The organism is Verrucomicrobiota bacterium (assembly GCA_027622555.1).
Classification (GTDB): Bacteria; Verrucomicrobiota; Verrucomicrobiia; order Opitutales; family UBA2995; genus UBA2995.
The window spans coordinates 1-57,671 of sequence record JAQBYJ010000020.1; the positions used below are offsets into that span (position 1 = coordinate 1).

At 47.7% G+C, this 57,671-nt stretch carries 54 protein-coding genes (1 of these 54 running past the window's edge); 31 read left to right on the top strand and 23 right to left on the bottom strand.

The window, feature by feature from the left end:
• The 3 genes from O3C43_07285 to O3C43_07295 all read right to left on the bottom strand — a co-directional run.
• On the bottom strand, positions 1 to 1,589 hold a 1,589-nt coding region (locus tag O3C43_07285; GenBank protein ID MDA1066289.1), incomplete at its 3' end, for a glycoside hydrolase family 2.
• Between the two features lie 121 nt (positions 1,590 to 1,710).
• Positions 1,711 to 3,231: a sulfatase gene (locus O3C43_07290; protein MDA1066290.1), complete on the bottom strand. Its 1,521-nt coding sequence runs from the start codon at positions 3,229 to 3,231 to the stop codon at positions 1,711 to 1,713.
• Positions 3,232 to 3,240: 9 nt separating this feature from the next.
• On the bottom strand, positions 3,241 to 4,671 hold the full coding sequence (locus tag O3C43_07295; GenBank protein ID MDA1066291.1) for a sulfatase: 1,431 nt from the start codon (positions 4,669 to 4,671) through the stop codon (positions 3,241 to 3,243).
• Positions 4,672 to 5,619: 948 nt separating this feature from the next.
• Here O3C43_07295 and O3C43_07300 point away from each other — a divergent pair.
• Together O3C43_07300 and O3C43_07305 are read left to right on the top strand one after the other, a co-directional pair.
• Entirely contained in the window at positions 5,620 to 6,042 is a 423-nt protein-coding gene (locus tag O3C43_07300; GenBank protein MDA1066292.1) for a PIN domain-containing protein, read from the top strand.
• A 193-nt stretch (positions 6,043 to 6,235) separates the two neighbouring features.
• Entirely contained in the window at positions 6,236 to 6,430 is a 195-nt protein-coding gene (locus O3C43_07305) for a hypothetical protein (GenBank protein ID MDA1066293.1), read from the top strand.
• 102 nt (positions 6,431 to 6,532) lie between these two features.
• On the opposite strand, the gene O3C43_07310 is transcribed toward O3C43_07305, so the two are convergent.
• Both O3C43_07310 and O3C43_07315 read right to left on the bottom strand, forming a co-directional pair.
• Complete coding sequence (locus O3C43_07310) at positions 6,533 to 6,898, bottom strand: PIN domain-containing protein (protein ID MDA1066294.1); 366 nt, start codon at positions 6,896 to 6,898, stop codon at positions 6,533 to 6,535.
• Positions 6,898 to 7,080, bottom strand: a complete 183-nt coding sequence (locus tag O3C43_07315; protein MDA1066295.1) for a type II toxin-antitoxin system VapB family antitoxin — start codon at positions 7,078 to 7,080, stop codon at positions 6,898 to 6,900. The genes O3C43_07310 and O3C43_07315 overlap by 1 nt, the downstream gene beginning before the upstream one ends.
• A 615-nt stretch (positions 7,081 to 7,695) precedes the next feature.
• Between O3C43_07315 and O3C43_07320 the strand changes: the two genes are divergently transcribed.
• The 8 genes from O3C43_07320 to O3C43_07355 all read left to right on the top strand — a co-directional run bounded on the left by O3C43_07320 (position 7,696) and on the right by O3C43_07355 (position 11,892).
• Entirely contained in the window at positions 7,696 to 7,926 is a 231-nt protein-coding gene (locus tag O3C43_07320) for an AbrB/MazE/SpoVT family DNA-binding domain-containing protein (protein ID MDA1066296.1), read from the top strand.
• Positions 7,923 to 8,333, top strand: a complete 411-nt coding sequence (locus tag O3C43_07325; GenBank protein ID MDA1066297.1) for a PIN domain-containing protein — start codon at positions 7,923 to 7,925, stop codon at positions 8,331 to 8,333. The genes O3C43_07320 and O3C43_07325 overlap by 4 nt, the downstream gene beginning before the upstream one ends.
• 376 nt (positions 8,334 to 8,709) lie before the next feature.
• On the top strand, positions 8,710 to 8,919 hold the full coding sequence (locus tag O3C43_07330; protein ID MDA1066298.1) for a hypothetical protein: 210 nt from the start codon (positions 8,710 to 8,712) through the stop codon (positions 8,917 to 8,919).
• 13 nt (positions 8,920 to 8,932) lie between these two features.
• Complete coding sequence (locus O3C43_07335; protein ID MDA1066299.1) at positions 8,933 to 9,613, top strand: hypothetical protein; 681 nt, start codon at positions 8,933 to 8,935, stop codon at positions 9,611 to 9,613.
• Positions 9,614 to 10,559: 946 nt separating this feature from the next.
• Positions 10,560 to 10,778 (top strand): DUF433 domain-containing protein, encoded by a 219-nt coding sequence (locus O3C43_07340; protein ID MDA1066300.1) that lies wholly within the window; start codon positions 10,560 to 10,562, stop codon positions 10,776 to 10,778.
• Complete coding sequence (locus O3C43_07345; protein MDA1066301.1) at positions 10,778 to 11,101, top strand: DUF5615 family PIN-like protein; 324 nt, start codon at positions 10,778 to 10,780, stop codon at positions 11,099 to 11,101. Before O3C43_07340 ends, O3C43_07345 begins: the two co-directional genes overlap by 1 nt.
• A gap of 158 nt (positions 11,102 to 11,259) precedes the next feature.
• Entirely contained in the window at positions 11,260 to 11,484 is a 225-nt protein-coding gene (locus tag O3C43_07350) for a hypothetical protein (protein ID MDA1066302.1), read from the top strand.
• Between the two features lie 198 nt (positions 11,485 to 11,682).
• Entirely contained in the window at positions 11,683 to 11,892 is a 210-nt protein-coding gene (locus O3C43_07355; protein MDA1066303.1) for a hypothetical protein, read from the top strand.
• 123 nt (positions 11,893 to 12,015) lie between these two features.
• On the opposite strand, the gene O3C43_07360 is transcribed toward O3C43_07355, so the two are convergent.
• The 3 genes from O3C43_07360 to O3C43_07370 form a co-directional block, all read right to left on the bottom strand.
• On the bottom strand, positions 12,016 to 12,456 hold the full coding sequence (locus O3C43_07360) for a VapC toxin family PIN domain ribonuclease (protein ID MDA1066304.1): 441 nt from the start codon (positions 12,454 to 12,456) through the stop codon (positions 12,016 to 12,018).
• Positions 12,457 to 12,708, bottom strand: a complete 252-nt coding sequence (locus O3C43_07365) for an antitoxin (GenBank protein ID MDA1066305.1) — start codon at positions 12,706 to 12,708, stop codon at positions 12,457 to 12,459.
• A 146-nt stretch (positions 12,709 to 12,854) separates the two neighbouring features.
• Positions 12,855 to 13,151: a hypothetical protein gene (locus tag O3C43_07370; GenBank protein ID MDA1066306.1), complete on the bottom strand. Its 297-nt coding sequence runs from the start codon at positions 13,149 to 13,151 to the stop codon at positions 12,855 to 12,857.
• A gap of 32 nt (positions 13,152 to 13,183) precedes the next feature.
• Between O3C43_07370 and O3C43_07375 the strand changes: the two genes are divergently transcribed.
• The 3 genes from O3C43_07375 to O3C43_07385 all read left to right on the top strand — a co-directional run bounded on the left by O3C43_07375 (position 13,184) and on the right by O3C43_07385 (position 16,782).
• Positions 13,184 to 13,465, top strand: a complete 282-nt coding sequence (locus O3C43_07375) for a hypothetical protein (protein ID MDA1066307.1) — start codon at positions 13,184 to 13,186, stop codon at positions 13,463 to 13,465.
• A 600-nt stretch (positions 13,466 to 14,065) separates the two neighbouring features.
• Positions 14,066 to 15,361: a VCBS repeat-containing protein gene (locus tag O3C43_07380; protein MDA1066308.1), complete on the top strand. Its 1,296-nt coding sequence runs from the start codon at positions 14,066 to 14,068 to the stop codon at positions 15,359 to 15,361.
• Positions 15,337 to 16,782 (top strand): hypothetical protein, encoded by a 1,446-nt coding sequence (locus tag O3C43_07385; GenBank protein ID MDA1066309.1) that lies wholly within the window; start codon positions 15,337 to 15,339, stop codon positions 16,780 to 16,782. The genes O3C43_07380 and O3C43_07385 overlap by 25 nt, the downstream gene beginning before the upstream one ends.
• 36 nt (positions 16,783 to 16,818) lie before the next feature.
• On the opposite strand, the gene O3C43_07390 is transcribed toward O3C43_07385, so the two are convergent.
• Positions 16,819 to 17,985 (bottom strand): DNA-binding transcriptional regulator, encoded by a 1,167-nt coding sequence (locus O3C43_07390; protein MDA1066310.1) that lies wholly within the window; start codon positions 17,983 to 17,985, stop codon positions 16,819 to 16,821.
• Positions 17,986 to 18,390: 405 nt separating this feature from the next.
• On the opposite strand from O3C43_07390, the gene O3C43_07395 reads away from it, so the two are divergent.
• Positions 18,391 to 20,655: a CRTAC1 family protein gene (locus tag O3C43_07395; GenBank protein ID MDA1066311.1), complete on the top strand. Its 2,265-nt coding sequence runs from the start codon at positions 18,391 to 18,393 to the stop codon at positions 20,653 to 20,655.
• 82 nt (positions 20,656 to 20,737) lie between these two features.
• Positions 20,738 to 22,672: a CRTAC1 family protein gene (locus O3C43_07400; protein ID MDA1066312.1), complete on the top strand. Its 1,935-nt coding sequence runs from the start codon at positions 20,738 to 20,740 to the stop codon at positions 22,670 to 22,672.
• Positions 22,673 to 22,833: 161 nt separating this feature from the next.
• Here O3C43_07400 and O3C43_07405 read toward each other — a convergent pair whose 3' ends face one another.
• Positions 22,834 to 26,373, bottom strand: a complete 3,540-nt coding sequence (locus O3C43_07405) for a TonB-dependent receptor plug domain-containing protein (GenBank protein MDA1066313.1) — start codon at positions 26,371 to 26,373, stop codon at positions 22,834 to 22,836.
• A gap of 414 nt (positions 26,374 to 26,787) precedes the next feature.
• On the opposite strand from O3C43_07405, the gene O3C43_07410 reads away from it, so the two are divergent.
• Positions 26,788 to 27,252 (top strand): hypothetical protein, encoded by a 465-nt coding sequence (locus O3C43_07410; GenBank protein ID MDA1066314.1) that lies wholly within the window; start codon positions 26,788 to 26,790, stop codon positions 27,250 to 27,252.
• A gap of 32 nt (positions 27,253 to 27,284) precedes the next feature.
• On the opposite strand, the gene O3C43_07415 is transcribed toward O3C43_07410, so the two are convergent.
• Positions 27,285 to 28,736, bottom strand: coding sequence for a GH1 family beta-glucosidase (locus O3C43_07415; GenBank protein ID MDA1066315.1), 1,452 nt, complete (start codon positions 28,734 to 28,736; stop codon positions 27,285 to 27,287).
• Positions 28,737 to 29,117: 381 nt separating this feature from the next.
• Between O3C43_07415 and O3C43_07420 the strand changes: the two genes are divergently transcribed.
• From O3C43_07420 to O3C43_07430, 3 genes are all read left to right on the top strand, one after another.
• Complete coding sequence (locus O3C43_07420) at positions 29,118 to 30,518, top strand: MFS transporter (protein MDA1066316.1); 1,401 nt, start codon at positions 29,118 to 29,120, stop codon at positions 30,516 to 30,518.
• A gap of 253 nt (positions 30,519 to 30,771) precedes the next feature.
• Entirely contained in the window at positions 30,772 to 33,420 is a 2,649-nt protein-coding gene (locus O3C43_07425; protein ID MDA1066317.1) for a hypothetical protein, read from the top strand.
• A gap of 57 nt (positions 33,421 to 33,477) precedes the next feature.
• Positions 33,478 to 34,257, top strand: a complete 780-nt coding sequence (locus O3C43_07430) for a glucose 1-dehydrogenase (protein ID MDA1066318.1) — start codon at positions 33,478 to 33,480, stop codon at positions 34,255 to 34,257.
• 26 nt (positions 34,258 to 34,283) lie between these two features.
• On the opposite strand, the gene O3C43_07435 is transcribed toward O3C43_07430, so the two are convergent.
• Entirely contained in the window at positions 34,284 to 35,129 is an 846-nt protein-coding gene (locus O3C43_07435; GenBank protein ID MDA1066319.1) for an ion transporter, read from the bottom strand.
• Between the two features lie 226 nt (positions 35,130 to 35,355).
• On the opposite strand from O3C43_07435, the gene O3C43_07440 reads away from it, so the two are divergent.
• The gene (locus O3C43_07440) at positions 35,356 to 36,015 is read left to right on the top strand and encodes a hypothetical protein (protein MDA1066320.1); all 660 of its coding nucleotides are present in this window, start codon (positions 35,356 to 35,358) and stop codon (positions 36,013 to 36,015) included.
• Between the two features lie 36 nt (positions 36,016 to 36,051).
• Here the strand turns inward: O3C43_07440 and O3C43_07445 are convergent, their stop codons facing one another.
• The gene (locus O3C43_07445; GenBank protein ID MDA1066321.1) at positions 36,052 to 36,735 is read right to left on the bottom strand and encodes a hypothetical protein; all 684 of its coding nucleotides are present in this window, start codon (positions 36,733 to 36,735) and stop codon (positions 36,052 to 36,054) included.
• A gap of 187 nt (positions 36,736 to 36,922) precedes the next feature.
• On the opposite strand from O3C43_07445, the gene O3C43_07450 reads away from it, so the two are divergent.
• Genes O3C43_07450 through uxaC form a run of 5 tightly spaced genes read left to right on the top strand, consistent with a single transcriptional unit; the run spans position 36,923 to position 42,348 of the window.
• On the top strand, positions 36,923 to 37,897 hold the full coding sequence (locus O3C43_07450) for a phosphoglycerate dehydrogenase (GenBank protein MDA1066322.1): 975 nt from the start codon (positions 36,923 to 36,925) through the stop codon (positions 37,895 to 37,897).
• A gap of 21 nt (positions 37,898 to 37,918) precedes the next feature.
• On the top strand, positions 37,919 to 39,016 hold the full coding sequence (locus tag O3C43_07455; GenBank protein MDA1066323.1) for an Ldh family oxidoreductase: 1,098 nt from the start codon (positions 37,919 to 37,921) through the stop codon (positions 39,014 to 39,016).
• A gap of 23 nt (positions 39,017 to 39,039) precedes the next feature.
• On the top strand, positions 39,040 to 40,137 hold the full coding sequence (locus O3C43_07460; protein ID MDA1066324.1) for a sugar kinase: 1,098 nt from the start codon (positions 39,040 to 39,042) through the stop codon (positions 40,135 to 40,137).
• A gap of 12 nt (positions 40,138 to 40,149) precedes the next feature.
• A complete protein-coding gene (locus O3C43_07465; GenBank protein MDA1066325.1) occupies positions 40,150 to 40,932 on the top strand; it encodes an SDR family oxidoreductase in 783 nt (260 codons plus the stop codon).
• Between the two features lie 12 nt (positions 40,933 to 40,944).
• The gene (gene uxaC, locus O3C43_07470; GenBank protein ID MDA1066326.1) at positions 40,945 to 42,348 is read left to right on the top strand and encodes a glucuronate isomerase; all 1,404 of its coding nucleotides are present in this window, start codon (positions 40,945 to 40,947) and stop codon (positions 42,346 to 42,348) included.
• A gap of 116 nt (positions 42,349 to 42,464) precedes the next feature.
• Here uxaC and O3C43_07475 read toward each other — a convergent pair whose 3' ends face one another.
• The 6 genes from O3C43_07475 to O3C43_07500 all read right to left on the bottom strand — a co-directional run bounded on the left by O3C43_07475 (position 42,465) and on the right by O3C43_07500 (position 47,909).
• Positions 42,465 to 43,298 carry a fumarylacetoacetate hydrolase family protein gene (locus O3C43_07475; protein MDA1066327.1) on the bottom strand — a complete coding sequence of 278 codons (834 nt, stop codon included), beginning with the start codon at positions 43,296 to 43,298 and terminating at the stop codon, positions 42,465 to 42,467.
• 84 nt (positions 43,299 to 43,382) lie between these two features.
• Entirely contained in the window at positions 43,383 to 44,945 is a 1,563-nt protein-coding gene (locus O3C43_07480) for a sulfatase-like hydrolase/transferase (GenBank protein MDA1066328.1), read from the bottom strand.
• 174 nt (positions 44,946 to 45,119) lie between these two features.
• The gene (locus O3C43_07485) at positions 45,120 to 46,718 is read right to left on the bottom strand and encodes a sodium/solute symporter (protein MDA1066329.1); all 1,599 of its coding nucleotides are present in this window, start codon (positions 46,716 to 46,718) and stop codon (positions 45,120 to 45,122) included.
• A 142-nt stretch (positions 46,719 to 46,860) separates the two neighbouring features.
• On the bottom strand, positions 46,861 to 47,439 hold the full coding sequence (locus O3C43_07490; GenBank protein ID MDA1066330.1) for a hypothetical protein: 579 nt from the start codon (positions 47,437 to 47,439) through the stop codon (positions 46,861 to 46,863).
• Between the two features lie 11 nt (positions 47,440 to 47,450).
• Positions 47,451 to 47,690: a hypothetical protein gene (locus tag O3C43_07495; GenBank protein ID MDA1066331.1), complete on the bottom strand. Its 240-nt coding sequence runs from the start codon at positions 47,688 to 47,690 to the stop codon at positions 47,451 to 47,453.
• A gap of 24 nt (positions 47,691 to 47,714) precedes the next feature.
• Positions 47,715 to 47,909 carry a sulfatase-like hydrolase/transferase gene (locus O3C43_07500; GenBank protein MDA1066332.1) on the bottom strand — a complete coding sequence of 65 codons (195 nt, stop codon included), beginning with the start codon at positions 47,907 to 47,909 and terminating at the stop codon, positions 47,715 to 47,717.
• A gap of 933 nt (positions 47,910 to 48,842) precedes the next feature.
• Here O3C43_07500 and O3C43_07505 point away from each other — a divergent pair.
• Positions 48,843 to 49,010: a hypothetical protein gene (locus tag O3C43_07505; protein ID MDA1066333.1), complete on the top strand. Its 168-nt coding sequence runs from the start codon at positions 48,843 to 48,845 to the stop codon at positions 49,008 to 49,010.
• Between the two features lie 6 nt (positions 49,011 to 49,016).
• On the opposite strand, the gene O3C43_07510 is transcribed toward O3C43_07505, so the two are convergent.
• Positions 49,017 to 49,280, bottom strand: a complete 264-nt coding sequence (locus O3C43_07510) for a hypothetical protein (protein ID MDA1066334.1) — start codon at positions 49,278 to 49,280, stop codon at positions 49,017 to 49,019.
• 336 nt (positions 49,281 to 49,616) lie between these two features.
• On the opposite strand from O3C43_07510, the gene O3C43_07515 reads away from it, so the two are divergent.
• Complete coding sequence (locus O3C43_07515; protein MDA1066335.1) at positions 49,617 to 50,774, top strand: ATP-binding protein; 1,158 nt, start codon at positions 49,617 to 49,619, stop codon at positions 50,772 to 50,774.
• A 588-nt stretch (positions 50,775 to 51,362) separates the two neighbouring features.
• Here the strand turns inward: O3C43_07515 and O3C43_07520 are convergent.
• From O3C43_07520 to O3C43_07530, 3 genes are all read right to left on the bottom strand, one after another.
• Positions 51,363 to 51,803 carry a low molecular weight phosphatase family protein gene (locus O3C43_07520; protein MDA1066336.1) on the bottom strand — a complete coding sequence of 147 codons (441 nt, stop codon included), beginning with the start codon at positions 51,801 to 51,803 and terminating at the stop codon, positions 51,363 to 51,365.
• Positions 51,804 to 51,823: 20 nt separating this feature from the next.
• Positions 51,824 to 52,507 carry an NAD-dependent deacylase gene (locus tag O3C43_07525; GenBank protein MDA1066337.1) on the bottom strand — a complete coding sequence of 228 codons (684 nt, stop codon included), beginning with the start codon at positions 52,505 to 52,507 and terminating at the stop codon, positions 51,824 to 51,826.
• 150 nt (positions 52,508 to 52,657) lie between these two features.
• A complete protein-coding gene (locus tag O3C43_07530; protein ID MDA1066338.1) occupies positions 52,658 to 53,875 on the bottom strand; it encodes a PQQ-binding-like beta-propeller repeat protein in 1,218 nt (405 codons plus the stop codon).
• A gap of 141 nt (positions 53,876 to 54,016) precedes the next feature.
• Here O3C43_07530 and O3C43_07535 point away from each other — a divergent pair, with 141 nt between their 5' ends.
• The 4 genes in view from O3C43_07535 to O3C43_07550 are tightly spaced (at most 18 nt apart) and all read left to right on the top strand, a layout consistent with a single transcriptional unit that may run on beyond the window.
• A complete protein-coding gene (locus tag O3C43_07535; protein ID MDA1066339.1) occupies positions 54,017 to 55,462 on the top strand; it encodes an arylsulfatase in 1,446 nt (481 codons plus the stop codon).
• A 4-nt stretch (positions 55,463 to 55,466) separates the two neighbouring features.
• Positions 55,467 to 56,141: a ThuA domain-containing protein gene (locus tag O3C43_07540; protein MDA1066340.1), complete on the top strand. Its 675-nt coding sequence runs from the start codon at positions 55,467 to 55,469 to the stop codon at positions 56,139 to 56,141.
• A complete protein-coding gene (locus O3C43_07545) occupies positions 56,128 to 57,531 on the top strand; it encodes a sulfatase-like hydrolase/transferase (GenBank protein ID MDA1066341.1) in 1,404 nt (467 codons plus the stop codon). The genes O3C43_07540 and O3C43_07545 overlap by 14 nt, the downstream gene beginning before the upstream one ends.
• An 18-nt stretch (positions 57,532 to 57,549) precedes the next feature.
• Positions 57,550 to 57,671: the 5' end (the start) of a DUF1080 domain-containing protein gene (locus tag O3C43_07550; GenBank protein MDA1066342.1), read on the top strand. It continues 628 nt past the right edge of the window; only the first 122 of its 750 coding nucleotides appear in the window; its start codon is at positions 57,550 to 57,552; its stop codon lies beyond the right edge, outside the window.

Sequence of the window (57,671 nt, forward strand, 5' to 3'; positions counted from 1 at the left end):
ATTTCGCTGACAAAATGCGCGGGCGAGTTCTGGTAGAACGGTCCCTTGAAATCGTCTCTCGGTCCCCAGAGGTGATCTTCAGGTATTTCCGATGTTTTCTTTCCGCGTTCGAAGACCTTTTGGCTCACGTAGGGCGAGCTGGGCAGATAGGAGCGAAGCGGGTCCAGACGTCTCAACACTTCCGGCAGAATTTCACGGCTTATGCGATCGTCGTTCGGATTGAGTTTGGAGTGAAGCGGGAACCAGTCGTGAGCCACGTCGTTTTCGTTGTTTCCGCTCCAGAGCGCCATGCAGGCGTGATGGCGCAAGCGCTTGACTACCACCTCTGCTTCCTCGCGCGCCTGTTCCAAGAAATCATCTGTCTGTGGGTAAAGGGCGCAGCCGAACATGAAGTCGTGCCACACCATGATACCCAGTTCGTCGCATCGATCGTAAAATGTATCCGTTTCGTAAACACCGCCACCCCAGATTCTGAGCATATTGCAGTTCAGGTCTGCGGTCATTGAAAGCAGCGTGTCGAGATGGCGGTTATCTCTTCCGTGCAGCGCGTCTAGAGGGACATGGTTGGTTCCTTTTATGAATACCTTTTGGCCATTGACTACGAATACGAATTCACCGGGTTCTTCTTCCGTTGTAATTTCGGTTTGGACTAATTCGAGGGTACGGATGCCAATTGTTTGCACATGCTCAGCGGCAACATTCCCCTGGGGGTTAAGCAGTTCGATCCTTAGCGAGTACAGAGTGGGGTCGCCCAGCCCTCTTGGCCACCAAAAGTCGATGTCCTCCAGGCTCAGCATGAGGTGACCGCTGCATGCAAATATGGATACCGTTTTGAGATCCTTGCGGTTTCTCTGGTCGTCATCGATTGAGAGGCGAAGTTTCCATCCGTTCAAGTTGATCTGCGGTACGACGAACTCCCAGAAAACCGCGACCTCGGCGCTGCGATTTTCGAGGTCGATCGACAGCGTTTGGGCGAACACCTGCCGCCAGTGAACGGCCGGCACGGTTTGCAGATAAACGGGTCGCCACAATCCGGCGGAAACAATGCGTGGCAGTATATCCCAACCGTACATATGGGCGGCCTTTCGAATTGCAGCCCGCTCGGTGAATCCGTTGACAAATTCGCAGGGTTCCGCTTCACGCTCGCGGCCCGCTACGACGACCGGATCGATTCGCACGATCAACTCGTTTTCCTCGCCGTGTCGAACGCAGTTTCCGATTTCGAAGGAGTGAGGGATCAGCATGTTTCGGGTCTTGCCCAGCGACTCGCCATTAAGGAATACTTCGGCGATTGTGTCGATGCCTTCGAAGACGAGGCATAGCTGTTCTGATGGATCAATCGCAGGCGCTTTGAATGATTTGCGAAAGAACCAACGATGTCCTTCGTAGTCCAATGTCTGATACGCGCCTTCGCCCATCTCGAGCGGCGTGAGCAAACCTGCTTCGACTAGATCGTCTTCCACATTGCCGGGTACGTTCGCGGGGATTCTGATCGCAGTTCCCTTCTCGAGCTCGGCGGGGTGCTCCGGCATCGCCAGGTGTGGGCCGCCAATGAGCTCCCATTCTCCATCGAGCGAATGTCGACTCATGCGAATCCTCCTGTAGTAATGATTTTACCTTCGAACGGGGAGAGACCTAAGAGTTCAGTGTTCATATTTCATGTTATATTTGTTAAGCCGCTTTTTGCTTCCTCTATTTTATACTTGGGCGCTACTCGTAGGTTTTCTTAACGCCTTTATCACCCGGTAAGGGGGCTGTGAAAACAAGGTCATTGGGTACGCTTGTCGCCTCCATGATGCGTTTTTGGAGTTCAAGGTTCAGGGTTTCAATCACCCAGGCATAATCCGGGTCGTGGGCCAGGTTGACCATTTCCTCCGGGTCTTTCAGGCGATTGTAGAGCTCAAGGTTTTCCGGAGCTCCATCCATCCAGCGGGTGTAACGGAATTGTCGGGTGCGCAGAGTGTAGCCATTGGTGAGTTGGGTCAGTGCATTGACCCGCTGCTGATTCGATACGCCCTCCAGCACCGGGCGCTGGCTGACTCCTTTGACATAGGGGGGAGGGGGCGGCAGACCGGCCAGGTCGGTCAAGGTGCGGTAGAAGTCGATCATTTCGGCGAAAGCGTCGGTTTGTTTTCCCTTCCCCTTCATCCCAGGTGCGGAAATGATGAGGGGGACCCGGTCGGCGTTTTCAAAGAGTGTGACTTTCCGGTAATGGCCGTGTTCACCCATGTGGTAGCCATGGTCGGAACTGAAGAGGATTATGGTATTGTCTCGGATTCCGAGCTCATCGACGGCTTCCAACACGCGGCCGATCTGGGCATCGACAAAGGAGATCGCCGCGTAGTAGGCGCGGATGGCTTTGCGGGCGGTTTCCTCGGGAAGGTTTAAATCCTTCTTATGCGCCGTCACCGTTTTGCGGGCCGATTCAGGCAGGGTGTCCAGGTAACCTTCCGGAACTTTCGGAACCAGGACCTGTGACTCGTCATAGAGCTCAAAATATTTCTTCGGAGAGACATAGGGGGTGTGTGGCTTGTAAAATCCCACCGCCAGGAAAAACGGCGTCTTGTTGGTCGAGTACTGCTTCAGGAGTTCGATCGATTCGGTGGCCACCATGCCGTCTGTTTGTTCCTCGTCTTTTCCATCGGCGGCCAGCCAACTGAGGGACGAGCCAAAGGAACCGGGTTTGAGGGAAAAGATTTTATCCTCCTCATCCTTGTCGCGGCCTCTGGGATTGATCCGTGTATTCCAGGAAGCCGGGTCATCATGGCCGTCCGTGCCGATGCCCTTGGGGTTGTCATAATGATAAATTTTGCCCACCCTCGCTGCGGTATAGCCGTGGTTCATGAAATGCTGGGGCAGGGTAATCACGTCGGGCACGTAGTCACGAAACAGGCGACGGGGGACCGTTACGCCATTTTGTTCCGGATACAGTCCCGTCATGAAACTGGCCCGGGAGGGTCCGCATTGGGGAAAGTTGCAGAAGGCGTTTTTAAACAGGACCCCCTGTCTGGCCAGACGGTCGATGTGGGGTGTCTTGACCTGCGGATGGCCGTAAACGCCGAGGTCGCAGTTCAGGTCATCAGTCATGATGAAGAGGACGTTGGGCTTCTCCTGGGCCCAGCCCAGCGAGGTCAGGGCCAGCAGAGAGCCGATAAGTATTACAAACAATGAGGTAGGACGGTATTTCATTTCCAAATACGTTGGATCTCCACCAGCTTTGAAATCACTCACAAGCAGGTTTTATGCGTCGTCCGGTTTTTTGCGCTGGGGCATACTGGCAGCGGGGTTTGACGGCAGGGACTTTGACAGCCGTTTGATAATAGCGGCGCTGCCGGGTTGGTTGGCGATATTGTTGAATTCGCGCGGATCGTTGAAATGGTCAAACAAGGCTTCTGCATTGTCCGACTTGAGATAGCGATAACGTCCATCGCGCACGGCATGGTAATGCTCATTATCGGAGGTCAGGATAGCCCGATTGAGGTCCGTTTCTGACTCAATAATCGGGAGAAGGCTCTGACCGTCGTTCTCTTTGTTTGCGGGGAGTCCGGCCAGCTCAATCAGCGTGGGGTAAACATCCAACAAGCTCACTGCCGTATCGACCTCTTGCTTGTTTGCCCCGGGCTTCAAGATAAGTAAGGGCACGCGGGTGGATTCCTCCCAGAGGGTGAATTTTGAAAAATGGTCCTTTTCACCCAAGTGCCAGCCGTGGTCTGACCAGATTACGACAATCGTGTTATCCGCGAGCGGTGAAGCTTCCAAGCCTCGCAGGAGCCGACCCAGCTCAAAATCAGCGTAGGTGACGCAGGCCGCATAGCCACGACTGGGCCCCGGTTTGCCGACGTAGTCCTTATGTCGATCCCATCGATTGGCGAGAGACTCAGGGATGTTTTTCTTCCATCCGACTGGATTCGTTGCAGGCGTGATATTGACGTCCTCATAATGATCGTAAAATTCATCCGGAACAAACCAAGGCATATGCGGACGATAGATCCCGACGGCGAGAAAGAGCGGTTTATCCTGCGGAGTCTCGAGCTGATCGATGGCCCAGTTTACGACTTTGTGGTCCCCCATATCCTTGAGCGGTTTACCGGTTCCGCCCCAATTGAAATTTCCTTCACCGCGGTTGGGCTTGATATCTGGCATGCTCGGCACCGGCAGTTGCTCCTCGAAGGACGGAAAAAAATCTTTCCAGCCCCGGGGCGATATAAGTCCTTTGCGATTGAAATCACTACCCTGATTGGCGTGATAGATTTTTCCTCCTCCCAGCGTCGTGTAGCCATGTTGTTGAAAATACTCTGGGAGCAGAAGGATGTCATCGAATCGTTCATTAGCCAGCCAGTCATGTCCGTTGGCGTAAACACCGGTCGACGCGGGATGGAGTCCCGACATGATTGAAGTGCGAGACGGGTTGCATGACGGGGCATTGCAATGAGCATTGGTGAACAGAATACCCCGATCTGCCAGCGCGTCGAAGTTCGGGGTATCCACCTCGAACGGCGCACCGTCCAACTGGGTGGGCCCCCAATCATTAAAATCATCAATGGCGACGAAGAGGATGTTTGGATTCGACAGGCTCACCACAGGTGGCTGGCCTGCGGCCGAAAGGCTGAAGGCTAAAGGATGAAGGAGTAGTAAGAAGCTTAATGCGGAAAGGAAGAATGTGGCCTTCATGAATTTTTGAATGGGTTATCTTGAGAAATCGAAATCTGCCAGGTGGGAAACCATCGGTTTTATGAAGTGATTTTGATCATAGCATAGATTTGCAGAGACGTGCGACAGTTTCTTTGCCAAATGCGACAATGACAAGGTCTGTCCATCTGAATGGATGTGCTGGTCCATCCTGCTCCTTCACTCAGAATGAGAATGATCCCTAATGTTTCAAACGCCATTGATAGAGTGGTAAATATTGCCCGGCAAATAAGTGCAAGTAAATGCAAACAAGTGAAACGTCCGAGGTAAATCCTGTTTAGAATTTGGGTCCGAGCGCGGAAGTGCATTGCCTATGGCGAACGGTTCGTAAGATCAATAAAGTATGAATGCCTGAACCGAATCATTCCCCTGGGCGAAAGACATCTCGAGTTGACCATCAACCATTACTTCCAACACTACAACGGGGAAAGAAATCACCAAGGAATAGAAAATAAGCTGATAAAACCAGAGATTTTGAGTCGGGAAGGGGACCTTACCTCTAGAAGCGCCTAGGTGGCATGTTAACGTACTGTTATCGCCAAGCCGCTTGAATCCAATTATTCGTGAGTGTAGGCTGATTTTTTTGGCAGTACAGGCTAAAAGGTTCATTGCCCGAGTTTTTGACTCTTCGATTCAAAGTGGTCCTGGTGGTGCTTAAATAGCAGGTTGACACGACTTCTGTCATACATAATGTCATACAAATGGTTTCTTTGCGATTAGATACAAAACTGGAACAGGAACTCGAAAGGACTGCAGCCTCTCTGGGTGTATCTAAATCTGAGTTCATACGGAAAGTTTTGGTCGAAAAACTAAAGGAAGAAAGAAATCTCCGGACACCTTGGGAGATGGGGAAAAGTGTTTTTGGGAAGTTTGGTAGTGGCTCTAGTAACCGGTCTACCGATAGAAAAAAAATCCTGAAAAATAAGCTAAGTGCGAAAAAGAGCCGTCATTGATTCCGGGCCATTAATTGCTCTGTTCGACAGAGATGATGCTCATCATGAGAAAACTCTGGAGTTTCTGGGTAAATTCAACGGGACACTCTATTCTACAATAGCGGTGATCACGGAAGTATCCCACTTGTTAGATTTCAACGCCCAGGTGCAGTGGGACTTTTTAGATTGGGTAGCCGATGGTGGCATACATCTAATCGATCTGGATAAAGATGATATTAGGCAAATTGGTTTGCTCGCTAAAAAATACTCCGATGTTCCCATGGATTTTGCGGATGCTTCCCTTGTCGTTGTTGCTGAAAAGTTAAAACTCAACTACGTTGTTAGTATAGACAGCGATTTCCTTATCTACCGGACTTCCAAAAACAAATACCTGGAGAACTTGATCGATCTTCATCACTGAGGTCATAAGCCTGCATTTTTCAAAAAAGTTTTCATCGATTGGACCACACGTTCAGGACGTTGGAGGTGGAGCCAGTGGTAGGTGTCGTCATAATACTCCATTACGTGTAGGGCCAAAAAAATCAGCCCAATTACTTACGTTGAACGTGTAAGAGTTAGAACCATGGTAGGCCTACCGTGAATCCCAATTTCATTTGAAGGTAAACCTCGTTGCGGTCTGGGTAAACCGACATCCACAGACAGTCATTGAGTACCTTACAGAGGAAAGACAGATCTTAATCGAGCAGTTGGGTGGTAAGCCGAAGGCATATCAGTGGACGGCCGCGAGAGATTTATTGGGCATGTTCAACGTCAATACGCCGGTGAAAAGCGAACTCAAATCAAGTTAAACGTTACCGGCCAAACAACCGTTCATGACAAAAAGAGCGAAAAATCATGTTCCTCGATTTGCCAATTTACTTTCATTTAGATGCAGGGAAACCCGAGAAACCTCACGCCTTCTCATTCCTACCGGTTAGGGCTTTTGATATAGTACCCAGTCTCTTATCATGAGTCCAAAGTGGAGTATCGCTTACAATGGAGGAACAAAGAATATGCGCATCTGCATAACCAATGCCTTTTCCATGCAATTTATGCTTCTCTATGAAAAACAGTACTTCTTCATGCGAACATTCTATTATTTTTGGCAAATTATCCAACAGGGATAAAAATTGCTTTCTCTTCGCAATGTTTCCAACGTGCAATTCCCCGACAACCAAAGGATGCGTGGCGACTTCAGCGTCACTTAGTATATCTTCTAGTAATTGGTTCCCCTGACGTAGGAAATCGATCCAAACTGATGTATCTACCAATACCATTATCGCCTAGGAATAGATTTTATCTTTGGCGAACTTCCCCCAAGCTTAGCTAAGCGCATCGAACTCTCTTTTTCGATTAATGTCCGCAGCCCCTCGTGTAACAACCGAGTCTTTTCTTTTATTCCTGTTAATTTCGATGCTTTTTCGAATATGGCATCATCTATGTTTAATGTTGTTCTCATGCATAACAATATGCATATAATGTATGTATTCTCAAGAAAATAATTCTGTAGGGCCAAAAAAATCAACTCAACTAATTAGCAGGTTGAACGTGTAAGGGTTAGAACCATGGTAGGCCTCACGTAAATCTTCCGTTTCATTTTATGGTAAACATCGTTGTGGGCTGGGTAAATCTACATCAACAGGCAGTCATTGATTACCTTATAGAGGAAAGATAGATCTTAATCGAGCAGCTGGGTGGTAGGCCGAAGGCTCATCAGGACACCAGGCTGAAACATTCTCGATTTGCCAATTTACCTTCATTTAAGTGCAATCAGATGAACGGATCTTCACCAAAGTTTAAGGACAGTGATAGAATGGATCTCAAGGGTCTTTAACAAACACCCGCGGATTTGAGTCTGGAGGGGGAGGTAAAATGCAAAAAACGACTCGTTGGACTGTTGCATTACTATTTTAAGGAAGCTGCCTAAAACCAAACACTTATCGATTTTGGCTGATTTTTTTGGCAGTACACGATTATTTTAGGAGTTCAGGAGTATTCAAGCTTTTGGAAATGCTTGTGACCTATTCCGTGAATTAGTGTTGACTTGCTAGATGTAAGATGTGGTCTTACTTTGATGAAAACGATTGTATCCAGTAAGGGTCAAGTTGTGTTGCCGATTGAGATTCGAGAGCGTGACCACATTGTCGCGGGACAGAAATTTGATATTGAACGGCTGGACGCTGGCGAATACTTGCTGAAACGCCGGGAGTACGGAAACAATGAGGGTCTGGTGGACTGGTTACTGGATTGTCCTGAGAACAACTGGTTTGAACCCATTGAATCTGAATCCACTGACACATTTTGAAATACCTGGTTGATGCTAATGTTCTCAGCGAACCGACTAAGCCCAGTCCGTCTTCTCACGTCATCGATTGGCTTCGCAAAAACGAACGGGACTTGGCCGTAAATCCAATCATTCTGGGCGAACTGGAATCCGGCATCCTACTGCTCCCTGTCGGACGACGTCGCAAGCGTTTGGAAGAATGGTTCTCTGCAGGTGTTCAGAGGCTCCGCATCCTGGATTTTGATGCCTCAACTGCCTCCCATTGGGCGCGGCTTCTGGCGCGCCTCAAAAAGGAAGGCTTTGTCATGCCGGTAAAGGACAGCATAATTGCTGCTACGGCCGCTGCTCATGGCCTATCGGTGGTAACCCGCAACACGGATGATTTCAGCAATGCCGGAATAAAACTAGTAAACCCTTTTATATCCTAGCGGCTCGTTGGAAAAAAGGAAATGGGAACAAAAAGCTAGATGGAAAAGTAGCCGGTAAGGATTGGGAATTCGTCATTGCTTTTGCGGGAGGATGTAACTGGTTTTTATAAACAGGGTACAGGTTGTTAATTTACAGAATCATTTGCGTGGACTCAAAAGGAAATTGGAGTAACTAAGCCATAGGATCATTCAAATTTGAAATAGTTTTTCACTCCTGAACTCCAAGCAACAACGACACAAAATATTGCCCTCCTCGATTTGCCAATTATTTGCCAATTTTCCTGCATTTAGGTGCATCAGTCTGCATTTATCTGCATCCCGCTAAACTCTCAGCCAGATTCTTGACCTGTAACCCAAAAACAGTACTGTATGAACAATGGCAACATGCTCTCCAGTCAAAGACATCGATCAAGATTTCGCACGTAAACGGGCTCTTTCCCGCCGTGATGATGCTAGAACTCTGTCCACGGGTAAGGCGACTCCTGCCGAACTCCAACGCCGTAACTCCATTCTTCCCGAGGATTTTTGGGAAAAGTCTGAAATTGATTGGGACGCCCTCGCCGTTGGAAAAAAACCGCACAGTTAAGGATTACTTCGATTTGCTAATTGGAGACACTGGGCTGATTTTGGTCGGCGGTCAGGCCGTAAATCTCTGGGCAGAGAAATACCAGACGCAGGATGCCAACATTTTGGCATTTCAACCTTTCACCAGCAGAGATGCTGATTTCTACCGTAGATTGCCCAAACTTCATCTCCCTGGAAACTGGGAGAGTTTACCAAATCCAAGTAAAGGACGAATGCGCCTCGTGTCCCATGTTCTCACGGGACCGGAAGGCCAAACCGCCGAAATCATTCGCAGTGTAAACGGACTGAAACCAAAGGACATTGAGAACGGAGCTATTTCAATTCACTATGCGGGCAAGCCCATGTGGTTTCTTTGCCCGGTTGCCTTGTTCCAGGCCAAGTTGGCAAATGTCAACTCGCTTACCCAGGAAGAACGACAGGATATTCGGCATCTCAAATTACTCGTACCAGTCACGCGTTGCTTCTTTAAAGAGGTTCTTGAGAGCTACCAAAAAACCGAACGGCCGATCGCTCTCCTGAGGTGGCTTCGTCAGCACGTTGAGAATCTGCGGCTTGCCGTGAGCCAAGGGCATATCCCTCAGCTTGAATGGAGCGATTGCTTGCCAATTGAGCATATGGCAACCCACTCAAATCAATCAGTTGTCAATTTTCAAAAGCGCTTGAAGGTAACTCCACCTTTATCAGATTTGGGTTAGGGCCTTCCGGTATTCATTTTCCTTTTGAGCCGAGAAGTAGGGGTAGGGAACAATCTTTCTTTTCTGTTAGGGATAAGAAGCTTAATCAGAGAAATTCTTGTTGCAAAAGTGCAAAGATGAGAATCAACCGAGAGCCAAAAGCGCGAGCATTCATAATTTTTTGACCCAAATTCATTCAAAAAAAGTGAAATATAACGTAGCTAGATTTGCCAATAATTTGCCAATTATCCCGCATTTTGGTGCATCAGTCTGCATTTATCTGCATCCCGCTAAATTCTTAACGTGCTGATAAATAACGATAAGTGAAAATGAATGCAGATAGATGCAAATAGGTGAACTATCTTTACCGGTTCGACTCCCGCCACCTCCACCATGCTTCGCTCTGCGAGCTACGCATGGCGCAGCCATGGGGAGCGACACAGATGGAAGCATGCCTCGCCGTAGTTTTTAAATGAAGGCGGGCTCCACACCCTCCTTCAAATCTCCAAATTTCAAGCAATGTAGGGAGGAAGCGTAATCTCCTGAAAGCAGTACCGATGGCAGGAAATTGGCAGAAATCATTAACTTCTCCTCTGATAGCCCCCCACATTTGGGAGCCTAGCTGGCGGGATCATAGACCGTTCAGGGGCCGTTTCAACAATGACACAAGTCCCTGCATTGAGGGTAGGGGATTCGCCCTTGTACAGGACTTTTTATGATTGGATGGCTGGAAGGATCGTCTGGTCTTGGTGTATCAGGGCGCTATTACACCGAACGTCTCGACAGAGATCTCACGTAATCATTTATATCGAAATACCAAAATTTCGCCTATCGTTTAACACCCTCAGGCTTCGCTAAAGCTACTCCCGACTAGCGCAGCACCTAGCCCTCCTCACTTCTCATCTAAAGCTGTGGATACAGTTTTTAATAATCTTGGTAAAACGAGAAATTATGCTACTTTAATATCATGAATAAAGGATTGTCAGGAGTTATTAATAGAAATCCCGATATTGTTGGTGGGTTGTTGGTATTTTCTGATACCCGTGTCCTTGTTAAGAGCTTGTTTGATGCGCTGGAAGCAGGTGATACCATCGATGACTTTCTTGAGGGATTCCCTACCGTTAAGCGAGAGCAGGTTATTGCGGTGCTCGAGCAGTCCAAAAAAGATATATTGGCAATAGCATAATGCGGATATTGCTTGATGAAAACCTTGATTGGAGGTTATGCAGGGAACTGAGCGGGAATGAGGTTACCTCAGTCTCTAAAACAGATTTGGCTGGATTGAATAATGGAGCATTATTAGCCAAAGCTGAAGAAGGATTTGATGTGTTTGTGACCATAGACGCTGGCTTGCCGTATCAACAAAACATTCAAAGTAAAAAGATAGCAGTCGTTGTTCTCAAAGCAAAAACCAATCGCCTGGAAGACACCATCCCACTCATGCCTAAATTACTCGAATTGCTGCCTACACTTGCTCCTGGTAAGCTCGAAATGATAACTCTGTCATAAACTTACTCACAACCTACAGGCCAACCATAGCTCACGCAACGCCAGTTTTAAAATAAACGCAGTAAACCTGTAGGGCCAATCAGCCCATTTAATTAACACGTTGAGCGTGTAAGAGTTAGAATCATGGTTTGGGTTACATGAATCTACGGTTTCATTTGATGGAAAACATCGTTGCGGGCTGGGTAAACCGACATCAACAAGCAGTCATTGAGTACCTTAAAGAGGAAAGACAGATCTTGATCGAGCAGCTGGGTGGTAAGCCGAAGGCCCATCAGGAGACCAGGCCGAAATATTCTCGATTTGCCAATTATTTGCCAATTTACCTGCATTTAGGTGCATCCATGTGCATTTACCTGCTTCGCGCTAAATTCTTAAAGTACTGATAGATAATGATAAGTGCAAATGGATGCAGATAATTGCAACTAAACAAAACTTCTGGTTCCACACCAAACTTCTTAGGCAGTTTCCTGGATCTACGCCAAAGTTTTGAGGACTGGGTACGCATTTTCTCTGAGTTTGAACTTTTAGATTCTGCTGAGCCAGATTCTTGACCGTTAACCTAAAAACGTAGTGTACGAACAATGGCAACATACTCTCCAGTCAAGGACATCGATCAAAATTTCGCACGTAAACGGGTTCTTTCCCGCCGTGATGATTCAAGAGCTCTGTCCACGGGTAAGGCGACTCCTGCCAAACTCCAGTGCCGTAACTCCATTCTTCCCGAGGATTTTTGGGACAAGTCTGAAATTGATTGGGATACCATCGCCGTTGGAAGAAAATCGCACAGTTAAGGATTACATCGATCTGCTGGATGCAGACACCGGGCTGTTTTGTTTGCCGCATTGCTTTTGCGAGTTTCGCAGTTGAGGTATATCGGCGGTCAGGGTGGATATCTCTGGACAGGTGGCTCAAGCCTATTCTAGTGGATTCCAAATCTTGTCAAAACCCAGATCTTCGAAGTCTTTTATATTGGCGGTGGCGAAGTCCTTGACGCCAAAGGCCAGAAGAGTGAGTGCGGTGCGGGCGTCGAAAATGCGGCGGCGCGCGAAATTCGGTTTTGAGGCCATTGTCCAAAGCTCGTTGTGAATAGGGCGGCTTTTTGCGGGAAATCCGACTATTTTCCAGGCTGGGTGACTACGGTAGATCTGAATCACTTCCGAGGCATCCCCGGGAGATAATGGTTTCTTCAAAATCGCGGGATTACAAAGCAAAACGTAGAACTCGCAGAGGACAAACTCGCTGAGGGCGATGTCTTCCCGCTTGGTCAAGCCTTTCAAATAATCTTCCGCCGCCCGTTGCTGCGGGCAGTCCGCGTTGAACGCGTAAAAAAGAATATTGGCGTCGAGCGAGAGCATTTAGGGAAGACGGGGCTCCATGTCGTCGAAGGCCAAACGATGCATTTGCTCTGCACTTAAATTTTTCCAGCCGACATGCCGCGGAGACGGTGGAGTCCAGTCTTGTGGCTTCATTGTCAGGTCCGGATAAATGTCGAGCATGTGTTCGCCGCCACGACGCAGGGTCTCTGCCAAGGACCATTCTTTGCGCTTCGCCAGATGCTTGAGTTCGCGATAAAGGTCATCAGGGATCTGAATTTGTGTTTTAATCATCCATGAAATTTACTTATCCACTAAATTGATGTCAATTGAAGAATTATTCGAGGACTTGCGATTACAGATTTTTTAGAGAGTGATATTTCTCCGCAAAATCCCAGATAGGAAAGTAATCATGAACGCAAGGCGTTATCTTTTAAAAATCAAAGTGCTTGAAATTGAGCCTGAAATTTGGAGACTACGGCGGTGGTGCATATGATTGCGAGGATCATGTTAGTGAGCTTCTGGACGAGGTGCTGACACAGTTGAATTCCAAAAAGATTGGCCCAGAATTTCGACGTGAAATTCTTGAACGTGTCCTGCCCTTTATCGAAAGCGGCAATGCAGGCATGGATGATTTGCTCTATGAAGTCGCTTATGCCACCTGCTATGATGATACCGACTGGCGCAGGCTGGCGGTGGCTTTTGAAGCCATGCAGGGTGATTGGAAATTGGACCATGCCCGGCGAATATACCGTCGGCTCATGGACGAATGGACGAACTGCGAGGGTTTGTCGCTGAGCGGGCTGAAGCGGCAGGCGACCGTGAAAAGTATCTCCAGATTCAATTCGATCAGGCCACAGACCGCCTGACACTCGAAAAATATAAGGCATTCAAGAAAAAATGCAAAACTGCTGAATGGGCACGATTCGAGTCTCAAGTGGTTGCGCGCATTGAAGCAGTTTGGGAGACAGAACAGCTTAAAGTGCGCATGTATCGCAAAGAGTACGACGAGGCGGTGAATGTTTGGTCGAGTTGGTGTACCCGTCGATAGATTGGAGTGGTGGGGATGAAATTCAGACCGCAAAAAAGCTCGAAAAACGCTACCCTGAAAAGATTCTCAAATACTACGTTTCCGGGCTCGGCAATTTAACGATAAACGCTACGCGAAAGGAGTATGCTCGCAAGGCCAAGGTAATGTCGAAGGTGCACCGTTTGCTTGTCGAGGTCCTTGGTGACGAAGCGCGCTGGAAAAAGTTTGCGACCAAGGTGAAGCAAGCGAATATTCAGTGTCCGGCATCATTGGGAATAATGGAATGTTTCTATTCCTGCCAAATACCTGTCAAAAACAGTGAAATATCATGTTTTAGGATTTGGCAATTATTTGCCAATTCTCCTTCATTTTGGTGTATCAGTCTGCATGTACCTGCATCCCTCTGAAATTATAACGTGCTGATAGATAACGATAAATGTAAATAGATGCAGATAAGTGAAAATAAGTGAACGATTCAAATCGGTTCGACTCCCGCCACCTCCACCATTATAATCGATGACTTAGGTAATAAATAGATCATTCCTGCCAAATTCCTGCCAAAATTGTTCTGCCAATTGCCAGTTGATTTGCGAGTAAACCATATCAACATGGGCACCGATAATGGATAGATCGGACAGATGTTTATTTGGTGAGTTGATTTCGGCTGCCTTACTTGCTCTGCTTGTAGCTGGGTGTAAGCCGACTCCGGAGGTTGTGGTACCTATTCTCAAGCAGAAGGTAGCGGTGGAGGAGCAGCTCAACCTATTTAATCACGAGGCAATTGGCAGAGCCGTTAAGGGAAATCCCTGGGTGGCCCATATCGATGCGGTTGATCTGGATCAGGATGGTCTGCTCGATGTCGTTGGCTGTGAGGCTCGCGAAGGTGAGGTATTTTGGCTGCACCAGACATTTGCGGGAAAGTTCGAGGAAATTACCTTGGCTACTGAAATGAAGGGTCCGGTACATGTGGAAGCGGTGGATATGGATCGCGATGGTGATCTCGATCTGCTGATTGCCAGTATGAGCGTGATTTTCCCTAACAACGATCACATCGGATTTGTTTATATTCTGGAGAACAATGGAAGCCAGGGATTTTTCCGACGAACGATTCTTGAGAATGTAATGAGAGTTTCAGACGTTCGGGCAGGAGATTTTAATGGCGACGGCCAAATGGATTTGATCGTTGGACATTTTGGATACGACCAAGGTGAAATTCAATGGCTTGAACGCACCGGCAAGTGGAGTTTTGAAGGCCACAATCTTCTAAGTTTGTCTGGAACGATACATGTCTGTGTTGCGGATTACGATGGCGATGGTGATGAAGACGTAGCAGCGCAGGTATCCCAGCAATGGGAAGAGATTCACCTATTTCTCAATGACGGCCTGGGCAACTTTTCGAGCAAGGTAATTTTCGGTTCTACAAACGAGGATTTTGCCTCCAGCGGGATGACTTTGGGAGACCTTAATCAGGATGGCAGACCGGATTTGTTGTTCGCGAATGGGGATGGCTTCGGCCCAACTCCGGTACCGGGTGCGCGTCCTTGGCACGGAGTACATTGGTTGGAAAATAAAGGGGAAGGGAAATTTGATTATCGGCGCATTGGTGATCTTCCGGGAGCCTACAGTCCTATCCAGTGCGATCTGGATCAGGATGGAAATATGGATGTGGTAGCAGCGAGTTGTTTCAACGATTGGTTCAGCCCCAAACATGAATCGCTGGTTTGGTTTCGCAACGAGGGAGACTTCACGTTTTCAAAACGAATCCTGGCTTACCAACCCACCCATCTTTTAACGCTCGGTGTAGCCGATTTCTCTGGGTCTGGTGAACCTTGGATTGTGTCCGGGGCTTTTCACGCCTGGCCACCCTATGAAAAAATGACGCGTGTTCTCATATGGAAACCGAAGGAGGCGTTATGAAGGTGAGGGTTGCTGGTCTCCTTAATTTGTTGGTCGGATATCTCATAGTTTTGGTGTTGGCCGGTTGCGGTTTCTCGGAGCGAGAATTTGTGTTGAACACCATTCCCCAGCGACCGGATTTGTCTGGCTGGCCGGATCGGCTTCATCAGCGAATTGAAAACGCTGAACTCCAAGCTCTGAGCGGAAAAAGCCCGGTCGACTCTCTAGTGGATCTGAGTCGGCTTTATCACGCAAATGGATTCTACGAAGAGGCAGGATTGTGTTACCAGGGACTCATGGCGCTGGAGCCGAACAATCCAAAGTGGCCTCACTTGTTGGCGGAACTATTAAGTAGTTATGGTCAGTTGGATGAATCTCTACCATTCAGGCAAAAGGCGATGGAGTTGGCCCCTGATTATTTGCCGGCCCTGGTTCGTTTGGGCGACGGGTTGTTCAAAAAAAACCACTTTGAAGACGCTGAGCTTGCTTACGCTTCAGCCCTTAACATAGATGCCAATAATGCCTATGCACTCGTAGGCTTGGCCAGGGTGGATATGGTAAGGGGCGATTTGGCGATGGCTCAGCAAAAGTTGGAACTGGCTGCAGCCAAAAGTGACTTCAGGATTGGGGCCGATTTATTGGCAACGGTTTTTCAAAATCGAGGAAATGAACAAAAAGCCTCGGCTCTTCGCGGGATAAGAAAGAGCTCCGGATCGTTTAGTGATATTCCCGATCCCTGGCTATTGGATCTGATTTCGGAAAGTTTTGATACTTACCAATTAGCGTTAGCCGCGGGAATGACGGACCGCGGTGGAGATACGATCGCTGGAATTCGATTGCTAAAACGTGCGATTCAAATGGCACCACGAGACGGGGCTCTACATTTTCAGTTGGGTCTCATGTACTTAAGTACGGGAGAACAGCTTCTTGCTCGCAACAGCTTTTCAGATTGTACTGCGGTGGAACCTGCCTTCTCGGATGGATGGTTTCAGTTGGCAAAATTATTAGAAAGCACAGGCGATCCCGAGGGGCAGACTCGCACTTTGGCTGAAGGACTCTTTCACAATCCGGATTCTCCCGGATTGCATTTGGCCAACGGAGATCGCCTTAAGAAATTGAGAGATTACGGCGGTGCAATCAAGGAAATCGAATTGGCCATTTCTCTGCGGCCTGAGGAGGCTGATCCTTATGTTGAGTTGGCGTCATTGTATATGCTTCAGTCGGAGGTCGAAAGGGGAGTTGCTTTGCTGCAACGAGCGCTTGAACTGGAATCTCTTCACCCGCTGGCATTATCAACCTTAACATTTTATTCCATTTCTGAGGGACTCGAGGGCGATGCTCGGAGCTATTTCCAAAAAGCTCGCCAACAACCTCGCCTTTCTGAAAAAGAAATCCTGAATCTGGAAATAGAGTTCGAAAAGAAGTTCGGATCGAAACCGTAAGGTTGGAATACGATTATTTCCTGGGACGGTGTGGATCTATTTATCGATTCTGAATTTTTGCCGGTATTGATTTAAAGTCATGCCGATATTCTTTTTGAAAACCACCGACATATATTCCGGGTGATCAAACCCTGTAAGGCTCGCGATGTGGGCCAATGTATAAGTTGTCTCGAGCAGGAGTTGCTTTATTTTCTGAATCTGCACATTGCGAATTTCTACCTGGGGTGTTTTCCCAAGGTATTTTCTGAATCTCCGCTCCAATCCGCTTCGGGATATGTGGGTTTTCTTAACGATCCAATCCACCGTGATTCCCTCGCAAGCTTTGTTTTTAATCAGGTGCAACGCAGAGGTAACAAAAGGATCATCGATACAAAATGCGTCGGTTGAACGACGGTTAATGATTTCCCCCGGTTCAATGAAGGTTTCCTTCTCACCGGGTATGTAGCCTTCCATCATTTTATCGATGAGCTTGGCTGCCGTTTGTCCGTAATACTCCGAATTGAGAGAAATGCTGCTAAGTTGCGGATTGCAGAGCTCGCATCTAATCGTGTCGTTGTTTACTCCCAGAATGGACACTTCTTCTGGCACCTGGATTTCAAGAAGACTACAGGCCTCAATGATCTGAATTCCTCGCATGTCATTCGCTGCTAACACGGCCAACGGTTTTGGAATCTTGTCCAACCACTCCATGATATGCTGAACACTGGATTTATCCCACTGAGCCTCTGCACGCTCTGGGAGTTCAACATCAAAGATGGTTGATTTTTGGCCTACCAGGCCAAGTGCTTCGATGAAGCCTTCCTTTCGTTCTTCAGACCATGCCAACCCCTCAAACCCGCAAAACGCGAAATTCCGATAGCCTTTTTCAACAAAAAATTCACCTGCCATATGACCGATCGCTTTGTTGTCAGGCCGAATTTTGGGAATACCTGCGGTGACTGTTGGGTGATCGCTTAAATCGATACAGGGAATTTTTCTTTCAATGCATTGCTGAAAAAGTTCAGGCGCATGTTCCTTACATATGACTCCGTCCCATTGTCCGGAGAGTACATAATTCGGAGTATTCTTAGAAAACGCCTGATCGTCTACGAAGCCAGTCCAGCGATTATTCAACCCATTGTAAGTGGAAATAGCATGAAGAACCTGTGCGTCCTGATCCAGGTAACAGGCGAAAACCAGGGCAACTTTGGGGTGGCGGATCATTTGTAGAAATTAGATCTGAAGAGGTAAAAGAGCTCTTACAAGCCTATTGGAAATATGCGCATAGAGCCTGGTCTACATCAAATGGGCCTCAAGAAAGCAGATTTTGTGCGAAATTATTAGTTTTACGACGGGCGATCTCATTGATGACTCGCTTTTGCGTAGGCATACTAGGGAAGACTGAAACAATATTTGTAGTAGTGTATTTCCCCCGCTACGTTCAGGTAGCGGGGGAGATAGATGTATCCGGTGTTTGCAATAGCTTAATTCAAAGTTCCATCCCTTTCGTGCTTATCTTAGTTCGCATAATAACCGTTTATTTCCGTCTGTCGGGTTTGAGGATAAGTTTCCCCCACCGAACATACTGTATAGACTCTTTGGAAGAGAATGGTTCAAACTGTGTATAAAATGAGAACTGCAGTTTCATTCCTGTTTCTTTTGAACGTTTGCGGGAGCCTGTTTGGCGCCTCCAACTTAAATCTCCTGTACCAGGAACGGGAACAGCTTAACCAGTCGGTTTGGAACAACGAAGTTAAAGCTCAGGAGCATGAGCGTTATTTCATTGGTTTGTGGGATGATTTGCGAAATTCAGCGGATGCTTATGCAGTCCTGAAAACGTTTCCCTTTGGTAAACTATCCGTGGCCGAGGTTCAATCTACGGAGACTCACGAGTACGGCATACAAATAAGTACGACCGGAATCAATGTTCGATCTTTGTCCCCTGGTGAATGGGCGAGCTGGTTGGATACGATGAAAGCCTCCGGGTTCAAACTTTCTATGAGCGAATGGCATCATGACGCTTTTTCCCAGGAGTTTGGTAAGCTGGCCGAATCGGTGGTTTCCACAAAACTCTATATAGAAAATGCTTCGACCGACTTGCGCGCGATAGTTTCGGGTAAACTAAAGGTGCAATGGGTGCTGAAGCCAGCTGAGAACGGGATGTATATCCCCTCGAATATCGATGCGACTGAACTGACCATAACGACCCGAAACGGTGAACCCTTTTTTAAGGAACTCTACTCTCTCGATATTCCGCCCAAAAAAGGCGGCGCGTTGTTAACCTATGATTTGGATCGCGACGGATTGCCGGAAATCTTGCTTCCTGAAATTAACACCATTCTTTGGAACCTGGGGAACAATGAGTTTGGTGGGAATCCACTGCATCCGGTTGGTGTTGTTAATGCGAACACTGCCATACTTGGAGACTTTAGCGGCGACGGCTATGTGGATCTGGTGACGATTGGGTTGAGCCGTTCGCAAAAAGGTGCTGCTCCGAAGAAAGGAATATTTCTTTATCGAGGGGGTGCATCGGGCAAATTTGAAGATCCCATAATCACTATCAGCACTTCCACGCCTGTTACGCTCGAAGGAGCACCTACGATGACCTCTGGCGACATTGACGGAGACGGTGACCTGGATTTGTGGATCGCCCAATATAAGGAGCTGTATCTCGAAGGTGCCATGCCCACCCCTTATTACGATGCGCTTGATGGTTACCCGGCCTATCTCCTGTTAAACGATGGGGACGGTACCAGCTTCACCGAAAAAACGGAAGCTTCCGGTATTGTCGAGAAACGTAAGCGAAGAACATTTTCCAGTTCCCTGTTCGACTACGATTCCGATCAGGATCTTGATCTGTTGGTCGTAAGCGACTTCGCGGGTGTGGACCTTTATCGTAATGACGGGAAAGGTAACTTTACCGATGTCACGGATGAGAGTTTTTATAACCGGCATCTCTTCGGCATGGCACATACGATTGAGGATTTCAACAATGACGGGCTGCTGGACCTGTATGCGATTGGCATGAGCTCCACTACCGCTCGGCGGCTTGATGAAATGAATGCTGGGCCAGAGAATTTTCCCGGGCACAACAACATGCGTTCGTCAATGGGGTATGGGAACCGGCTTTATCTTGGTAAACCAGGCGGTGGGTTCTCTGAGGCTGAAAATGCAGATGAGCTTGCAAGGTCCGGCTGGTCCTGGGGTGTGGGTTCCTTGGATTTCGATAACGATGGCGATAAAGAAATCTACATCGCCAACGGTCACTTCAGCAATAAGAGTGCAGCGGATTATTGCACGCACTTTTGGACGGACGACATCTATCGCGGCAACTCACAATCCGACCCAGGTTTAAACGAGTATTTTGCCAAAGAGATGATGAGTCTAATGGACGGCGGCATGTCCTGGAATGGGTTTGAGAAGAACGTATTTTTTATGCCGATGGATGACGGTAGCGTTCGTAATGTTTCCTTCCTCTTTGGATTGGCTGAAGAATTGGATAGTCGGCAAGTAACTGCGCAGGACCTCGATGGTGATGGCAGGGTGGATTTGATCTTTTCTTGTCATGTGAAGAACGAGGATAAGGAAAAGAATTCGACCGTGGTAAAGATTGTCAGAAACCAGATACCCAATCCTGGAAACTGGATCGGTGTCAGATTTGTTCGCCAACCTGGACGTCCACTATCGGAAGGTGCCAACATTTACCTTGAGGCCGGTGGAGAGAAACGTGTGACGACGATTGTAACTGGCGACTCACATCAAGCTCAACATGCACCGATCAAGCATTTTGGATTGGGGGATTCTACGAAGGTCGATGCACTCGAAGTGGTGTGGGCGAATGGGAAACGTACACGCCTCGAAAATCCTTCTGTGAACGTGTATCATGACTTTTAAGCCAAGGAGAGGGCTCAGATCAGTCGAATTTTTACCTCGGTCGATTATAGGGATTGCTGCATTGTTTGGTTGGTCTTTGTCAATGGTAGGTGCACCCGGAGGATTTACCGAAACGACCATTCCCGCCGGTATTTCTTATCAACAATATAGAGACGACTATGTTACCCCCGAGGAAGTTAACATTCTTACCGGTGGAGCAGCTGCCGGTGATTTTGATAACGATGGATGGGTAGACTTGTTTGTTACCCGCGTTGACGATACCGATATCCTATACCGGAACCGAGGAGGATTTCGAGCGCCCGATGCCCCGTGGTTTGAAGATGTGACCGCGACTGCGAACATTCTAATTAATGATAGTACCAACGGCGCAGCCTGGGGCGATATCGACAATGATGGAGATCTGGATTTGATCGTTACCACCATTCAGTCGCCTCGCTTTTATTTATATTTGAATCAGGGTAATGGCACCTTTGTTGAAGAAGGAATTGAGCGTGGTGTCGCTTTGATTGGCGAAACGGATCATAACGGATTCAGTATTGCATTCGGCGACTACGATCGCGACGGCTGGCTCGACGTTCATATTTGCGAATGGGGAATTCTTCGTTCTGCCCCGGGGGTGGAGAATCACACGGTCCTTCTCCGAAACCGTGGTCCTTCCTTTCCCGGTTTTTTTGAAAATGCTACCGAAGCTGCCGGTGTGGTAATGGGAACGGGTGACCAGGAAAAACTCTTTGCCTTTGCCTCCAGCTTTGCCGATTTCGATGGCGATGGGTGGCCAGACTTGGCAGTGGCGTCGGATTTTAGAACTTCTCAGATATTTTGGAACAATGGCGACGGTACTTTCTTAGAAGGAACAGATGCCGCAGGTATAAATAAAGGAAGCAGCGAAATGGGATCCGCCATTGGTGACTTCAACCTGGATGGCTTATTGGATTGGTTCATTACCTGTATCGAAGACAACCGGTTTTATCGAAATCTCGGCGACCGTGTATTTGCAGAAGAGGCTGGGATGATGGGCTTGCAAAATGCAGGATGGGGATGGGGTACCCAGATGTTGGATATGGAGAACGATGGGGATCTCGATCTTATTATGACGAACGGTTATCATGCCCACGAAACGACCAAAGAAATTTATTATGCTTCCAATAATAGAGACCTCATGCATTTGTGGAGAAATGATGACGCTTCATATACGGATGTGAGTGCTGGTTTTGGAATTCGCGATGATGGTGAAGGTAAAGGGCTTCTATTATTTGATTACGACCGTGATGGTGATCAGGATGTGTTTGTAACAAACACAGGAGAAGCTTCCACCCTTTATAGAAACGATATTCATAATGGTAATGCCTGGCTACGGCTCGAATTAAAGGGAACAGCCTCTAACTCCCAGGGGATAGGTTCCAGGGTGAAGGTCACTGCAACAGATGCTGCCGAACCCAGGTATTACGAACTGATCGGTGCAAACAATTTTTTGAGCCAAAGCGAAGCGGCAGTGCATATCGGTCTTGGCTCATTAGTGGAACCGGTTCACCAGGTGGAAATATCCTGGCCAAGTGGTAAGATTCAAATTCTAAGGGATGTTGCCATCAACCAACACTTGTCTGTTGAAGAGCCTCCCTTCTTTTTTTATTCCGATTGGGTCGTTCAAAAGTTTCCTGTGGAAGATCAAAGTGATTCTGAAGTCGTGGCCCAATTGGCTGATAAGGATAAAGACGGTGTCAATAATCTCTGGGAATATGTATTTGGTCTTCATCCCTTGATTGCCAATGTGCATCCTTTATTCCAACTTCAATCGGTAGAGGATGAGGTGAACGCTTATTGCCTTAACTTTTCCCGAGGCATTGAAGGTGACGATATTCATCTTTCGTTTGAGTGCTCCACTGACCTGGACTCTTGGTCAGAATTAACCGACTATGTAGAAACGGTTGTTCCGGGGAATGATCGTAATGAAGTTCAATTGAAGTTCTCAAAGGCTGGTCCATTCTTCTTTCAGATTCGGGCTCTGGTGGAGTGGTAGTCTTAGTGGAAGATGTTTGGAGGTCACCATTCGGCAGGAAGCCGATCCCCGATCTTATGCACTTAGTTTCAATAGGCTATCCATGAATTTGATGATTCAATTATCTGTACACAAAAAAGCGCCTCCAGAACTCCGGAGGCGCTTTAATGGGTCAATTCAGGTTAGAAACTAAATGTATTTGTAAGCTCCCATGTTTGAGAAGGACTGATCCGCCAGGCTGCAGGAGTTCCATCAGGTTGGGTATTGAGCGGAATCAGCTCGTTACCTACGCCAATGTTCCGTAAATTCAACTGGATACGCCAGTCGATTTTGTCGGTTAGTTTGCTACTGTATCCTATCCAGGCGTCGTAATTTTCTTCAGTCGGACCTTTGTAAGGGTTATTCAAATCGAATGTGGTGTTTCCATCACTGTCAGATTTTAACGGATAACCGATGATGTTTGAGTCTTGGTATCGGAAACCTCCACCTACATTTAGGCCGGCGAGGCGACCCTCTTTGAAGTCATAGTTGGTTATCAAATTAAACCGCCATTTGCGCAGTTCGGGAACAGATGATCCTTGTTGCAGGATCATCAATTTGTAGGGGCCGATGAAGTTGTCTTGCATGATTGAACGGAAGGTAGGAGCACTGTTGCTACCGCTCCATATACGGACATCCCCTGCAGGTCCTTCTGCAACCGCAATACGTGATTCGATGTATTTCGCCACTGCTCCGCCAACATTGTCGCTAATGGCATCTGTTTTGGCTGCATTTATCGCAATCCGCCAATTAGGAGTTGGCTGAGCTACAAACTCAAACTCGGTTCCTTTGGAAACGGTGTCGCTGGTGGCGGCCAGACCATTCGGTTGTTGTGCAGTTTGAAGACCGTCGATCCTGGTTTGTAATGCGGTATCCACATTCCATGCATCCCAAAACGCTTGCGGTGGTAAATTCGCAAAATAGTCAGTGTAAGCAGCTTGCTCGAATGCACTGGCGGCGGCCTGATCGGGCAGGTTTACCCCACCTGAGTTAATGGCTATTCCAGGTCCGTATTCATCTTTCCAATCGTCGTGCATGTTTTCAGAGAAAATGGTTGCCCAGTTGTAGGCCCAGTTTTCTACAGTTCCTACTGACCACAAGATACTTGCCATCGTACTGTTCGTGGCATTGGCGACCTTTGTTTCGTACCAATTAACTTTCAGGGAATATTTATTGTCATGGGTCGAGAGTGTGAAACCGTAATCTTCCGTTTCGCCACTGGGTGGTGCAATTGCTTGCCCCAGGATATCAACCCGGTTGGCCGCAGGCTGGAAGTTGCTTGACTCGTTGTAAAACACACTGACTCCAAAACCTGGGTCAATTAAGCGATCCAAGTGAGCTACCACACTTTTGCTGCGGGTTATTCCTGAAACAATAGTGGGGTCGTCGTCTGTCCCAAATCCATTCAGATTTGGCACTCCATTGGTCAAAGGAGCTTGGTCGCTCCATGCCGTTGCGGTATCTTCCCGGTAGCCATACATGCCAACGATTGCATCATCCCAGAAGTGGCCTTGCCAGACTCCCGCCTTGGATTCGATTTCGTTTTTTGTCCAACGAGCCTCGTTCAGGAGGTTCGGGTTGGAACCATCCCGATTGTCGATGACTTGAAAAGGAGCATTATTCCAACCTACGTAGTTGGCCGGGTTTTCAGACTGAGTGCTTTCTCCTCCAGTGGCGTTAATCCATAGGGCTGCTGGATCGACTTCTCCACCGTTCCAGTGTGAATCAAAAAAGCGTACGCTGCCAGAGCCGGGCATTTGTATTGCCGATACCGGTGGAATATTTGCGCCCGAAGCAGAGGCACGATTTACCAGCGAGTCTCCCAAGTAAGACGAGTGGTTCAACTGGCGTCGATTGTCTCCTTGATTGGGAACTCCAATTATCTGTCCATAGGAATCTGGAGTGCCATATTGGCGGAAACCGAAGCGTTCCGTCTGTACTTTATCCCGCACGTAGAGTCCTGTTAGGGTGTGGCGGCCCAAGATACGGTAGATAGTGTTGTCATCATCCATATCCCGGAAATCGTGCCGAAAGAATCCCGTTCCGCGAATGTTCTCACGACCGATGGTGCTGTGGTTGTTTCCAAACTCATAAGAATCCGAAATGAAAGGCCGGCCGGCATTAGGATTTGGTGTGCCATCAATATAATGTGAATTGGTGTCGATATTCAGACCTTGCCTGAATCCATTCAGGAAAGTGAGTTGGCCATCACGGTAGTCTTGTTTGTCGTAGACGGCTTCATAACCCAGGTTTCCATTGAAAAAGGTTTGATCCCAAGTCACACTGAAATTATCGAAATCGGCCCACTCCTTTTTGTTAGAACCATCCAGTAGATAGTTGTAAAAATCAAAGATGGTTGGGTCGGTCAGGTGGCGATCCTTGTATTGACCAAATGTGTTGAAAGGAAGCCCCGTCGCCACAATAGGGTTGTAATCTGGATCGTAGATCTGGCTAGGGTCTTGCAGGATCCGAACGTTTCTGGCGTAGCTTGAATAGGTGGCAACGCCGGTGTGTCTGGCAAACGGATTCCCCAGAGTGCCGTCGATTGCTCCATCTGGCCCTATTCCGAAACCGCTATTGAATTCTGAAACGAAGTAGTTACCTGTATGGCTGCCCTTGGCTTCGTCTCCGAAGAAAACGATCGGGCCACCAAATACTTGAGCGTAGTTACCCAGCCAAGGTTCATGGTAGGGATTGTAATTAAGATTTGGGTGGTCCGTTCGCGCTTGGCCTGTATTGGGGTTCCCAGATTGATTTTGAACAGTAATCGGGTTAAAAACGGTTCTGCGCAGTCCGTCTTGTCGGTTGGGTCCACCAAAGAATGGAGTGATGTTATCGTTGGGGGTAACCGAACGTGGGCGGTTGCGGTCGATTTTTCCGTCTTCGTAGTTCAGCTTCAGAGAGGAGCTGATCCCATCGCCATTCAACACTTCCGGTTCGTAGCGGATGGTGGCAAAAATACGGTCATCGTCGTCAAAGGCTGGGTGTTGCTGGTACTTCTGATCTTTATTCAAGTAGGCAATACGGATTCCCAATTGGTCTTCAATCAGCACGCGATTGATGTCCAGGGTCATCCGAGTGCTGTCATTGTCTCCTATGCGAACTTCAAGCTCATGTTCGTTTTCGAAGTGGGCCGTTATGGTGCTGGTGTTGATAACGCCGGCTGGACTCCCGAGGCCAAACAGGATGGCGTTGGGTCCACGTTGCATATCTACACGATCTACATTGTAGCCATCCCATGGGACTTCAGTTAGAAAGAAATTACGTGTATTGTCTGCTGCAGCCAAACCGCGCACACGAGTGCTTTGGTGCGGTCGCAGAAAAGTTCCAGACTCATCTACTGTGTTGCCGCCGGAGATGTTAGTGAAATTTCCACCAATTCCGCTGACTTCGGTGTTAGTGGTGTATTGCAGCAGGGTTTCACTGTTAGTCGCTCCTGTATCACGCATGAATTCTTCCGTGATAACGGAAATGGCCGAACCAATATCTCTTAATTGAGTATTAATCCGGGTTCCCGCCATAGTAGTAGTGGCAGAGTATCCGGATACTTCGTCGGCTGATATCTCAAAAGGATCGAGGATTACCAAGTCTTCGTCGTCCTCTTGAGCTGATAGCGGAAGGATGATCCCGCATGAAATTAACAGCAGCAAGGCTATAGTTTTCCAGTTTGTTTTTTTGTTCATCAGAGTTCTATGGGTTTGTTAATGAGTGTGTAAAAGAAATTCACGATGTGCGATAACTGAGTGATTGTATATTAATCCGGCTCAAATTACATTGAGATGTAGTGATGGAATTCTGAGATCCTTTGCACCCATAAATGGAGATTTAAAGTGAAATTCCACATGAAATATGAGCTTTGCGATCTTCCACCGGTTAAAAATGATTTATTGAAGTAGGAGTGAATGTGTCCCAATCCCCCTGGTTATTGAGAAAATCATCTGTTTTTAGGTACATTTCCCAAAGAATGTTTGGTGGTTTTTTATTGAAAGAAAGGCTCGTAAAAATCCAAAAATAGTGGAGTTTGATACGAAAATTTCTTGGATTGTGTATTTCCAGAAACTTGAAGGGCTAAGGATCTTTGCGGTATTATTCTTCTCATGTTTGCCAAATATCTCTCTACCTGCTTCATCGCCGTTTTCTGCGGATTATTCATGGTCGCCTGCGAGACGACTGAGCCTGTTTTCAAGTCCTCCGCCGAGGGAGTGCCACCTGTGCAGTCTGCCTTTGTTAAGAATTACCTGACATTGGAAAAAGGTATGTCATCGGAAACCGTGGAAGCATTGTTTGGAAAGCCCGAATCAATAAAGGCCTTGTTGGTGGATAACGTGGAGTCATCAGTATGGCGTTATTCAGAATTATTGGAATCCAACGTCAGGATGACGACCCAAGGGATGGCCGAGGAACAATACTGGGACATTTTTGAAAATCAGATGAAGACCCGTGAGGTTGCGATTGAAGGAACGGAGCGCCTGGAGGTGAAGGCTGAATTGGAACTTTTAATGTTCCAGGGGAAGCTCGTTAGCTGGAAGGATGAGGTAACTCGCAAACGGCTGGAGTATTGAAACAAGACGGAGTTAGCAAAAGGAATCCTTTGCTAAGACAAATTATTGTCTGAACCAACAACTTGGTTCTTAAGAATATAGTCTTTATAGAATTGAGCACTCAATTTCGGAATGCGCTTCTGGCTTTCAAAATCTACAAAGTACAAACCGAAGCGTTTTTCATAGCCTTCGGTCCACTCAAAGTTATCCATCAGGCTCCAGGCGAAATAGCCTTTTAAAGGATAACCTTCCTGGATGGCGCGTTCCGCTGCTTTCAAATGTTCTTGCAAGTAACGCACACGATCATGGTCCAATACTTCACCCAGTTCGTTCGGCATCAAGGAATCGTAACATCCGTTTTCAGAAATCACTATTTCTTTAACTCCCCAAATTTCGTTCAGCCAGCGGGGACCCCAGTAAATGACTTCAGGGCCCATCTGGTGCCAGGGAGAGTTGGCCGCCGGTTTGCCATCCTGATCGGAAATACTTTCCCAGCCAGGCTCCGAACCGATGGCTTTAATACGGACGGGACTGTAGCTGTTTATACCAACAAAATCTAAGGGCGAGCTTATCGTTTCCATGTCCCCATTCTCGATGGTCGGCGCATCGGGTTGCTCCAGGTATTTGTTACGGTACTTGCCTTCCAGAATTACCCGAATAAAGAAACTGTATTTGTCCAGGTAAGCTTTTTTTGCAGCCTGGATATATTCATTCGTCTCCGACACCGGAATGGTGGTAGATATGTTTTCTGCGAGCCCGACTTTGCATTCGCTTGGGCATGCATCCCGGAGAGCCAACACGCCTTTGCCGTGAGCAAGCATAGCGTTGTGACGTACCTGATTAACTGTCCTCAAATCGCATTTCAATCCTGGCGCAAACTGACCGGTTTTATAGCCTAGATCTGTGAAGCATAGAAACTCGTTGATCGTGAAAAAGTGCTTAACCCTATCTCCCAATGCGCTGCCTATCGTGCTGGCATACTCAGCAAAGTAGTCCGCTATTTCACGGGACCGCCAACCTCCAATATGATCTTCCAGCCATTGGGGTAAATCCCAGTGAAACAACGTAGCATACGGTTGAATATCGTTGGCCAATAACTCATCAACTAGCCTTCCATAAAAGTCGAGTCCGGCTTGGTTAGGCTTGCTCCCCAGTTCAGGAAATATTCGATTCCAGGAAATGGAAAACCGGTAGGCGTTGAGTCCCGTTTCTTTCATCAAAGCTACATCTTCTTTGTAGCGATGGAAGTGATCGCAAGCTCGATCACCTGAACTTCCATCTGCAATGTTTCCTGGTTGATTGCAAAACCTATCCCACACCGATGGCGTTCTTCCTGCAGCATCTATGGCCCCTTCAACCTGGTAGCTTGATGAAGCAGTGCCCCACGCAAAATCGGGAGGGAATTGAAATGCCTGTTGTTCGGTCTTCATGTCGATTACGTTTATCCAAAAAAGCAATACATCACGGATTTTCACAAACTGCGCAGCCGAGATTCCAGGTTTCAAGCTGATTCCGGTTTTTTGGCCAAAGTAGCCGAAGGATCTCAAATCGGAGAAAACAATTCTCAGAAATCCATTGAATTACAGATGGATTTGATGCGGCTTGCGTAACCTTTATTTGTGCTTGTTTGAGGGACTGTAGTAGAGCCGGAGGTCGGGGTTGAAATGTTTTTTGTGCGGATACTGCGGTATCGATGTTGAGGTTGGATAGTTCCCGGTCGGGTTCGTTTCTAAAAAGAGGCTTACAACCTGTGCCTAGTCTGATGGATCACTATTGCTCTTCAAACTATTATTCGTTTTGTTGTTTCTTGGAATCAGGCGGAAGATTCGAATGTGGAATTCGAAAATTCAGGATCGCCCCTACTGATTTCAAACGAACTAACTACTATGACAGATTCTCAACGTGTAGGCATCCGGGAGAAAATCTCCTATGGCTTTGGTGACCTCGCATCCGTGCTGTATTGGCAGACGATCAGCGTACATCTGTTTTTCTTTTACACGGAATCGTTTGGACTCACTGCGACAGCGTTCAGTCTAATGATCCTTTTCAGCCGAAACTTCGATGCCATTAGTGATCCACTGATGGGAATGATTGCGGATCGTACTGAAACAAAGTGGGGAAGGTATCGCCCATATCTGTTGTGGTTTTGTGTGCCTTTGGCCATCATGGGAGTACTCATGTTTACGACTCCTGATTTCGGAGACACAGGTAAGGTAGTCTGGGCATGGATAACCTTTAACGGGTTTATGATTCTCTATACCTTGATCAACATTCCCTATACCTCAATGCTTGGTGTGATTTCCTCCGATGCGAAGGTAAGAACTTCGGTGTCCTCGGTAAAGTTTACCTTCAGCTATATTGCTGCTCTAGTGGTTACCGCCGGAATGCTGCCTTTTGTTCGGATGATCGGGGGAGATCCCAGGAGTCAGTTTGGGTGGCAGGTCATGTTCATTATTATTGGGGTGGCTTCCATACTATTTTTTGTGATCTGTTTTTTGGGAACCAGGGAACGGATAAATCCTCCAAAAACAAATGCCAGGTTTTCAGATGATCTCCGGGATTTAGTGAGAAATGGACCTTGGTTAATTCTTCTCCCTCTTACCTTCACCTTCATTCTCTTTGTGGCCACAAGGTTGATAGTGATTAATCATTATTTTCTCTATTATGTGGATGATCGGGAGGTAGTGCTTCCCTTCCTGGGCACGAAGTTTTATGCCTTTGATACCCTGGTTTCTGCATTTAACTTTGTAGGGATGGTGGCCGCGATTTTTGGTGCTCTTTTCGTAGGTTGGTTTGCTCAAATTACAGGCAAAAAGAGCGCTTTTACTATCTTGATGACAGTGGCGATCCTCTCCATAGCAGCGTTCTTCTTTCTGCAACCGCATCAACTTGGGTGGATGTTATTTTTTCAGGTTCTTGGTTCATTTACGAGCGCACCTTTGAGTGCAATACTTTGGGCCATGTATTCGGATACTGCTGATTACGGAGAATGGAAATTCGGCCGTCGCTCAACCGGCTTGGTTTTTTCGGCTTCCACGATGTCCCAAAAATTTGGATGGGCCTTTGGAATTGGAATTACCAGTTGGGTTCTCGCTCGTGCCGGCTACGTTCAAGGTATGGATTCGACCGTCGAGGTCCGAAACGTCCTGGTTTTATTCATGAGCCTAGTCCCAGCTGTAATCGGCCTTATTCCTTTAGGTATTATGTATTTTTACCCCTTGAACGACAAGCGAGTTGCTGAAATTGAAACAGAGCTGAGTGCCCGCAAAGCCATAACTGAGGTGTAAAATCGATGTGGCATTGAAAGCGACTTTCTTTTCTTGGTCTTTATCGTGACGATTTTTCAATCTATCGGGTGGAACTCATTAAAGCCTACCAGTCTGGAGTCGATCTGTTCTTCCTCGATGAAGGGTTACTAAATAGGGGTTGCTTCGACTACTGATGACTACCCGGGGGTTCAATTTAATCTGAATTCTTCCAGATTGATCTTTCCACTGAAAGTGATTCCGAAATAGTGGAGTGTTTTAACCGCTAAATCTTATGTCTGGCTATAATTCGGAACATACTTTCATGACTCCCCTTGAACAAAATGTGCGGATTATTATCCAGGAACTGGGGCCATTGGGGGCGTTTGAAAAACTCATTGCGGATAATGATGCATTGATTCTGTGCGATCGCTTGGACATCGGCAGGAAAATCGTCTCTGAAAGAACGGCCATCTACATCGAGTTGACGCGCCATTGGGCTGAGCAGCAGCATGCACTATTGGCTTACGATAAACCGTTTGCAGTCGTTGCGCTGGGAGGGACAGGTCGGGGGGAGATGACCCCTTATTCAGATACGGATTTTGCGTTTCTTTTTGATGGCGCTCTGGAAGGGAATTCCTTCTTGCTGAAACTGCAAAAACAGATTCTTCACTCAGACGCTTTTCAAAAGAAGTTCGGTTTTGCTTGTGAGGCGCTGCCGTTTTCATTGGACGACATTCCTTCGCTTGAGGGGAAGCAGCTGAATTCGTTTCTCGATATGCGGCCGGTTTACGATCCCGATGGCTTGACTCAAGTCTTTCTGGAACGTATTCGGGCTTCGTATAACCCCTTCGATCACTTCCTGCATGTGCGTGAATTTTGGCAAGGGCAGTGGAAAGGTGCCTCCCAGAGAAGTGAGGATTTTGATCACTTCGATATCAAGAATGATGGTCTTCGGGTATTTTTAGCAGGTATCTGGACCTTGGCGGGCAAAGAGTTTGTCCATAGCCATACGATTTATAAGGAGCTAAAAGATTGGCGGGATCTTGATGCTTACGAATTTTTGTTACGTATTCGTGCCTTTTTGCATTCCAGACGCAGTGGGCAACGAAGACCGGGTGCTGGTGGAAATCATCCGGAGGACATCATGACTTTTGATGACTTCGTATCCTTTGGCAGCCTGTTGGGTAAGGATGCCATTTTGGCGGCGCAATTTGAATTCGGAAACAAGGTTAGGGCTATGCTCTTTGCTGCCAGAAGAAGAATCGCCATTTTTTCTCAAAGTGTGATTCGACATGAACTTAAGAGCCAGAGGGAGGTTAGTAAGATTAGCCCTATTGTGTACGGCTTGGGTGGGCTGTGTATGAATGTGGATTTAACTACTGGTGAGCCTGCTGAAAAAAGTCGCCACGCGCTCTCTCTGCTTTTGGCTTCCCAGCGTTACAATACATCTATTGATCCGGTCGAATTGCAGAATGCGTTTTGGGATGCAGGAGACTGGCTCCAGTTGACTCCGGAGTTGGCTGGAATCTTTTATGAAGAAAAGGGAAGTCTTGCCTCGACCTTTGAATTTCTCTCGCAAGTGGTGGGAGCGGAGGAGCGTCTATTCCCTGGCTACGGGAAGTTCGAATCCTCGTTGGATGGACGAATTATGGTGGAGCGCCGATCCCTACGTGGCAAACTCCAGCGAGAGAAAATTCGAGCCTTGGAAGGGTTCATCGAAACCGGACGAGCATTGCTTGAAAAGGCGACATCGAGTAGCCAACTCCTCAGTTTTAATGAAGACGTCAATATCCCGGTTGAAGCAGCTTTGCTCGACTCGGATTTCATAGCAGCGATCAAATTGGCGCTAAAAACGAAACGGCTGCCTTTGACGGAGCAGGACCATTTGAAGCTTTATGATGAATCGTACCCATTACACGAACGATTCGCTTCCGGGTTTTCTGGAATCTCCTTGGATGACTACTACCAACCCTTTTCAGCTGATGGCGGTTTTTCTGAACATACTATCAGGATTGTAAAGTTCCTCATCGCCAACCGGAGTGCATTAATGCGTTTCACGCTTTCTGGGTTGAATGACGCAAAAAAAGTTAATGAATTCTCATCCCTTTGCGGCGATGAGGATCATTTGCGCGCCCTCTTTGTTTTCACCTGTGCGGATCGGGTGGAATGGGAATCTGAATCCTCTCAGCCTACTCGTTGGTTTAACATAAAAGAATTATACTCCAAGGCATTGAAGGGTTTTAGGCCTGGAGTTGATCCTTCTCGGGAATTGACTGCTGCCGGATATGCGGAAGATGAGTTGGCTGTTCTGAAAGACTTCGGACAGGACTTTTTCGGGGGGATGTATCGTCGGTATGCCAACCGTTTTGGTCCGCACCTGCTTCGATTAGCTCAGGATACCCAATTCAATGATTGTAAATCGACTTTATTGCGAGCGGGTGCTTCCACCATCCTCGGTATCGCAGCACGGGACGTTCGGGGACTTGCCGCGACGATTACAGGGCTTTTGTGGCAGAACGGTGTTAGGCTTACACAGGCCCACCTGTTTTCTTCCTCTAATCACAATTTAGCCATTGATTTTTTCCATATTGAACCGATGGGAAAATCCTTTCCTGAAAATATGGCCCGGATTATTGAGAAGCGTGTGAACGAAGGACTGGTGGTTGAGGAAGCAGTTGGAGTATCACCGCCAAAGCTGAAAGGTGGTGTTTCTTTGGTCGAGTGGCGCCCTGGTCAATACAGTTTAAAGTACGAGGGGAACGAAGATAGGGATGGCCTGATTTTTTCTCTTACTTTTGGCATCTTCAAATATTTAAATGCGAATATCTTCGGGCTTACTGCTTACAAAACGAGAAGAGGCGTGTTTGCTTCGGTCTATTTAAACCTGCCGGAAACTATATCTTTTGAAGAAGCCAGGCAACTTGTAGAAAATCACTTTTAAGGGTTCAGCTCGAAGGCTGGACTTGAAAAACTGCGGGATGGAAGCAACAACCAATGGATGTCATTATTTTCATTGGAAAACCGTATAGCTATTGTAACAGGAGCGGGTCGTGGAATCGGGCGAGCCATTGCAGAAGGACTCGCCGCGCAAGGCGCAAAAGTTGTCTGTGCCGCAAGGACTCGTTCACAACTGGATGAGGTGGTTACTAGCATCCAGGATGCTGGTGGTACTGCCTTGGCCTTTGAGATGGATATGAAAGATCTGAGCTCGACGCAGGGTGGGGTGGATGCCGCGGTCGAAGCCTACGGGCAACTCGATATCCTTGTGAACAACGCAGGTACGAACATTCGCGAATGGTTCATTGATGTGACTGAGGACCACTACGACGAGATTGTAGCAGTTAACCAAAAGGGACTGTATTTCTTAACTCAGGCGGCTGTTAAACGAATGATTCCGCGTAAGCAGGGTAAGATTATCCATGTTGGATCATTGACCACAGGTTTTGCCTTGTCTCAGGTATCTGTATACACGGGCACAAAAGGCGCTGTTGGTCAGCTTGCCAAAGCTCAAGCAGTCGAGCTTGGGAAACACAATATCCAAGTGAACTCCATTTGTCCTGGGTTTATTGAAACTCCATTGACCGCGAAATTGTGGGCTGATCCGGGATTAAGGGAATGGGGCGAAAAACGAGTGGCAATGAAACGATTGGGAACACCCGAAGATCTTGTAGGGACTGCCGTATTTTTAGCATCGAGCGCTTCGGACTATGTCACCGGTCAGAATATATACGTCGACGGTGGATTTATGGCAGGCGAGGCCTGGGCTATACCCGAATAAATTATGTTGGGAAACGGTCTGCGGTTTCAGAGCTTTTCGCCGCACATCTTGCAATGTAGGGCTTTTCGATCGTGCCCTTCATGTCCGCATCCGTTGCAGTTTCGCGTATCCAGCTTTACGTCTTTGAGTTCGCGATTCAATTCTGCTGTGACAATTCCCGTCGGTACGGCGATGATGGCGAAACCGGTTATCATTATTACAGATGCGAGCATTTTACCCGCAATCGAAACAGGTGTTATGTCACCGTAACCAACCGTGGTGATTGTTACAATCGCCCAATAGATGGACTGTGGGATGCTCGTAAATTGAGAGTCTTCCATTCCGCCCTCTATGATATACATTATCGTTCCTTGAATACACACGATTGAGAATAGACCAAAAATAAAAACCGCAATTTTGGGGCGACTGGTCTTTAAAGCATTTATCAGGATATAAGCGTCTCCCACATGCTGAGCCATTTTCAGTACTCTAAACATCCTTAGGAGCCTTAAAATGCGGATGATTATGAAGTGACCCGAACCTGCTACAAACAATTCCAAGTAAGTTGGGATTATCGAAAGGAGATCAACGATCCCAAAGAAACTCAGTGCATAGCGGCGTTTCTTTCTGACTACCATTAGGCGTACTATATATTCAATAGTGAACAAAATGGTGAATGCCCACTCGAGGACCTTTAACAGCTTGCTATAATTTGCCTGTATCCCAGCAACGCTTTCCAGCATTACAATCATTACGCTTCCAGCGATAACAATCAGCAGGACTACATCAAAGGCTTTTGCCATCCCGGACTCGGTCTGGAAAATAATCCTCCAGATGCGTTCTCTTAGTGAATCGGGTTGAAACTTATCTTGCGGCGTTAATGACTCTTTCACTCAATGGATTCTTATAAGTTTTTGGAAGGCTTGGCTCCTTAATTTCGGTAAATGGTACAGGGTGGATTCACAACGAAATTGATCCTTCAGGTAAAGGATTCGTACCCCAAAATTTAGAATTTCTGCTAAAATGCTGTATAAATAATGACTTTTCCTCCCGAAGATAGCATTTGCTAAAATTTTATATGAGCTAATTTGAGTTACATCTTATCTAAAAATCAAAGTTATGACTTTTCATAATACAACCTCTTGTCAAAAGTGTTCTCGAGTTCTCCATGTAGCTTTATTCACTTTGGTGCTACTTTTGGCAGCTTGTGGTAAGGAGGAAAAGCAGCCGGCCAGGCCTTTGTCAGAATCTGCTCAACTATTGATTAATCCCCCTGCCGATAGCACTGATGCTGTTTTACTACACACAATTGACTCTGCTACTGAATTTCCAGCGGCGTTAAACAGCCTCGATCCGAATATCGTCGAACCTGAGGTGAGAGTTGTTCAAGAAACTAAAACACTCGGTAACGGAAAAATTGAGCAAGTTGTTAACGTTGTTGCCCCTGTGACGGCTTCAGTTCCGCTCAAGGAAGATTGGGGTGGTGTTATTCTTGTTCCTGATATGAATAAAATGTCACGAGGTTTTACCTCTCGCGTAACTCTCACCCGGATTGAAGCTCACCCGTTGTTAGATGATCACTTTCGTGTGTGGGTTAGAATTCGAAACGACTCGCAAAGGGATATTACCGCAGACGTGGCTTGTAACTTCCGGGCTATCGAAGATAGGTTTAAGGAATCACAATTTATTCCTGTTAGCATACCCGCTGGAGGCTCCGCAAACGCTTACTTTATTTCACCTATGCCACATGTGGCATTTTATACAATATTGGTGCGTTAGTTTTTTGCGGCTATAGGCCCAAGCTCAATAGATGGCCTATTCTCCGAGTTTCTCGTCACCGATAAGTTTCATAATATCTTCATCGCCGTCTCGGATTCTCTGAAACAACGACTTGGCCCTTCTCGGAGTACCGGAAAGAATATCGGCGTCCAGTTGTTCATAAAATGCTTTGGAAAAAATTTCAGTGGCCGAGACTACGTTGATCAACATGGCGTTTTGATAAACATCTTTGCCGGCAAATCCCATATTCGAAATATTCCATACAGACCGATAATTGGATTTTATTTGCCCCTCTCTATATACATAAACCTTCTCAACAAGATCCAGGTCATAGGTGTAGGCTAAATTCACGCTACCTTTGTCCCATACTCCGCGTATTCGAAATAAAAGAAGATGACCATTTTCCGTATCAATTGGCACAGCATTTTCTTTGAGAGCGGAGATCATTTTTTGCTCAATTGTTTGCGCGTCAAAGTTTCCCTCTAGATCTTTGGCTATCTCTAGCATGGGCTTTACTCCTTTTATTCCCCAAAGGATTTCATTTTGTCGTTCAATAGGGTTAGATCGATAGAGACTATGACCCAGATACATCGATACTCTTTGATAGGAAGTAAGCTCCTCACTAATATCTTTGTCTGTTTTTGCCGGGGTTGCCGCTTGGACAATCAAGTTTCCGATATGCGCAAGGGACATAATCGCGAAGAAAAGTCTGAATTTCATGATTTTCTGGTAGTACGATCCCGAAGTTGTGGCAATCTCAAAGGCTGACTCTCTTCTCAAGTAAACAAATTATTTCATTAGGGAAGTAATTTTAGTTTGCCGAATCTGTATAGGTTCCTCCGTTTTTATTCGCTTGTCCTTTTTTCTGGACAGGAACTAACACGTGTTAGACTAATCGTCGTTTACCATGATTCGAATCCTATTAACCACCACTTCTTTTCAGGATATACCAGGTCCACACCATGATCTATTGGAGCAATCCGGTTTTGAAATCATTCGTGAACGCGGGCCTCTTACCGAAGCGCGCATGCTTGAGCTCGTGGGAGAAATTGATGGAATGATCTGTGGCGATGACGCCATCACTGCCGCCGTTATCGACAAGGCGCTGCCAAGACTCAAAGTCATTTCCAAATACGGAATCGGCCTCGACAAAATCGATGTTGCCCATACTGAGAAAGTAGGACTTCCACTCACCTTTTGTCCGGGAGTGAATCACACAACGGTAGCCGAACATACCTTCGGGCTGATGTTGGGGCTCTTCCGCAATCTCGTCGAAGAGGTCAACCATACCAGGGCTGGTAACTGGAAACGACTGACTGGTAATGAGATCATGGGCAAAACCATTGGCATTGTCGGGCTGGGCCGTATAGGTCGTGAGGTGGCCATTCGTGCCAAAGCCTTTGGCATGTCGGTGATCGGGTACGATATTTATTGGCCGGAAGCCTTTGCCGAAGAGCAGGGGATTACTCGTTTAGAAAGCATCGCCGAAGTATTCCGTGCTGCTGATATTCTTTCTCTTCATACCAACCTTACCGATGAAACTCATTCCATGGTCAATGCCGAAAGCATCGCTACCATGAAAGACGGGGTCGTGTTGCTCAATTGCGCGCGTGGAGAGTTGGTTGAACCGCAAGCCATGGCTAATGCCCTCAATGCAGGTAAGGTAGGCGGTTATGGCACCGATGTATTGGACGTCGAGCCGCCACCGGCTGACCATGTATTACTTTCTGCCAAAAACTGTCTGGTTACTCCGCATATCGGTTCTCGTACGCACGAGTCCGTTCAACGGCAGGCAGGAATGGCCACAAGGAACTTGTTAAACTTCTTTGCCGGAAAACCCGCCGAAGCGCAGGCGAATAAGGCACCTTGGCCCACGGAATAATTTCCTTTATTAATTTCAGTTATGAGCAGCGAAACGTTTTATGTAGTCCCTTCGTTCCTTCACGGCGACCTTGTTGAAAAAGCCTACCAGCATCGTGGGTTTTCGAAAGATGAGTCGGCAGCCGCAGCTCGATTCTCTTCCTATGCATCCTGGCACGGGATCAGAACTCACAACGCGATCAAAGCACTTCACTTGGATCATCTTTTTGGCTCCATGGCCGATGGTTGTGTGCCTGACGCCACCATTGAGAAGCTACCTTCAAAGTTTGCTGCCTCGGAGATCTGGAATGCGAATCGCAAACTGGGGCAAGCAACCGCTTATGCAGCCTTGGATCGATGCATCGAACTAGCAGACGAGTTTGGAATCGGGCAGGTCAGCGTGGACAACGCATTTCATTATTTGTGGGGTGGAGGGTATGTAATGGAAGCTGCGAAACGCGGATATATCGCCTACACCAATTGCACAGCCGCACTCGCGGAAGTCGTACCTTTCATGGGAAAGTTTCCCACTTTGGGAACCAATCCACATAGTTGGGGCTTTCCAACCACCGAAGCTATCGGATATCCCATTGTCATTGACTGGGCCACATCGGTTGTTGCCATGGGGCGGGTTCAACAGCTCAAACGCGAAGGCGCACCTTTGCCTCCCAACGCAGCTGTTGACAAGGATGGAAATCCGACCACCGACGCCAATGCAGCTGAGGCATTGATTCCTTTTGGCGCTCACAAGGGTTATGGTCTGAGTCTTATCAACGAGTTGGTAGGGGGGTTGATCGGGGGTTCGCTTCCGACTCTACGTAGTCGCCCTTTACCTGATCCGGAAGAAAAGCGCACACCCTGTTTCTATTTTCAGGTTATTCATCCAGATGCCATGAGTGGTGGTGCCTTCGCCAAAGGTCGCAGTCAGGCCGAAAACGTAAAGGCCGTGATTGAAGACATTCTTGGCCATGGAAATGAAAACTGTTTGCTTCCAGGCCAGATCGAAGCCGGTGCCGCAGCCCGGTCGGAAAAAAATAATGGGCTGCTGTTTTCGGAAGCGGAGCTCGATGCCTTTGACGAGATTGCCGAAGAGTGTGGTGCTGAAAAATGGGATCGCACTGCCTTCCCCGTTGCCCAATAATTTTTTTAAATATCGGACAAATTATGAGTATTGAAATAAAATCAGCAGAGTCCTGTAAATATGACATCGTTTCATTAGGCGAAATTATGCTTCGCCTCGATCCAGGCGAAGGCCGCATACGCACGGCCCGAAGTTTCCAAGCCTGGGAAGGCGGCGGAGAATACAATGTGGCTCGCGGTGGTCGCAAATGTTTTGGCCTGCGTGCCGGAGTCGTTACGGCCTTTGCCGACAATGAAGTGGGACATTTGATTGAAGACTTTATTATGCAAGGTGGAGTCGACACATCCTGGATCAAGTGGGTGCCTTACGATGGTCTCGGTCGTGAAGTGCGCAATGGCTTGAATTTCACGGAGCGTGGTTTCGGGATTCGTGGCGCCGTGGGAGTCCCTGATCGTGGGTTAACCGCCGCAAGTCAGCTGAAGCCCGGTGACATTGATTGGGAAGAGCTTTTTGGAAATCAGGGAGTTCGTTGGTTCCACACCGGAGGAATCTATGCGGCTCTGTCTTCTACGACTCCCGATGTGGTAATCGAAGCGGTTAAAGTGGCCAAGAAACATGGAACGATTGTGTCCTATGATTTGAATTACCGGCCCTCGCTTTGGAAGAGTATTGGCGGTCATGAGAAGGCACAAAGCGTGAATCGTGAAATTGCCCAATACGTCGATGTGATGATTGGGAATGAAGAAGATTTTACCGCCTGTCTTGGATTCGAAGTTGAAGGGGTGGACGAAAATATTTCCCACATCGAAATCGACAGCTTCAAGAAAATGATCGAAACAGCTGTGTCCGAGTTTCCAAATTTCAAAGCTACCGCTACCACCTTGCGCGCAGTGAAAACAGCGACCGTGAATGACTGGGGTGCCATCTGCTGGCATGATGGAAAATTTTATGAATCGAATGCCTACCCGGCACTTGAGATCATGGACCGCGTTGGCGGAGGCGACAGCTTCGCTTCCGGACTTATTTACGGATTCATGAAGACGGGTGATCCCGCGAAGGCGGTTAATTATGGCGCAGCTCACGGAGCCTTGGCCATGACGACTCCAGGAGATACTTCAATGGCTACCGTTGCCGAAGTTGAAAAGGTCATGGGCGGTGGCGGTGCACGTGTAGTTAGATAAAGAATACCCATTATGAGCGATTATTTAAAAACTCTTTTTGGCCTGGATGGCAAAGTGGCCGTGGTTATCGGCGGCACAGGTGAACTCTGCGGTACGATGGCCGAAGGGCTTGCGCGTGCCGGTGCTGAAGTGGTTCTTATTGGCCGAAGCCAGGAAAAGGCCGATGCGCGTTTGGCAGCTGTTGCCGAGCACGGAGGTAAAGGATACTTCATCCCTGGGAATCTTTCAACCAAGGCAGGTATTCAACAAATTCTGGACGCTGTCCTGGAGCGTTCAGGGAAAGTCGATATTCTTGTGAACGGTGCTGGCACGAATGCAGCGACTCCTTTCCTTGAGGTACCCGAAGATGAGTATGATCGCATTTTCGATATCAACATGAAGGCGGTTTTTCTGAGCTGCCAGGTGTTCGGAAAGTATTTGGTAGACCGTGGTGAAGGTGGAAGTATTATTAATGTCGGGTCCATGTCGGGTCTTATTCCGCTTTCCCGCGTGTTCACGTATTCCGCCACAAAAGCGGCAGTGCATAACCTATCGAAAAACTTGGCTCGTGAGTGGGCGCCTAAGAATATTCGAGTGAATACATTGGTTCCCGGGTTTTTCCCGGCTGAGCAAAATCGAAAGATTCTCTCTCCAGACCGCGTCGAAGCTATTATGGGTCACACCCCAATGAAACGTTTTGGAAATTCCGATGAGTTAGTCGGAGTAACACTTCTTCTAGCCTCTGACAAAGCAGGATCCTTCATCACCGGAACAGAAATGGTGGTTGATGGTGGTTATGCTGCCATGACCATTTAGCATTTCGAAATTATGAGCTTTATTAACGACGATTTTCTCCTTCAAAGCAAATCCGCCAAAGCGCTCTACAACGAGTATGCCAAGGCCGAGCCGATCTGTGATTATCACTGTCACTTGCCTCCTCAGGATGTAGCCAACAATCGTCGTTTTGAAAATCTGTTTGAGATCTGGCTGGAGGGGGACCATTACAAATGGCGCGCCATGCGCAGCAACGGAGTAGGCGAAGCCTATTGCACCGGAGAGGCCGATCCCTATGACAAGTTTCTCGCCTGGTGCAAAACAGTTCCGAACACCCTGAGAAATCCGCTTTATCATTGGAGTCACCTGGAGCTGAAACGTTACTTCGGAATCGATCTGTTGATCAATGAAAACACCGCTCCTGAAATCTGGCAGGAAGCGAATATCAAGTTGAAATCGGATGATCTTTGCGCCCATGGCATTCTGAAGAACTTTGATGTAAAAGTGGTGGGCACAACGGATGATCCTACCGATTCATTAGAGCATCACAAAACGATCGCAGGGTTGGGTCTCGATACGCGTGTGGTTCCTACTTTTCGTCCGGATAAAGGTCTCAATGTTGATCAGCCCGGGGCCTGGAATAGCTGGGTTGAGAGTCTGGCCGCCGTGTCAGGTATGGGTGTTGATTCGCTCGATGATTTTCTAGCCGCGTTACAATCACGTCACGACTTCTTTGCCGAGATGGGCGGTCGATTGTCTGACCATGGGCTTGAACGCTGCTTTTTTGCGGTCACCACGCATGAACAGGTGGCTTCGATTTATCAAAGCGCCAGAGCTGGCCAGTCGGCTTCACCTCAGGAGAAGGAGCAGTTTGCTTTTTATCTGATGCGGGAAGTTGGACGTTGGAACGCTGAGAAAGGGTTTACCATGCAGTTTCACCTTGGGGCTATGCGGAGCAATAACACGCGTATGTTTAAAAAAATAGGTCCGGATACCGGATTTGATTCTACTGGAGATTATCCGCAGGCGGCAGCTATGAGCCGTTTTCTTGATAGCCTTGATCAGACTGGGCAGTGCCCGAAAGTCATTATTTATAATCTCAATAATGCCGACAACTACGTCATGGCTTCGATGCTTGGAAATTTCCAGGATGGATCCACCGCAGGTAAGATTCAGCTCGGCTCAGGTTGGTGGCACCTTGATCAAAAGGAGGGAATGATTGATCAAATGAATGCACTTTCTGCCATGGGCCTGATATCGCACTTTGTCGGAATGCTCACCGACTCGCGGTCATTTCTTTCCTATCCGCGGCACGAATACTTTCGCAGAATCCTTTGTAATTTATTCGGAGACGATATTGAGAGTGGGGAAATACCCCATGACCTCTCCTTGGTCGGTCCGATGGTTCGCAACATCTGTTACGGAAATGCTGCCCGGTTTTTTGGATTCGAGGAGTAAGAAGCTCAATCCCAAGTGGCCAACACGATGGCGACGACAAGAATCCCTCCAACTGTTAATCCACCAAAGCTTTTAAGGAGCTTTCTTCTACTTAAGTTCACTCCCTGGGTTTCTGCTTAGTTTCGTATCACGGGATTTACCAGTGTCCCGATGGGTTCGATGGTAATGGTGACCTCGTCACCCGGTTCCAGGGTAAAGTCGTTTCCGGGCACGATGCCTGTCCCAGTCATCACAAACGCACCGTTGGGAAATTTCAGTTCCCTTGTCAGGTAACTTCTCAGTTCCTCGGGCGTCCGTTTCATATCGCTCAATTTACAACTCCCGTCGAAAGCAACTTCCCCGTTTCTGTGGATGGTTAGTTCGATGTCTGTTTCTGGAGCAAGCGGCGTAGGCGATACGAGGATACATGGACCTAACCCGGCGCACTGTTCGTAGGTCTTTGCCTGTGGAAGGTAGAGTGGATTCTCTCCTTCAATGCTTCGTGAGCTCATATCGTTCCCGATCGTATATCCAACAATGTCTCCGAAGGAGGAGAGCACCAAAGTCAACTCGGGTTCTGGAACATCCCAAGTCGAGTCCTTGCGAATTCGAACCGGCTGCCCTGGGCCGGATACTCGAGACGCAGTTGCTTTAAAAAATATTTCAGGACGTTCCGCTGAGTAAACGCGTGCATAAAAATCACCGCCACCCGCATCCTTGGATTCTTCCATTCTAGCCAAGCGACTGGAGTGGTAAGTTACTCCGCAAGCCCAAACCTCCTGGCCTTCGATAGGTGCCAGGCAATCCTCTAAGTTGACTTCCCCGGAGGTCAATTCAGCCGAGCCTAAAAAGCCATACAAATCTTTTTCTCGAAAAAGATCATCCCATCCGGAGTTGAGATAACCACTTTGGTCGTCGCGTTCAAGGTAGGGTCCATTGGGAAGACGGAAGAGTTTGTAGGGATTTGGCATGTTTTAATTAACGGTTTTCTTTTGAAGTACGAGCTATTGTGGAGGGTGCTTGTTCCAAACTCCAGTAATTCTTTTAGTTGATTTTTAAGCCGGTCCGGTTCTGGGCATCGGGATAGGCTCTATGCCTAACTCCGCATCCAGCAATTTGCGGATGAGTTCTGCTTTTAAGGCGACCGCCTCTGGATCGTCCCAAAGATTGTTAATTTCCCCCGGGTCTTCTTGAAGATCAAATAGTTCACCATAGTTACGCTTCCAATACACACTTAGCTTGTAACGTTCGTTGATGTAAGTTTTGAGGTGTATAGTGTGTGGTTGATGACGGTTCTCAACCAGGACGTGATCCCGAACCGAGCCCACATCTCCCAACCAGCTTGGTAATTGGTTTTCTCCGGTCATGCTGCGCGGAACATCCAGTCCGCAGGCATTTAGAAAAGTGGGGGCCAAATCTACCAGACTTTGCAGAGATGCGTTTTCAGCATTGGCTGGAATCCTATTCGGCCAGCTTGCAATAAAAGGAACCTTTACCACGTCTTCGTAGTGAAAAGGACCCTTTGCGTTTAGTCCATGATGACCGTAAAAATGTCCGTGATCAGAGGTGAATACAATCAGGGTGTTTTCCGTCAAACCGAGCTCATCCAATTTATCTAGAATCTGACCTATGTATTTATCCATACAACTGATCATTCCGTAATAGATGGCGATATCTTTGGCCAACGATTCTTTATCTTGCAGATGAGAGCAACAGCCATGCATCTCAGCTCCCTCCTCTTCCTTCCAATCTGAAAAATCGGGATTCTCTTCCTGTGTTTTTCGAAAGTGCTCCGGGTTTTTGTCATGCTCACCGGGTGTAACCTGTGGCACGGTTACATCTGCCGGATTGTACATCTTATCCCAAGGTTCCGGGATAAGGTAGGGCGGATGTGGATCAAAGAAGCTGGACCAGAGAAAGAAGGGTTCGTCGGCTGCTGCATATTCTTCAAGTAATGCATTCGATCGTTCGGCAATCCAGGTGTTATAATGATACTCCTCAGGAATAGTCCAGGTGTGTTTCTGTGGCTGTGTTTTTTCGCCCGGATCATTAAAATCAAAATAGGGATTTCCATCCTTACCGCCCCAATTATTCTGGAAATGTTTTTTCCAATCCTTGAGTCCTTTATCTTCCATCCAGAGCGCGTAGTGCTGCCCAGCGTGGCACTCGTCCGCGTGATTACGAGCAAGCTCCACATGGTCGAATCCGTAAAACGGGCCATCATCCTTTTTCCAATACTCTAGATCACGAAGTAACGGGTACGACTCTTTGGATGGGTATTCTTCAGTCGTAACCAATTGCTGAAAGTGAGCTTTGCCAACCAGGGCGGTCTTGTACCCATTCTTTGAATAAACTTCACCGACGGTTGTGTGGTGTTCGGGGAGTTTGGTTCCAAGAGAATACGCTCCGTGCTGACTCGGATACATTCCGGTTATCATGGACGACCGTGTCGGTGTGCAGGTCGGGTTCGGGCAATAGGCGCGATTGAACAGGGTTCCCCGTTTGGCCAGTCGATCCAGATTGGGTGTTTTTACCTCCGGATTCTGCAGGCCGATAGTGAACCAGTGTTGTTGATCAGATGTTATCCAAAGTACGTTCGGGCGTTTCTCTTCGCTCATTACTCAGGAGCATGGAAAGAGGGCAGGGGAGGTCAATTACGGAAGAATACGAGGACGAAAAATAGGGAAACTGTAGGAGCGGCTTTATGCCGCGATTTTTCCTGTATGAGATTGGGAATTGGGGTAAAAAGCAGCTCCCACAATATTAGTCAGAAGGAACTGTCCGCTCTTGATTTAAAATAACCAATACAATCCGACGAAACCGCAGAGGTAAACGAGAGACCAGAACTTGAAAGAGCCGAGCAATCCAACCCGTTCCAACGTAGCTGCTTGGTCGTCTTTCTCTTCCTGGGTGGTCTTCATGAATGCCAACTCTTCAGTCTTAGGTGCAGGCCGGAATCGACTGCTAACCAGCAGAATCGTGATGTAGCTTAGCACCAGAAAGAAATTAACGTGGTAGAAATGGTTGTTCAGAATGATATCAGGACAGTATGGCTTGAGCGAAGGCAGCGTGGAAATTAAAAGGATTACCGTTCCAATCGTGAAACCTAGTCCCAATGTGACGATAGCGCCGAAGCCATTCACGCGTTTGCTGAATCGACCAATTACATAACAAACGCCTATGCTCGGCAGGAGGTAACTCGACACTTTGTGCATTAACAGATAAACAAGTCCCAAGTGCTGGATAACCGGAGCTGTGATGATTCCCCAGACCAAAATGCTTATGGCCGCAATGCGTCCGACCTTCAAGGCTCTTTCTTCGGTGACCTCCTTTTTAAACAGAGGATAGATGTCGATGGCAAAAATGGAGCTTAACGACATGATGGATGAGTCCAAGGTCGACATGAGTGCTGCTAGAAAACCTGCCAGCACAATCCCGGAGATTCCGATCGGTAAGATCTGTTGAATCAGTGCCGGGTAAGCCCGGTCCGGATTGATGCCGGGAATCAGCTTGAAAGCAAGAATGCCGGGGAACACCAAAACGAAAATGGCGATCAGCTTTAGAAAACCTCCTAACAGCATTCCTAGTTGAGCATTGCGCGTATCTTTGGCCCCCAGTGTTCTTTGAAGTAACTCCTGATTACTGACCGCCCAAAAAAGGCTGATAAAAAATACGCCGGTCATGACCCCCGTAAAAGGCATTTGAGGATGGTCCGATGGAAGCATCAATTCAAAGTGATCGGCCGGGACCGTTTCGAGTAAACCACTGACCCCTCCCACCGCATTCAGGCCAAGAAAAAGAACCAGGAATCCGCCGATAAGAAGCACGATTGATTGAACCAGGTCGGTATAAACCACGGAAGAGAGTCCACCTACAATGGCATAGACTCCTACCGCGATTCCCAGGACCAGCGCGCAAAGAAAGATCTTGCTTTCGTCAAATCCAAACAACTGGAGGATGACCAAGCTGCCTGTGTATAAAATGATCGAGGTCATGAACAATCCGAAGACTGTCATTGTGATGCAATAAATCAGCTTCGAGGACTTGTTATACCGTGTCTCGAGAAATCCCGGAATGGTAAATATCTTTGTCCGCAAGTAAATGGGTATAAAGAATACCGCCGAGAGCATCAGGCAGATGCCTCCGATCAGCTGTGGATTGGCCGCAGCGATCCCTATTTCATAAGCCAGTCCCGACTGACCGACAAATTGCACACTGGAAATATTAGTCGCGAACAAAGAGGTCCCGATCAGCATCCAGGAGAAACTCCTTCCTCCCAGAAAAAATCCCTCGCGGTCTTCATTCGCCCGACGCCCGATCCAAATACCAAATACGAGCACTCCCACCATATAGAAGATGACAATGATTATATCTATTAATTGTAACGACATGGGGTAAGTGTTTCTATCAGATAACTTGTTTTGCTGTAGGAGACATAAGCGGGTTTATCCCGCGATTGCTCGGGAGTCATGGAAGGATCGCGGGATAAACCCGCTCCTACAATTTTATTTTCAATATTATTATCCTTCCCACTCAATCCAACGGTCCATCTTCATAATCACTATCGTTCACCCAAAAGGTCGGCATGCGTTCGCCTTGCATGTAACGCTCATAGAAATTGGCTACCTCAGGGTTCGCACACGGAAATTTTTCAAACATATTCCCATTGCCGAACATCCGTGGATCTCCCTGCTCAGTCAGCTCGGCAAAGAGTTGATCGCGCATGGCTTCTTTGCGCGCACGATATCCCGGATCATTGGCCAGGTTGGTGATGCAGGCAGGATCGCCGATGTAATGATACATCTGCTCGAATGGGCGCTTACCAAATGCCCAGTCCCAGAAGTGGCGTGTATCGGGGTTCCCGCGACACTTGAGGATCTCCGTCTTTGTGGGACTGCCATCGCAGTTCAAATAACCGGTTTCGGGATTTCCGGCGGGCCAACGAGCAGGCTCAAAATTTCTCAAATAAAGAAAATCATCCTTGATGATGCCCCGAATAGGATAACCCTGGTCTTGCGGTCTACCAATGTCGTGACGTTCCTTACCCATTAGGTGGTGGTCGCGATCCGGATTAATCGTTCCTTCGGCATCGGTATTAAAAAATTCGGTCAAGCTTCTTCCCGTTATCGCCTGCATTCCATGAAAAACGATTTGAAATTGGCGGTGTAGTCGTTGCTTGATGTACAGCTTGTTGGCGATTTGCAGATGTGCTCGTTGTAGGGCGTGCCGCACAGATTTCGTGGCTTTCCGTCAACCATGCCCGGATCTCCCGGTGCCCAACCCTTATTGGTTACACCCACGTGGTATCCATGCTCCCCCAGGGTTTCCGCAAAAGTCCTAAACTTGGCCGGGAAATAGGGCATGTGATTACACGCTTCCTCCAACTGTTAGGAATTTCGTCCGGTTAAAATGCAGGCCCGCGATGGCGCGCACTTCGCGTTTGGCGTAAACGTATTCTGAAACAAAATACCGTTTTTTGCTACCCGATCAAATGAAGGGGTATCCACCCAGGGACAGCCGTAGGCACCAAAGTGCATGCCAGCATCATCGGCTATACAAAACAAAATATTAGGTTGTGGCATTGGGGTTTAAAAGAAACGGAAGCGGACCAGATTTTTCTTCCTCGGCCAACTGTTTTCTTTGAAGTCTCGAAGATTGTAGGAGCGGCTTTATGCCGCGATTCGTCTCAATTTCGGTAGTGCATAACCACCAACGAGGATGTACCTAACCTTTTGCTTTTCGAGTAATTCGATGAATTCTAGGAAATGCCTGTTCAGCATACTTTGGCTCCTCTAATTTGTTGATTACTTGAACTGCCTTTAGGCGTTCTTGAGGACTGGCATTTGCCCAGTATTCGCGGTCATTCCGGTCCTCATGCAACCCGCGTTTTCGGACGGTAATCATCCTGAAATCTTCATCCAGACTGGAGATTCTGGCAATCTAAATCCTGTCGGCTCCTTTCTTTTAAGATCACCAATTAAGGACATTATTTCTTTCGATTGTTGCCTTTAGTGCAGGGAAGACTGCCAATGCCTTGGATGAAATCAAACATCCGTTTAGCTAATTCATGACTTGGCTGTATCTGGCCATATGTTCCGGTCTGTTGCTGTGTGTCTACGATTTGCTTTAAAAGCAGTCGGTTAATGGAAACGCTGTCTTACCTGTACTCTTGTTTTCCAATCTGGCTGCTGCCCTGGTTTGGGTTCCCTTGCTGGTTTTAGGTCGGCTGAACCCCGAGATGCTTCCGCATCCCCAATTGCTGGTGGGGCCGATCACCGCGATGGAGCACGGCCTGCTGTTTCTCAAATCTTGTCTGGTTGGTTCCTCCTGGCTGTTCGCCTATTTTGCAGTGAAGCATCTACCTATCAGCATAGCGGGTAGCGTGCGGTCCACAGGTCCGGTATTCACTATTGTAGGTGCTCTGATGCTTTTCTCATTCCCAGTTCCATTGGCGGTGGAGCATACCAGCCATCGGCCTGGCCCTTTTAGTGGCCGACTTTTTCTATTTCAAAGCCATGGCCGACCCGGATGCCATGGTGTCAGTCATTGCCTGCCTTCGGCGGGGAGCCGTTCTGGTAACCTTTTTTGCCGGGACCTTCCTCTTCAAAGAAAAACTCTTTTTCCGAAAGCTTCCTTGTGTGTTAGGAATCCTAGCCGGCATCCTGATAATTCTTACGAGCTAGGCGGACCTAAAACCTGAAGGTATTCGACAAAAAGAACTGCTGCTCGTTGGGGATCCGGATCAACGCCACCCGTCCATCAGGATTGATGGTCACGGGAATATCGTCATTGCCATTCTTTCGGTACAGGTTCCGGGCGTTTAACTGAATACTCCAACCTTCAAACAAGGCGTACTCTTCAGTGCTCAGGCCAACTTCCGTTTCAATGATGCCAGCCTGGATGAATACGAGTATCCATTCAGCCTTTACGGCTCCGGTTTCAATTTGTTCCATTTGGCACACTCAGGAAACGATTTAGGGCCTCTTGACCGCCGGGACTACGTTGGGAGGATTGCGCACGATCTCAACAGTTTCATAGTTGCCCCGAAAGCGGGTAGGTCCCAGAAAGGAAGATTGCTCGTTCTTCAAAAGGACTGAATCCTGGATGGCCAGCCGGTCTTTGATGAGTGTTTGGTTTTAATGAAAACTCTCGGCGGCTCCCAGGTCCTCGAAAAACTGTCGGCAATGCTGGATTTATTGCAAAAATAGCGAGTTATTTGAGATAAGGTTTTCGATATAACCATTGAATATTCGGTTTGACGAACCGAATATTCAATGTAAATTATCACCATGATCATTCGAGAAAAGGCACTGAATTCACTGAGTGGTTTGTTGGAAAGGCACCGAATTGTGGGTTTAATTGGTGCGCGGCAGGTGGGGAAGACAACGCTGGCAAGAGACTATGTTTCGACTCAATCAAGTCCTGTCCATTTCTTTGATCTGGAGAATCCGGAAGATGAAGCCCGCTTGTCGGACCCCATGCTCGCGCTCAAAAACCTGGAAGGACTTGTGGTAATTGATGAGGTGCAGCGGATTCCGAATATTTTCCCCGTACTGCGTGTTCTGGCAGACCGGAAGCCTAACCCGGCTAAGTTTTTAATTTTGGGCAGCGCATCGCCTGCACTGTTAAAGCAGAGTTCCGAGTCTCTGGCGGGCAGGATCTTTTATAACGAACTTGGAGGATTCAGCTTGGATGAAATTGGTTCCAGCAATGGTGAAAAACTATGGTTAAGAGGCGGTATGCCCGAGTCTTTTCTGGCTTCCTCAGAACGACAAAGTTTTGAATACCGGTTGGGTTATACGCGCACATTCCTTGAGCAGGATCTTCCCCAACTGGGTATTTCTGTAAGCTCTACAACCATGAGAAGATTCTGGACCATGTTGGCCCATTATCACGGCCAAACATGGAATGCATCCGAACTTGGCCGGTCATTTGGTGTTGCAGATACCACCGTCCGAACCTATCTGGATCATTTAACGTCTGCACTGGTGGTTAGGCAACTGCAGCCTTGGCACGAAAATATCTCCAAACGGCAGGTGAAAGCACCCAAGGTGTATATCGAGGATAGCGGAGTCTTGCATGCACTTTTGAATCTACCTGAACTGAAGGATTTGGAGTCTCACCCAAAATTGGGCGCATCCTGGGAAGGCTTTGTCCTGAATCAAATCATTCATCAGCTGGATGTTCGTTCCGACGAGTGCTACTTCTGGGCTACCTACAGTGGAGCCGAGCTAGACCTGCTTGTAGTTCGTGGCAGCCAACGGCTTGGATTTGAAATTAAACGCACAAGTGCTCCCAAAATAACGTTATCGATGAGAAGCGCCCTTCAGGATCTAAAATTGACACAGCTCTCCATTATCCATGCAGGCGAGCATTCTTTTGATTTGGATGAGAACATTCGAGCTATTGCTTTGGAGAGGTTGCTCAGTGATCTTCAGCCCATTTAAGTTTATAGTTCCCCGATGCTTGCCTCGGCCAGTTTCACTAAATCTTAGAAAATTCTCTCACGGAGGTAAAGAGAGTACAAAGTGAATAGTAGGCTTGTTATCTAATAGGTAGGGCCATCGCGCATGCATCGCTGTAATGTATGAAGACGAGTCGCCGACTACCCCGAACAGAATACCTTATTGCCGCTAAAGAACTCATAATCCTGCTTCTTCGTGCTCCTTGCGATCTCTTGCGGCTCAGATGTCTCGCAGATATCCACTGGTGGTCACATTGTTGAGCCTGAGTGAAAGGTGCTTTTTTCAAACCCTGCTTTTCATGTATGCTGATGGAAACAAGGGAATCCAGTTTGTGGGTGTTTATTCGCTTTGTGATTCTGGGCCTGATGTTTGCTTGCGCTAATTTATGGGAAGCTAGACTTCCGGCATAAAAACCCAGACCAGGTTCTCTGACTTACTGGAGTGCAACTTACATGGCCAAAGAACCGTGATCGGCGTCCCAACAGCCCAGGCATAGAAGATGATGAGATCGACGGGTTTTTGGATTCTTTGATTCCACGATACCAGATGTCGACTGGCTCAATTATGATGTCAATTGGCTCGGAGGCTTTTCAGCAGAGCATGTGTTCTGTCGAACAGGGCTTTCAAGGCAATTGCAGGTTCTACAAACTCCACATCCTCTACATCCCAGAACGTTATTTTTTCAAGGAATAGTGGAATCCTTTCCTGGGCCATTGACTGATGTTCCACCAGGCTGGTGGCGATGATCAGGTCTGCTGCATTGAGGAGAGTTTCTGTGACTTGCTTCGGATCCCGATTGTGATTGGTGGAGTGGACGCGGTATTCCTTGAATGCATCCAGTGCGTAATGAGAAATGGATCCGGGATTTTCATGACGTGTTTCCGGAACTCTTAGCCCTGCCGAATCAGCACGCCAATTCAGTCCGTGTTTTTGAGCATGGTGATTGAAAACCTCTTCAGCAAATCGACTGCGGTAGTAGTTGCCTGTGCAAATAAAGAGGACCGTTTTCATAGTAGTGGTTCTTTAAGCGATTATCGCATCCACTTGTCAACGATCCGCGGAACGTGTTCGGTTGCTTTGCCCTGATAGAATTGAAACCCAGCGGGAACATAATCTATCTCGAGAGCCACCAGAGCTTTCTCGGAAGAATCCTGACAATAGTCTACCAGCCCGGCTGCGGGATAAACCGAAAGGGACGTGCCGATAACGAGGACCTTGTCTGCCTGTCCCACGATGTCCGCCGCTTCCTCCATATGTTGAATCGATTCCCCGAACCAGACGATATGCGGCCGCAGTTGGCTCCCCATTGCACAGGTATCACCGATGTTTAGGTCATCGAATCCAATATCGGAAATCAGGCTGGGATCAACGGAGCTTCGTGCCTTGGAAATTTCTCCATGCACATGGACGACGTTCGATGACCCGGCTCGCTCGTGCAGATTATCCACGTTCTGCGTGACGATGGTGACGTCAAACTGTTCTTCCAGTTTGGCGAGAGCGAAGTGCGCTGCGTTGGGTTGCGCTTTTGCAACTTTTTTGCGGCGTTGATTATAGAACTCAAGAACCAACTCGGGGTTGGCTGCAAAACCTTCGGGGGTGGCTACGTCGTATACCGAGTACGTTTCCCACAAACCTCCGCTGTCGCGAAAAGTGGACAATCCGCTTTCGGCGCTGATACCTGCGCCGGTCAGAACGACTATCTTTTCTCTGTTCAACTAAGATTGTTATTGCTGGTTTTAAATGGGTGATTGCGAAATATTTGTAGGAGCGGAGCTTGCTCCCGATCAGGAAAAACTTAGGCGCATCGAATCAGGAGCAAGCTCCACTCCTACAGTCGAACAACCGTGTTTCCATAGCCGTTACCGTTAAGCACGTTCCAACACAATCAACACCCCGTGTTCATTTCGAACAAAAATTCTGCCACCCACATAGGTCGGATTTGTCCAACAAATGGCGTCGAGCAGTTTCTTGCGTGAAATTTCTTTAAACTCACGAGCGTTTACGGGTGCCGTTACCAGTTCACCGTCTTCAGTAAGGATGACCAGGGTATCTCCTACCGCGATCATGGAGGCGAAACCGAAATTGGGTTCGGACCAAATTTCCTCACCGGTATCGATATTGCGAGCGAAGAGACTGGTTCCATTGTTCTTATGGGTACCGTTCAGTCCATAGAGGGTGCCATCAATAAGTAGAGACCCCGATAAGGAGCCTTTCAATTTCTTGTCCTCCCATTCTGAGGTCAAACTTTTTCCGTCGAACTTAAGCACTTCAGTCGTCATGTCGGTAAAGATGTAGATGTCTTTCCCGTTGTTAAATACCGCAGGAGTGGTGGCCACCATGGTGTATTTGGATCGGACTTCGTGCCGCGCAACTTCCTTACCATTGGAAGCATCCAGGATGGAAAGCCCACTGGAATCCATACTGGCAATAAAGCTGTTTCCATCGTTCTCGAAAACCACCGGGGATCCATAGCCAGGCCTGTAAGCCGTGTCGGAGACCCAGCTTGGGCGACCCGAGGATTTGTCCAAAGCTACTGTTTTTCCAGCACTGATAATCAGGTCACCCTGGTATTCAACGGGCGAGCTGCCAAATCCCCACTTAGGAACTTCCATGTCCAATAATCCAGTTAATTGGGTACTCCAGAGGACAGCTCCAGATGTAGCATTCAGGCAAAGAACCCGGCCATCTTTGCTCACGGTGTAGACAACATCACCACTCACTGTCACCGATGCGTTGGGACCTCCCACATGCATGGCAGGAATCAATTGTCCGGAATAGGTATGGTCCCAAATCTTTTCACCCGTTGCCGCATTGAAACAGATGATGGTTTCGCTCGATTTTCCATCGTGCCCCATGGTGTAGGCTTTTCCGTTTGCGCTCGTTACGGTCGAGTAGCCAAGGCCCACATCTGTCTGCCAGGCGATTTTCCAATTCTTTAGATCCGGATCGAAGTTGTCGGCGGCTTCCACGATGTTGTCTCCGTTCGGCCCAAGCCAATGGGGCCAGTCTTCAGCATTTAGGTACGAACCTGATATGAACAGGGCAGTTAGTAATCCGGCAAGTTGTGTTTTATGGGAATTCATTTTGTGTTTCATGACTTAGGGAAATGGAGCTTACTTTAATGGGTATATTCCCGAAGAACTTTGGAGGATCAATAGGAATTGTCCTTCAACTCCTGCTTCGGGCTTGCTCAGTGCCTCAAGGATTTGAAAAGCTGTAGCCTAATGAGTTCCCCGAAGTTTCTTCTTCTTCTTTTTTCGGCTACCGTATCATTTTTTTGCACAGCCGCATTTTCAACCCCGAATGTGATCTATATTCTAGCGGACGACCTTGGTTACGGCGACCTGTCCTGCTATGGTCAGCAGACACTACAAACTCCCCATCTGGACAGACTTGCAGAGAATGGAATGCGGTTTACCAGTCACTATGCCGGTGCAACGGTTTGCGCGCCTTCCCGTTATGTTTTGATGACAGGTAAGCATAGTGGGCGAGGTTCGATCCGTGACAACGGATACAGCTCCTTACCAGCGGATGAATTTACTTTGGCCAAGCTATTTAAAGGTGCCGGCTATCAGACCGCGTGCATAGGTAAGTGGGGAGTGGGCCGCCCACCCGATAATGATGACCCTGCGCGTGCAGGATTCGATGAGTTCTACGGTTATCTCAATATGTTTCATGCCCACAATTATTACCCCGAATTCATGATTCATAATGGTAAACGCGAACCATTAAGAAATGAGGTGCCAGACTTTTTCAAAGACGACCGCTTCGACATGGAGGGTCGTGGAGTGGCTACCAAAAAAATTGATTATGCGCCGCAGTTGATTCACGACAATGCACTCAATTTCATTCGATCAAATAAGGACAATTCCTTTTTCCTGTATTACGCTCTAAACATCCCGCACGCGAATAATGAAGGGACCTACGATTGGTCGGAATCAGGCGAACGTATTATTAACCCAAACGCCAACGGCATGGCCGTCCACGATCTTGGAGTATTTTCGGATGAGGCGTGGCCGATCCAGGAAAAAGGATTTGCCCGCATGATTCAGTACATCGACGACTGGGTCGGAGAAATTGTCGCTCTGGTAGCCGAGCTCGGATTGAGTGAAGACACGGTGATTATGTTTTCAAGTGACAATGGGCCACACCACGAGGGAAATCACGACCACGCTTTTTTCGATTCCAATGGAAATTTCCAGGGCTATAAAAGAGATTTATACGATGGTGGGACGAGGGTTCCTTTCATTGCTTCGTGGCCAGGAAAAATTCCTCCAAAGACCGAGAGTGCTCTTATGTCCGGATTCTGGGATATGATGCCAACTATGGCAGAAATATTGGGTATGGATATGCCGGATACTGATGGAATTTCTATACTTCCTGAATTGACTGGTAACAGCCATCAGCAAAACCATCACGAGTTTCTTTATTGGGAGTTTCCGGAACGCCGAGGAAAGCAGGCGGTGCTTTATTTAAATCAATGGAAGGCCATTCGGGTTGGATTGATGGACAACAAGAGTGCCCCCGTTGAATTGTATGATATTACTTGGGATATCGCCGAGCAACACGATCAAGCGACTGTACTTCCTGGATTGGCCGCTCAACTGCACAAGCTGATGATGGACCAGCATACTCCATTCAACGAAAACTGGGACCTGACCCAGAACTGAATTTATGGAGGATCTTAAAATTGCGGTCATCACGGGAGGCCATCCTTTTGACCTTCCTGTGTTTCATGGTCTCTTTCGTGAAATGGAGGGAGTGGATGCCTACATACAGCATATTGACGATTTCGGCACATCACCTGATGAGATCCGAGACGCCTACGATGCAGTCGTTTTTTACACCATGCAAATCGAAGTGCCCATGGTGGAAGACACTTGGTTCAAACGAGATCCCCGTCCAGCGATCGAAAGACTCTTCGAGCGCGGTCAGGGTGTGGTGGCATTACATCACTCATTCTTTGCCTTTCCGGAGTGGCCATTCTGGGACGGCGTAATCGGAATTAATAATAGAACCTCAAACCCGGACGAAGGATTCAGTTTCCATTTCGATACCGAGCAGCGAGTCGAGGTGAGAGATGTATCACATCCCATATTGCAAGGAGTGGAATCGTTTCAAACGGTTGACGAAGGCTATCACATGCCGAGTGAGGAAGTTGATGGACAGCTTCTGCTGACAGTGGACCATCCGGATACTATGAAGTCTACCGCTTGGACTCGCGAGGTTGGAGCGAGCCGCATTTTTTGTTTCCAACTGGGGCACGATGCAGTGGGGTGGGGCCATCCGTCCTTTCGCCAGATTTTGCGCCAGGGTATATCCTGGGTAGTTCGGAATGATGATATTTAAATATTCGTTCCTCGTTTTGTGTCTGGCCGTACTTACTGGTTGTTCAAAGTCTTCGGAAATCTCCGACTCCAGACTTCCTGAAACGAGGCCGAATATTGTGGTCATCTTTGCTGATGATATTGGGGTCGAAACGATAGGTGTCTATGGCGGCCAATACTCCACTCCAAGGATTGATTCTTTAGCTCAACATGGTGTCCGTTTTGATTCCGGGCATGCTACACCCGTTTGCACGACCTCGCGAACTCGGTTGATGACGGGAACATACAACTTCAAGCACTATGAGGCATTCGCTCATTTAAATCCTGAGCACTATACGTTTTCCAAATTTCTCAAAGACGAAGGTTACAGTACCGCGGTTGCCGGAAAGTGGCAGTTGGCCGGAAATCATTTTGATGGCCGTCGTGGAAGCCACCCTGCCGATGTTGGTTTCGATGAGCACATCGTCTGGCAGTTGGAATGGTTTTTGAAAGGCAAGCGTTACTGGCAACCCACACTCACCGTCAATGGTGAGGCCAGGACCTATTGCAAAGATGATTTCGGCCCGAAAGTTTTGAACGACTACGTGTTGGATTTTATCGATCGAAAGAAAGAGGAGCCGTTCTGTTTATATTATACGCCCTTGCTCGCGCATGATCCATGGACGACGACCCCGGATTCCTTGGAGGCCACAACCAAGGAAGAAAAGTTTAGCGGGATAATGGCTTACCTGGATAAGATGGTCGGTCGGGTATTGGACAAATTGGAGGAGCATAAACTGACCGAAAACACCTTGATCTTTTTTATTGGCGACAATGGAACGCATCCACAAATCACCTCCCTGCGAAACGGCCAGCCAGTTGCGGGTGGGAAGTGGTACACGCGAGATTCCGGCACGCATGTGCCTTATATCATTCAATGGAAGGGAACCTTGCCCCAGGGCGAAGTCCGACATGGCTTGGTGGATATCATGGATGTGTTTCCAACGATAGCAGCGGCTGTAAAACCAAATCAGATTACCGCAGAGAAACTTAAAGAACTGGATGGAATTAATTTCCTGCCTTACGCAAAGAACCCGGACCTAGCACCACGTGACTGGATTTTCATGCACTACGATCCCCAGTGGGGCAGTGATTATTTCCAAACACCCATGCCGGCTGCCCGGTTTGTATTCAATCAGAAGTATAAATTGTACGGTGATGGAAGGTTCATTGATATGCAGCTAGATCCTTTGGAAGAACATCCGCTGGAAGCGTCAGCATTAAAAGAGCCCGTTAAGGAAAACTATAAGCTGTTACACAATGTTCTCATCACGATTGGCGATGGTCCACTCGCTGAACCATTTATGAATCCGAAAGCTCAAGGCGTGAGCATTCCGCTTCCTCATCCCGATTGTGGAGAACTTCGCCAATAATATTGTTAATCAGCGCTTATGAACCGATCCCCCGAAAACGAACATCTTGGTTACAGTGATATGCCGGTGTTGCCAGATAGTGGATACGCAGTACACGATGGAACCCGCCCACAGCCGCCCATCGTTTCTCCCGGATCTGG

What these genes read in the sequence shown, in the direction of transcription:
- O3C43_07295 (MDA1066291.1), bottom strand. Translation starts at nt 4,671, where the DNA reads ATGAAGGCCACATTCTTCCTTTCCGCATTAAGCTTCTTACTACTCCTT.
- O3C43_07310 (MDA1066294.1), bottom strand. Translation starts at nt 6,898, where the DNA reads ATGGTATTGGTAGATACATCAGTTTGGATCGATTTCCTACGTCAGGGG.
- O3C43_07315 (MDA1066295.1), bottom strand. Translation starts at nt 7,080, where the DNA reads ATGAGAACAACATTAAACATAGATGATGCCATATTCGAAAAAGCATCG.
- O3C43_07320 (MDA1066296.1), top strand. Translation starts at nt 7,696, where the DNA reads ATGAAAACGATTGTATCCAGTAAGGGTCAAGTTGTGTTGCCGATTGAG.
- O3C43_07330 (MDA1066298.1), top strand. Translation starts at nt 8,710, where the DNA reads ATGGCAACATGCTCTCCAGTCAAAGACATCGATCAAGATTTCGCACGT.
- O3C43_07340 (MDA1066300.1), top strand. Translation starts at nt 10,560, where the DNA reads ATGAATAAAGGATTGTCAGGAGTTATTAATAGAAATCCCGATATTGTT.
- O3C43_07345 (MDA1066301.1), top strand. Translation starts at nt 10,778, where the DNA reads ATGCGGATATTGCTTGATGAAAACCTTGATTGGAGGTTATGCAGGGAA.
- O3C43_07350 (MDA1066302.1), top strand. Translation starts at nt 11,260, where the DNA reads ATGGAAAACATCGTTGCGGGCTGGGTAAACCGACATCAACAAGCAGTC.
- O3C43_07355 (MDA1066303.1), top strand. Translation starts at nt 11,683, where the DNA reads ATGGCAACATACTCTCCAGTCAAGGACATCGATCAAAATTTCGCACGT.
- O3C43_07360 (MDA1066304.1), bottom strand. Translation starts at nt 12,456, where the DNA reads ATGCTCTCGCTCGACGCCAATATTCTTTTTTACGCGTTCAACGCGGAC.
- O3C43_07365 (MDA1066305.1), bottom strand. Translation starts at nt 12,708, where the DNA reads ATGATTAAAACACAAATTCAGATCCCTGATGACCTTTATCGCGAACTC.
- O3C43_07370 (MDA1066306.1), bottom strand. Translation starts at nt 13,151, where the DNA reads ATGGTCCAATTTCCAATCACCCTGCATGGCTTCAAAAGCCACCGCCAG.
- O3C43_07375 (MDA1066307.1), top strand. Translation starts at nt 13,184, where the DNA reads ATGGACGAACTGCGAGGGTTTGTCGCTGAGCGGGCTGAAGCGGCAGGC.
- O3C43_07380 (MDA1066308.1), top strand. Translation starts at nt 14,066, where the DNA reads ATGGATAGATCGGACAGATGTTTATTTGGTGAGTTGATTTCGGCTGCC.
- O3C43_07385 (MDA1066309.1), top strand. Translation starts at nt 15,337, where the DNA reads ATGGAAACCGAAGGAGGCGTTATGAAGGTGAGGGTTGCTGGTCTCCTT.
- O3C43_07390 (MDA1066310.1), bottom strand. Translation starts at nt 17,985, where the DNA reads ATGATCCGCCACCCCAAAGTTGCCCTGGTTTTCGCCTGTTACCTGGAT.
- O3C43_07395 (MDA1066311.1), top strand. Translation starts at nt 18,391, where the DNA reads ATGAGAACTGCAGTTTCATTCCTGTTTCTTTTGAACGTTTGCGGGAGC.
- O3C43_07400 (MDA1066312.1), top strand. Translation starts at nt 20,738, where the DNA reads ATGGTAGGTGCACCCGGAGGATTTACCGAAACGACCATTCCCGCCGGT.
- O3C43_07405 (MDA1066313.1), bottom strand. Translation starts at nt 26,373, where the DNA reads ATGAACAAAAAAACAAACTGGAAAACTATAGCCTTGCTGCTGTTAATT.
- O3C43_07410 (MDA1066314.1), top strand. Translation starts at nt 26,788, where the DNA reads ATGTTTGCCAAATATCTCTCTACCTGCTTCATCGCCGTTTTCTGCGGA.
- O3C43_07420 (MDA1066316.1), top strand. Translation starts at nt 29,118, where the DNA reads ATGACAGATTCTCAACGTGTAGGCATCCGGGAGAAAATCTCCTATGGC.
- O3C43_07425 (MDA1066317.1), top strand. Translation starts at nt 30,772, where the DNA reads ATGTCTGGCTATAATTCGGAACATACTTTCATGACTCCCCTTGAACAA.
- O3C43_07430 (MDA1066318.1), top strand. Translation starts at nt 33,478, where the DNA reads ATGTCATTATTTTCATTGGAAAACCGTATAGCTATTGTAACAGGAGCG.
- O3C43_07440 (MDA1066320.1), top strand. Translation starts at nt 35,356, where the DNA reads ATGACTTTTCATAATACAACCTCTTGTCAAAAGTGTTCTCGAGTTCTC.
- O3C43_07445 (MDA1066321.1), bottom strand. Translation starts at nt 36,735, where the DNA reads ATGAAATTCAGACTTTTCTTCGCGATTATGTCCCTTGCGCATATCGGA.
- O3C43_07450 (MDA1066322.1), top strand. Translation starts at nt 36,923, where the DNA reads ATGATTCGAATCCTATTAACCACCACTTCTTTTCAGGATATACCAGGT.
- O3C43_07455 (MDA1066323.1), top strand. Translation starts at nt 37,919, where the DNA reads ATGAGCAGCGAAACGTTTTATGTAGTCCCTTCGTTCCTTCACGGCGAC.
- O3C43_07460 (MDA1066324.1), top strand. Translation starts at nt 39,040, where the DNA reads ATGAGTATTGAAATAAAATCAGCAGAGTCCTGTAAATATGACATCGTT.
- O3C43_07465 (MDA1066325.1), top strand. Translation starts at nt 40,150, where the DNA reads ATGAGCGATTATTTAAAAACTCTTTTTGGCCTGGATGGCAAAGTGGCC.
- uxaC (MDA1066326.1), top strand. Translation starts at nt 40,945, where the DNA reads ATGAGCTTTATTAACGACGATTTTCTCCTTCAAAGCAAATCCGCCAAA.
- O3C43_07475 (MDA1066327.1), bottom strand. Translation starts at nt 43,298, where the DNA reads ATGCCAAATCCCTACAAACTCTTCCGTCTTCCCAATGGACCCTACCTT.
- O3C43_07480 (MDA1066328.1), bottom strand. Translation starts at nt 44,945, where the DNA reads ATGAGCGAAGAGAAACGCCCGAACGTACTTTGGATAACATCTGATCAA.
- O3C43_07485 (MDA1066329.1), bottom strand. Translation starts at nt 46,718, where the DNA reads ATGTCGTTACAATTAATAGATATAATCATTGTCATCTTCTATATGGTG.
- O3C43_07495 (MDA1066331.1), bottom strand. Translation starts at nt 47,690, where the DNA reads ATGCCCTATTTCCCGGCCAAGTTTAGGACTTTTGCGGAAACCCTGGGG.
- O3C43_07500 (MDA1066332.1), bottom strand. Translation starts at nt 47,909, where the DNA reads ATGCCACAACCTAATATTTTGTTTTGTATAGCCGATGATGCTGGCATG.
- O3C43_07505 (MDA1066333.1), top strand. Translation starts at nt 48,843, where the DNA reads ATGGCCGACCCGGATGCCATGGTGTCAGTCATTGCCTGCCTTCGGCGG.
- O3C43_07510 (MDA1066334.1), bottom strand. Translation starts at nt 49,280, where the DNA reads ATGGAACAAATTGAAACCGGAGCCGTAAAGGCTGAATGGATACTCGTA.
- O3C43_07515 (MDA1066335.1), top strand. Translation starts at nt 49,617, where the DNA reads ATGATCATTCGAGAAAAGGCACTGAATTCACTGAGTGGTTTGTTGGAA.
- O3C43_07520 (MDA1066336.1), bottom strand. Translation starts at nt 51,803, where the DNA reads ATGAAAACGGTCCTCTTTATTTGCACAGGCAACTACTACCGCAGTCGA.
- O3C43_07530 (MDA1066338.1), bottom strand. Translation starts at nt 53,875, where the DNA reads ATGAATTCCCATAAAACACAACTTGCCGGATTACTAACTGCCCTGTTC.
- O3C43_07535 (MDA1066339.1), top strand. Translation starts at nt 54,017, where the DNA reads ATGAGTTCCCCGAAGTTTCTTCTTCTTCTTTTTTCGGCTACCGTATCA.
- O3C43_07540 (MDA1066340.1), top strand. Translation starts at nt 55,467, where the DNA reads ATGGAGGATCTTAAAATTGCGGTCATCACGGGAGGCCATCCTTTTGAC.
- O3C43_07545 (MDA1066341.1), top strand. Translation starts at nt 56,128, where the DNA reads ATGATGATATTTAAATATTCGTTCCTCGTTTTGTGTCTGGCCGTACTT.